The organism is Herbaspirillum sp. GW821-FHT09A12 (genome assembly GCF_059418325.1).
Genome location: NZ_JBWKPR010000002.1, coordinates 401,767 through 458,026 on the forward strand (window position 1 = coordinate 401,767; position 56,260 = coordinate 458,026).

52 protein-coding genes (2 of these 52 running past the window's edge) are annotated in these 56,260 nt (G+C 65.4%); 22 read left to right on the plus strand and 30 right to left on the minus strand.

What is annotated here, in order from left to right:
• The 10 genes from cyoB to AC07N6_RS06975 form a co-directional block, all read left to right on the plus strand.
• Nucleotides 1–1,926, plus strand: the 3' portion of a protein-coding gene (cyoB, locus tag AC07N6_RS06930; RefSeq protein ID WP_494779574.1) for a cytochrome o ubiquinol oxidase subunit I. 78 nt of this gene lie to the left of the window's left edge; the window shows 1,926 of its 2,004 coding nt (coding positions 79–2,004); the start codon falls outside the window, past its left edge; the stop codon is at nt 1,924–1,926.
• Nucleotides 1,919–2,545, plus strand: a complete 627-nt coding sequence (cyoC, locus tag AC07N6_RS06935; protein WP_494779575.1) for a cytochrome o ubiquinol oxidase subunit III — start codon at nt 1,919–1,921, stop codon at nt 2,543–2,545. The genes cyoB and cyoC overlap by 8 nt, the downstream gene beginning before the upstream one ends.
• Nucleotides 2,542–3,027: a cytochrome o ubiquinol oxidase subunit IV gene (gene cyoD / locus AC07N6_RS06940; RefSeq protein ID WP_494779576.1), complete on the plus strand. Its 486-nt coding sequence runs from the start codon at nt 2,542–2,544 to the stop codon at nt 3,025–3,027. Before cyoC ends, cyoD begins: the two co-directional genes overlap by 4 nt.
• Nucleotides 3,024–3,875 (plus strand): SURF1 family protein, encoded by an 852-nt coding sequence (locus AC07N6_RS06945; RefSeq protein WP_494779577.1) that lies wholly within the window; start codon nt 3,024–3,026, stop codon nt 3,873–3,875. The genes cyoD and AC07N6_RS06945 overlap by 4 nt, the downstream gene beginning before the upstream one ends.
• Complete coding sequence (locus tag AC07N6_RS06950; RefSeq protein WP_494779578.1) at nt 3,859–5,235, plus strand: ATP-binding protein; 1,377 nt, start codon at nt 3,859–3,861, stop codon at nt 5,233–5,235. The genes AC07N6_RS06945 and AC07N6_RS06950 overlap by 17 nt, the downstream gene beginning before the upstream one ends.
• 139 nt (nt 5,236–5,374) lie before the next feature.
• Complete coding sequence (locus AC07N6_RS06955; RefSeq protein ID WP_494779579.1) at nt 5,375–5,911, plus strand: response regulator transcription factor; 537 nt, start codon at nt 5,375–5,377, stop codon at nt 5,909–5,911.
• 181 nt (nt 5,912–6,092) lie between these two features.
• Nucleotides 6,093–7,238: an ABC transporter substrate-binding protein gene (locus tag AC07N6_RS06960; RefSeq protein WP_494780255.1), complete on the plus strand. Its 1,146-nt coding sequence runs from the start codon at nt 6,093–6,095 to the stop codon at nt 7,236–7,238.
• 43 nt (nt 7,239–7,281) lie between these two features.
• Nucleotides 7,282–9,174: an ABC transporter permease gene (locus tag AC07N6_RS06965; protein ID WP_494779580.1), complete on the plus strand. Its 1,893-nt coding sequence runs from the start codon at nt 7,282–7,284 to the stop codon at nt 9,172–9,174.
• Nucleotides 9,171–9,947, plus strand: coding sequence for an ABC transporter ATP-binding protein (locus AC07N6_RS06970; protein WP_494779581.1), 777 nt, complete (start codon nt 9,171–9,173; stop codon nt 9,945–9,947). Before AC07N6_RS06965 ends, AC07N6_RS06970 begins: the two co-directional genes overlap by 4 nt.
• The gene (locus AC07N6_RS06975) at nt 9,944–10,612 is read left to right on the plus strand and encodes a branched-chain amino acid ABC transporter ATP-binding protein (protein ID WP_494779582.1); all 669 of its coding nucleotides are present in this window, start codon (nt 9,944–9,946) and stop codon (nt 10,610–10,612) included. Before AC07N6_RS06970 ends, AC07N6_RS06975 begins: the two co-directional genes overlap by 4 nt.
• Here AC07N6_RS06975 and bioD read toward each other — a convergent pair.
• From bioD to bioB, 5 genes are read right to left on the minus strand one after another with little or no spacing between them, the layout of a single operon-like run.
• On the minus strand, nt 10,571–11,299 hold the full coding sequence (bioD, locus tag AC07N6_RS06980; RefSeq protein WP_494779583.1) for a dethiobiotin synthase: 729 nt from the start codon (nt 11,297–11,299) through the stop codon (nt 10,571–10,573). The genes AC07N6_RS06975 and bioD overlap by 42 nt on opposite strands.
• Entirely contained in the window at nt 11,296–12,630 is a 1,335-nt protein-coding gene (gene bioA, locus AC07N6_RS06985) for an adenosylmethionine--8-amino-7-oxononanoate transaminase (RefSeq protein WP_494779584.1), read from the minus strand. Before bioA ends, bioD begins: the two co-directional genes overlap by 4 nt.
• Nucleotides 12,627–13,802, minus strand: coding sequence for an 8-amino-7-oxononanoate synthase (gene bioF / locus AC07N6_RS06990; RefSeq protein WP_494779585.1), 1,176 nt, complete (start codon nt 13,800–13,802; stop codon nt 12,627–12,629). Before bioF ends, bioA begins: the two co-directional genes overlap by 4 nt.
• A complete protein-coding gene (locus tag AC07N6_RS06995; protein WP_494779586.1) occupies nt 13,799–15,079 on the minus strand; it encodes a cytochrome P450 in 1,281 nt (426 codons plus the stop codon). The genes bioF and AC07N6_RS06995 overlap by 4 nt, the downstream gene beginning before the upstream one ends.
• Before the next feature lie 38 nt (nt 15,080–15,117).
• The gene (gene bioB / locus AC07N6_RS07000; RefSeq protein WP_494779587.1) at nt 15,118–16,146 is read right to left on the minus strand and encodes a biotin synthase BioB; all 1,029 of its coding nucleotides are present in this window, start codon (nt 16,144–16,146) and stop codon (nt 15,118–15,120) included.
• Between the two features lie 122 nt (nt 16,147–16,268).
• Between bioB and AC07N6_RS07005 the strand changes: the two genes are divergently transcribed.
• Complete coding sequence (locus AC07N6_RS07005) at nt 16,269–16,910, plus strand: GntR family transcriptional regulator (RefSeq protein WP_494779588.1); 642 nt, start codon at nt 16,269–16,271, stop codon at nt 16,908–16,910.
• A gap of 49 nt (nt 16,911–16,959) precedes the next feature.
• Here the strand turns inward: AC07N6_RS07005 and prpE are convergent, their stop codons facing one another.
• The 10 genes from prpE to AC07N6_RS07055 all read right to left on the minus strand — a co-directional run bounded on the left by prpE (nt 16,960) and on the right by AC07N6_RS07055 (nt 26,406).
• The gene (prpE, locus tag AC07N6_RS07010; protein WP_494779589.1) at nt 16,960–18,945 is read right to left on the minus strand and encodes a propionate--CoA ligase; all 1,986 of its coding nucleotides are present in this window, start codon (nt 18,943–18,945) and stop codon (nt 16,960–16,962) included.
• Nucleotides 18,946–18,966: 21 nt separating this feature from the next.
• Nucleotides 18,967–20,256, minus strand: coding sequence for an MSMEG_0569 family flavin-dependent oxidoreductase (locus tag AC07N6_RS07015; RefSeq protein ID WP_494779590.1), 1,290 nt, complete (start codon nt 20,254–20,256; stop codon nt 18,967–18,969).
• Nucleotides 20,257–20,303: 47 nt separating this feature from the next.
• Nucleotides 20,304–20,591, minus strand: a complete 288-nt coding sequence (locus AC07N6_RS07020) for an MSMEG_0570 family nitrogen starvation response protein (RefSeq protein WP_494779591.1) — start codon at nt 20,589–20,591, stop codon at nt 20,304–20,306.
• Nucleotides 20,584–21,786, minus strand: a complete 1,203-nt coding sequence (locus AC07N6_RS07025; RefSeq protein ID WP_494779592.1) for an MSMEG_0565 family glycosyltransferase — start codon at nt 21,784–21,786, stop codon at nt 20,584–20,586. Before AC07N6_RS07025 ends, AC07N6_RS07020 begins: the two co-directional genes overlap by 8 nt.
• A gap of 1 nt (nt 21,787) precedes the next feature.
• Entirely contained in the window at nt 21,788–22,789 is a 1,002-nt protein-coding gene (locus AC07N6_RS07030) for a sll0787 family AIR synthase-like protein (protein ID WP_494779593.1), read from the minus strand.
• Nucleotides 22,786–23,334 carry an MSMEG_0567/Sll0786 family nitrogen starvation N-acetyltransferase gene (locus tag AC07N6_RS07035; protein ID WP_494779594.1) on the minus strand — a complete coding sequence of 183 codons (549 nt, stop codon included), beginning with the start codon at nt 23,332–23,334 and terminating at the stop codon, nt 22,786–22,788. Before AC07N6_RS07035 ends, AC07N6_RS07030 begins: the two co-directional genes overlap by 4 nt.
• 2 nt (nt 23,335–23,336) lie before the next feature.
• The gene (locus AC07N6_RS07040) at nt 23,337–24,410 is read right to left on the minus strand and encodes an MSMEG_0568 family radical SAM protein (protein ID WP_494780256.1); all 1,074 of its coding nucleotides are present in this window, start codon (nt 24,408–24,410) and stop codon (nt 23,337–23,339) included.
• A complete protein-coding gene (locus AC07N6_RS07045; RefSeq protein ID WP_494779595.1) occupies nt 24,376–25,458 on the minus strand; it encodes a Nit6803 family nitrilase in 1,083 nt (360 codons plus the stop codon). The genes AC07N6_RS07040 and AC07N6_RS07045 overlap by 35 nt, the downstream gene beginning before the upstream one ends.
• A gap of 16 nt (nt 25,459–25,474) precedes the next feature.
• Nucleotides 25,475–25,957, minus strand: a complete 483-nt coding sequence (locus tag AC07N6_RS07050) for an MSMEG_0572/Sll0783 family nitrogen starvation response protein (RefSeq protein WP_006463016.1) — start codon at nt 25,955–25,957, stop codon at nt 25,475–25,477.
• Nucleotides 25,958–26,094: 137 nt separating this feature from the next.
• A complete protein-coding gene (locus AC07N6_RS07055; protein ID WP_494779596.1) occupies nt 26,095–26,406 on the minus strand; it encodes a hypothetical protein in 312 nt (103 codons plus the stop codon).
• On the opposite strand from AC07N6_RS07055, the gene AC07N6_RS07060 reads away from it, so the two are divergent.
• Nucleotides 26,387–27,781, plus strand: a complete 1,395-nt coding sequence (locus AC07N6_RS07060) for an aminotransferase-like domain-containing protein (RefSeq protein ID WP_494779597.1) — start codon at nt 26,387–26,389, stop codon at nt 27,779–27,781. The two genes, AC07N6_RS07055 and AC07N6_RS07060, sit on opposite strands and share 20 nt — an antisense overlap.
• 8 nt (nt 27,782–27,789) lie before the next feature.
• On the opposite strand, the gene AC07N6_RS07065 is transcribed toward AC07N6_RS07060, so the two are convergent.
• Nucleotides 27,790–28,512: an alpha/beta fold hydrolase gene (locus AC07N6_RS07065; RefSeq protein WP_494779598.1), complete on the minus strand. Its 723-nt coding sequence runs from the start codon at nt 28,510–28,512 to the stop codon at nt 27,790–27,792.
• A gap of 196 nt (nt 28,513–28,708) precedes the next feature.
• Here AC07N6_RS07065 and AC07N6_RS07070 point away from each other — a divergent pair, with 196 nt between their 5' ends.
• Nucleotides 28,709–30,103 carry an aminotransferase-like domain-containing protein gene (locus AC07N6_RS07070; protein WP_494779599.1) on the plus strand — a complete coding sequence of 465 codons (1,395 nt, stop codon included), beginning with the start codon at nt 28,709–28,711 and terminating at the stop codon, nt 30,101–30,103.
• A gap of 3 nt (nt 30,104–30,106) precedes the next feature.
• On the opposite strand, the gene AC07N6_RS07075 is transcribed toward AC07N6_RS07070, so the two are convergent.
• The gene (locus AC07N6_RS07075; RefSeq protein WP_494779600.1) at nt 30,107–31,015 is read right to left on the minus strand and encodes a lysozyme inhibitor LprI family protein; all 909 of its coding nucleotides are present in this window, start codon (nt 31,013–31,015) and stop codon (nt 30,107–30,109) included.
• 260 nt (nt 31,016–31,275) lie between these two features.
• On the opposite strand from AC07N6_RS07075, the gene AC07N6_RS07080 reads away from it, so the two are divergent.
• Nucleotides 31,276–33,669 (plus strand): DNA polymerase II, encoded by a 2,394-nt coding sequence (locus tag AC07N6_RS07080; RefSeq protein WP_494779601.1) that lies wholly within the window; start codon nt 31,276–31,278, stop codon nt 33,667–33,669.
• 20 nt (nt 33,670–33,689) lie between these two features.
• Here the strand turns inward: AC07N6_RS07080 and AC07N6_RS07085 are convergent, their stop codons facing one another.
• The 3 genes from AC07N6_RS07085 to AC07N6_RS07095 all read right to left on the minus strand — a co-directional run bounded on the left by AC07N6_RS07085 (nt 33,690) and on the right by AC07N6_RS07095 (nt 36,258).
• The gene (locus AC07N6_RS07085) at nt 33,690–33,878 is read right to left on the minus strand and encodes a hypothetical protein (protein WP_494779602.1); all 189 of its coding nucleotides are present in this window, start codon (nt 33,876–33,878) and stop codon (nt 33,690–33,692) included.
• A 392-nt stretch (nt 33,879–34,270) separates the two neighbouring features.
• Nucleotides 34,271–35,620 carry a sensor histidine kinase gene (locus AC07N6_RS07090; RefSeq protein WP_494779603.1) on the minus strand — a complete coding sequence of 450 codons (1,350 nt, stop codon included), beginning with the start codon at nt 35,618–35,620 and terminating at the stop codon, nt 34,271–34,273.
• Nucleotides 35,596–36,258, minus strand: coding sequence for a response regulator (locus AC07N6_RS07095; protein WP_494779604.1), 663 nt, complete (start codon nt 36,256–36,258; stop codon nt 35,596–35,598). Before AC07N6_RS07095 ends, AC07N6_RS07090 begins: the two co-directional genes overlap by 25 nt.
• A 258-nt stretch (nt 36,259–36,516) precedes the next feature.
• Between AC07N6_RS07095 and AC07N6_RS07100 the strand changes: the two genes are divergently transcribed.
• From AC07N6_RS07100 to AC07N6_RS07120, 5 genes are all read left to right on the plus strand, one after another.
• Nucleotides 36,517–37,896, plus strand: coding sequence for a TolC family protein (locus tag AC07N6_RS07100; protein ID WP_494779605.1), 1,380 nt, complete (start codon nt 36,517–36,519; stop codon nt 37,894–37,896).
• Nucleotides 37,889–38,950, plus strand: coding sequence for an efflux RND transporter periplasmic adaptor subunit (locus tag AC07N6_RS07105; RefSeq protein ID WP_494779606.1), 1,062 nt, complete (start codon nt 37,889–37,891; stop codon nt 38,948–38,950). The genes AC07N6_RS07100 and AC07N6_RS07105 overlap by 8 nt, the downstream gene beginning before the upstream one ends.
• The gene (locus tag AC07N6_RS07110; protein WP_494780257.1) at nt 38,950–42,030 is read left to right on the plus strand and encodes an efflux RND transporter permease subunit; all 3,081 of its coding nucleotides are present in this window, start codon (nt 38,950–38,952) and stop codon (nt 42,028–42,030) included. The genes AC07N6_RS07105 and AC07N6_RS07110 overlap by 1 nt, the downstream gene beginning before the upstream one ends.
• Nucleotides 42,031–42,182: 152 nt before the next feature.
• Nucleotides 42,183–42,803: an ABC transporter ATP-binding protein gene (locus tag AC07N6_RS07115; protein WP_494779607.1), complete on the plus strand. Its 621-nt coding sequence runs from the start codon at nt 42,183–42,185 to the stop codon at nt 42,801–42,803.
• 2 nt (nt 42,804–42,805) lie between these two features.
• Nucleotides 42,806–43,600 carry an ABC transporter permease gene (locus AC07N6_RS07120; protein WP_494779608.1) on the plus strand — a complete coding sequence of 265 codons (795 nt, stop codon included), beginning with the start codon at nt 42,806–42,808 and terminating at the stop codon, nt 43,598–43,600.
• A 25-nt stretch (nt 43,601–43,625) separates the two neighbouring features.
• Here AC07N6_RS07120 and AC07N6_RS07125 read toward each other — a convergent pair whose 3' ends face one another.
• The 9 genes from AC07N6_RS07125 to AC07N6_RS07165 all read right to left on the minus strand — a co-directional run bounded on the left by AC07N6_RS07125 (nt 43,626) and on the right by AC07N6_RS07165 (nt 52,071).
• Complete coding sequence (locus AC07N6_RS07125) at nt 43,626–44,663, minus strand: ABC transporter substrate-binding protein (RefSeq protein WP_494779609.1); 1,038 nt, start codon at nt 44,661–44,663, stop codon at nt 43,626–43,628.
• A 171-nt stretch (nt 44,664–44,834) separates the two neighbouring features.
• Nucleotides 44,835–45,119: a DUF971 domain-containing protein gene (locus tag AC07N6_RS07130; protein WP_494779610.1), complete on the minus strand. Its 285-nt coding sequence runs from the start codon at nt 45,117–45,119 to the stop codon at nt 44,835–44,837.
• Between the two features lie 11 nt (nt 45,120–45,130).
• A complete protein-coding gene (locus tag AC07N6_RS07135) occupies nt 45,131–46,099 on the minus strand; it encodes a HEAT repeat domain-containing protein (RefSeq protein WP_494779611.1) in 969 nt (322 codons plus the stop codon).
• A gap of 9 nt (nt 46,100–46,108) precedes the next feature.
• Nucleotides 46,109–46,960, minus strand: coding sequence for an ABC transporter ATP-binding protein (locus AC07N6_RS07140; RefSeq protein WP_494779612.1), 852 nt, complete (start codon nt 46,958–46,960; stop codon nt 46,109–46,111).
• Nucleotides 46,961–46,975: 15 nt separating this feature from the next.
• Nucleotides 46,976–47,827, minus strand: a complete 852-nt coding sequence (locus AC07N6_RS07145) for an ABC transporter permease (RefSeq protein ID WP_494779613.1) — start codon at nt 47,825–47,827, stop codon at nt 46,976–46,978.
• 41 nt (nt 47,828–47,868) lie between these two features.
• The gene (locus AC07N6_RS07150) at nt 47,869–49,272 is read right to left on the minus strand and encodes an ABC transporter substrate-binding protein (protein ID WP_494779614.1); all 1,404 of its coding nucleotides are present in this window, start codon (nt 49,270–49,272) and stop codon (nt 47,869–47,871) included.
• 36 nt (nt 49,273–49,308) lie between these two features.
• The gene (locus AC07N6_RS07155) at nt 49,309–49,542 is read right to left on the minus strand and encodes a 4Fe-4S dicluster domain-containing protein (protein WP_494779615.1); all 234 of its coding nucleotides are present in this window, start codon (nt 49,540–49,542) and stop codon (nt 49,309–49,311) included.
• Nucleotides 49,543–49,561: 19 nt separating this feature from the next.
• On the minus strand, nt 49,562–51,295 hold the full coding sequence (locus AC07N6_RS07160; RefSeq protein ID WP_494779616.1) for a fumarate reductase/succinate dehydrogenase flavoprotein subunit: 1,734 nt from the start codon (nt 51,293–51,295) through the stop codon (nt 49,562–49,564).
• A 20-nt stretch (nt 51,296–51,315) separates the two neighbouring features.
• Nucleotides 51,316–52,071, minus strand: a complete 756-nt coding sequence (locus AC07N6_RS07165; protein WP_494779617.1) for a GntR family transcriptional regulator — start codon at nt 52,069–52,071, stop codon at nt 51,316–51,318.
• Nucleotides 52,072–52,192: 121 nt separating this feature from the next.
• On the opposite strand from AC07N6_RS07165, the gene AC07N6_RS07170 reads away from it, so the two are divergent.
• Nucleotides 52,193–53,344, plus strand: coding sequence for an Ldh family oxidoreductase (locus tag AC07N6_RS07170; protein ID WP_494779618.1), 1,152 nt, complete (start codon nt 52,193–52,195; stop codon nt 53,342–53,344).
• 119 nt (nt 53,345–53,463) lie between these two features.
• Here the strand turns inward: AC07N6_RS07170 and AC07N6_RS07175 are convergent, their stop codons facing one another.
• Nucleotides 53,464–54,798: an LLM class flavin-dependent oxidoreductase gene (locus tag AC07N6_RS07175; RefSeq protein ID WP_494779619.1), complete on the minus strand. Its 1,335-nt coding sequence runs from the start codon at nt 54,796–54,798 to the stop codon at nt 53,464–53,466.
• Between the two features lie 284 nt (nt 54,799–55,082).
• Between AC07N6_RS07175 and gcvA the strand changes: the two genes are divergently transcribed.
• Nucleotides 55,083–55,988 (plus strand): transcriptional regulator GcvA, encoded by a 906-nt coding sequence (gene gcvA, locus AC07N6_RS07180; RefSeq protein ID WP_494779620.1) that lies wholly within the window; start codon nt 55,083–55,085, stop codon nt 55,986–55,988.
• Nucleotides 55,989–56,062: 74 nt separating this feature from the next.
• Nucleotides 56,063–56,260, plus strand: the start of a protein-coding gene (locus AC07N6_RS07185) for an EamA family transporter (RefSeq protein WP_494779621.1). It continues 630 nt past the right edge of the window; the window shows 198 of its 828 coding nt (coding positions 1–198); it begins with the start codon at nt 56,063–56,065; the stop codon falls past the right edge of the window.

A 56,260-nucleotide genomic window follows, 5' to 3' on the forward strand; every position in this document is an offset into this window, starting at 1 on the left:
CTGATCGGAACCTTCGCCGCAGTCGCCCTGGGCGGCCTCGTGCTGCTGGCGCTGCTGACCAAGTATCGCCTGTGGGGCGTGCTGTGGCGCGACTGGTTCACCAGCATCGACCACAAGCGCATCGGCATCATGTACATCGTGCTGGCCATCGTCATGCTGCTGCGCGGTTTTTCCGACGCCATCATGATGCGCGCCCAGCAAGCCGTCGCCTTCGGCGACAATCCCGGCTTCCTGCCGCCGCACCACTACGACCAGATCTTCACCGCCCACGGCGTGATCATGATCTTCTTCGTGGCCATGCCGCTGGTGACCGGCCTGATGAACTACGTCGTGCCCCTGCAGATCGGCGCGCGCGACGTGGCGTTCCCGTTCCTCAACAACTTCAGCTTCTGGATGACCACCTTCGGCGCGCTGCTGGTGATGGCCTCCCTGTTCGTGGGCGAATTCGCGCGCACCGGCTGGCTGGCGTATCCGCCGCTGTCGGGCATCCTGTACAGCCCGGACGTCGGGGTCGACTACTACATATGGGCCTTGCAGGTGGCCGGGGTAGGGACGCTGCTGTCGGGCGTCAACCTGGTGGTCACCATCGTCAAGATGCGCGCCCCGGGCATGAACATGATGAAGATGCCCGTCTTCACCTGGACCTCGCTGTGCACCAACGTGCTGATCGTGGCCGCCTTCCCGGTCCTGACCGCCGTGCTGGCCATGCTCTCGCTGGACCGCATCTTCGGCACCAACTTCTTCACCAACGACATGGGCGGCAACGCCATGATGTACGTGAACCTGATCTGGATCTGGGGCCACCCCGAGGTCTACATCCTGGTGCTGCCGGCGTTCGGCATCTTCTCCGAAATCGTCTCGACCTTCAGCGGCAAGCGCCTGTTCGGCTACACCTCCATGGTGTACGCGACCGTCGTGATCACCATCCTGTCGTACCTGGTGTGGCTGCACCACTTCTTCACCATGGGGTCGGGCGCCAGCGTCAACTCGTTCTTCGGCATCACCACGATGATCATCTCGATCCCGACCGGCGCCAAGATCTTCAACTGGCTGTTCACCATGTACCGCGGTCGCATCCGCTTTGAAGTCCCCATGCTGTGGACCATCGGCTTCATGATCACCTTCGTGATCGGCGGCATGACCGGCGTGCTGTTGGCGGTTCCCCCGGCCGACTTCGTGCTGCACAACAGCCTGTTCCTGATCGCCCACTTCCACAACGTGATCATCGGCGGCGTGGTGTTCGGCATGTTCGCCGGCATCAACTTCTGGTTCCCGAAGGCCTTCGGCTTCAGGCTCAACGATTTCTGGGGCCGCTGCTCGTTCTGGTTCTGGCTGGTCGGCTTCTACCTGGCCTTCATGCCGCTGTACGTGCTGGGCCTGATGGGCGTGACCCGCCGCGTGAGCCACTTCGACGATCCGTCGCTGCAGATCTGGTTCGTGATCGCCGCGCTGGGCGCCGGCCTGATCGCCCTGGGCATCGCTTCGTTCATCATCCAGATCTACGTGTCCATCCGCGACCGCAAGAAGCTGGCCGACGTCACCGGCGACCCGTGGGGCGGCCGTACCCTGGAATGGTCGACCTCGTCGCCGCCGCCGGCCTACAACTTCGCGTTCACCCCGGTGGTGCATGACAACGACGCCTGGACCGACATGAAGAAGCACGACTACAAGCGTCCGCTGGGTGACTTCGTCGAGATCCACATGCCGAAGAACACCGGCGCCGGCTTCATCATCGCGGCCCTGTCGGCAGCGTTCGGTTTCGCCATGATCTGGCAAATGTGGTTGCCGGCAGCGGCTGCCCTGATCGCCGTGGTGGTAGCGACTATCGTCCACACCTTTAATTACAACCGCGACTACTACATCCCGGCCGACGAAGTCGTCCGGGTCGAAGCAGAGCGCACTCGCCTGTTGAATAGCCATGTCTGAAGCGATTAATCCCACGGCCGACGCGACGCCAAGCTCGCGTTTCTGGACCCGCCATCACCATCCGGAAAACGGTACCCTGCTGGGGTTCTGGATCTACCTGATGAGCGACTGCCTCATCTTCGCCTGCCTGTTTGCGTGCTACGCCGTGCTCGGCCGCAACTACGCAGGCGGCCCGACCGGCGCCGAACTGTTCGACCTGCCGCTGGTGGCGTTGAACACCGCGCTGCTGCTGCTGTCGTCGATCACCTATGGCTTCGCCATGCTGGCGATGCAAGCCAAGAAGCAGCAGAACACGCTGGTCTGGCTGGCCATCACCGGCCTGCTGGGCGCAGGCTTCATCTACTTCGAACTGTATGAGTTCCTGCACCTGATCCACGAAGGCGCCGGCCCGACCCGCAGCGGTTTCCTGACCTCGTTCTTCGCGCTGGTCGGCACCCACGGCCTGCACGTGTCCTTCGGCATCATCTGGCTGATCGTGCTGATGTTCCAGGTCAACAAGCATGGCCTGACCCCGGAAAACGGCCGCCGCCTGATGTGCCTGTCGATGTTCTGGCACTTCCTGGACGTGGTCTGGATCGGCGTCTTCACCTTTGTCTACCTGATGGGAGTCCTGCCATGAGCCGCGGCCACCAAGAACACCCGGCCCGCCCGATGGGCCAGCACGACGATCACCACGGTCATGACCACCATGGCCATGACGACCACGGCGCGCATGGTTCGATGAGGGACTACGTCACCGGCTTCGTGCTGGCCGTGATCCTGACCGCCATCCCGTTCTGGCTGGTGATGGGCAAGAAGATCGAAAGCCCGAGCAGCATGGCGATGGTCCTGCTGGCCTTCGCCGCCGTGCAGATCGTGGTGCACATCAAGTACTTCCTGCACATGAACGGCAAGTCCGAAGGCGGCTGGAACATGCTGGCGATGATCTTTACCGTCGTCATCGTGGGCATTACGCTGGCCGGCTCGCTGTGGGTCATGTACCACCTGAACCACAACATGATGCCGGGCATGTCGCCGCAGAACATGCCCAATGAAACCGTGCCGCAGTCGATGCAGCAAAGCATGTCCGGCATGCAGCACGAGATGCAGCAGGCGAAATGAGCCAAACGCCACGCAAACGCGTGACGCAAGGCATCGAAACGGGGCGCGCGCAAGCCGCCCCGACATCCCGCTCAAGAGCCAGCCTGATTTTCCTGGCGCTTTGTGCGGGATTTTTCTTTATGGCCTTCGTCGCGCTCGGAACCTGGCAGGTCTACCGCCTGCAATGGAAGCTGGCGCTGATCGCCAAGGTCGATGCGCGCGTGCACGCGGCGCCGGTGCCGGCGCCCGGGCATGCCTTGTGGCCGCAAGTCTCGTCGGAGACCGACGAATACCGCCGCGTCAGCCTGAGCGGCCGCTTCCTCTATAGCAAGACCACTGCCGTCCAGGCCAGCACCGACCTGGGCAGCGGCTCCTGGCTGCTGACCCCGCTGCAGACCGCCGACGGCGACCTGGTGCTGGTCAATCGCGGCTTTGTCGGCGCCGCGCCGATCAAGCTGATCGCCAGCACCGCGCAGGATGGCCCGGGCGAACCGCCGGTCGAGGTGGTGGGCCTGATGCGCATGAGCGAGCAGGGCGGCGGTTTCCTGCGCAGCAACGAGCCGCAGCAGAACCGCTGGTATTCGCGCGATGTGCAGGCAATCGCTGCCGCGCGCGGCCTGGCGCCGGAGCGCGTGGCGCCTTACTTCGTCGATGCCGACCGCGCGTCGTCGCAAGCCAATGCCGCCAGTGCCCCCGATGCCGAAAAACCGGTCGGCGGGCTGACCGTGATTGCCTTCCACAACAGCCACCTGGTCTATGCGCTGACCTGGTATGCGCTGGCGCTGATGATCGCAGGCGCCGGTTTCTGGGTAGTGCGCGACGAACGCCGCCGCGCCGGCCAGGAAAAGAAAGATGACGAACGGCACTGAGACTACCGGGGCCGCCGGGGCCGGCAAGCCCCGGACGCTCAAGGAGCGCTGGCAGCGCCTGAGGCAGGGCCAGGAAAACCCGGCCGGCCATCAGAACATGCTGCTGCTGATCCAGCTGCGCTGGCTGGCGGTGCTGGGGCAGATCTCCACCGTCGCCTTCGTGGCGCTGGTGTTCGACATCCACCTGCCGCTGCCGCACATGCTGGAGGTGCTGTCCTGCCTGATCGCCTTCAATATCGCCAGCCACCTGCGCTGGCATGAGCGCCGCACGGTCACCAACGCCGAACTGTTCCTGGCCTTGCTGGTGGATGTGGCGGCGCTGACTTTCCAGCTGTATCTCTCCGGCGGCATCACCAATCCGTTCGCCTTCCTCTACCTGATGCAGATCATCCTGTCGGCGGTGCTGCTGCGGCCGTGGTCGAGCTGGGCTATCGTCGGCATCACCATGGGTTGCCTGGCCGGCCTGGCGCTGTTTTCCGAACCGCTGGCGCTGCCGCCCGACCACAGCAACGGCTTGTTCAGCCTGTATGTGGAAGGCACGCTGATCTGCTTCCTGCTCAATGCCGGACTGATGGTGTTCTTCATCACCCGCATCAACAGCAACCTGCGCGCCGGCGATGCCATGCTGGCCGACCTGCGCCAGCGCGCCGCTGAAGAAGACCACATCGTGCGCATGGGCCTCCTGGCCTCCGGCGCGGCGCATGAACTGGGCACGCCGCTGTCGACCGTGTCGGTGATCCTGGGCGACTGGCGCCGCATGCCGGAAATCAGCCAGCGCCAGGAACTGCTGGACGACATCAGCGAGATGGAAGCGCAACTGCAGCGCTGCAAGGCCATCGTCAGCGGCGTGCTGCTGTCGGCCGGCGAAGCGCGCGGCGAATCCTCGGTCAAGACCACCCTCAATACCTTCCTCGACAGCGTCGCCGAAGACTGGCGCAAATCGCGGCCGGTCACCGAGTTCGAGTACCGCAACCTGATCGAGCAGGACGTGCCCGTGGTGTTCGACTCGGCCATCAAGCAGATGCTGGGCAATGTGCTGGACAACGCCTTCGAGGTATCGCCCGACTGGATCTCGCTGCTGGTGAAGCGGGAAGGGGATCTGCTGCAGATGGAAGTGAGCGACCGCGGGGACGGCTTTCCGGAATGGATGCTCAGCCAGCTCGGCAAGCCTTACCAGTCGACCAAAGGCAAGCCGGGCCGGGGGCTGGGATTGTTTTTCGTGGTCAACGTCGCCCGCAAGCTGGGCGGGCGGATTGCCGCCAGCAACCGCCCAACCGGCGGCGCCACGGTGACGCTCACGCTGCCGCTGTCGGCGATCAGCCTGGAAGACGCGCCGGATTCGCCGGCTCCACCCGGCTGATTTTCGACTGATCCTCGGCGGATCAATGTCGATCAATCCCTATTCAATCCCTATTTCATGCCTCGGTATAGGTGCCGAAACCCGATCTCGCCATACAATAGCGGGTTAGGAAAGTAGAAAGAAATATGGGAATTGCAACATGACGGCTGATCGCCTGCTCCTGATCATCGAGGATGACGCCGCCTTCGCCCGCACCTTGAGCCGCTCGTTCGAGCGTCGCGGCTACACGGTGCTGCAAGCCTCCAACCAGGAGGAGGCGGCGCTCCATCTGCAGAGCCACAATCCAGGCTATGCCGTGGTCGACCTCAAACTCTCCGGCAACGCCTCGGGCCTGGCCTGCGTGCAGATGCTGCACGCCCACGATCCCACCATGCTGATCGTGGTGCTGACCGGCTTCGCCAGCATCACCACCGCGGTCGAGGCGATCAAGCTGGGCGCTTGCCAGTACCTGGCCAAACCTTCCAATACCGACGACATCGAAGCCGCCTTCGGCCATGTGGCCGGCATGGCCGAACTGGAATTGCCGGCGCGCGCGACCTCGATCAAGACCCTGGAATGGGAGCGCATCCACGAAGTGCTGGTGGAAACCGATTTCAACATCTCCGAAACCGCCCGCCGGCTTGGCATGCACCGCCGCACCCTGGCGCGCAAGCTGGAAAAGCAGCGCATCAAATAAGCCGTGGGGCCGCGCCAAGCCCGGCCCTGCGACAACGGTTATGATTACGCCTGCGCGCCGCGCCAAGACGGCAATGACCTCTGAAGGGAACAACGTGACACATCGCATCGGCTTTCTCGCACCTCTCAAACGCAGCATCCTGCTGGCCGCCGGCGCCGCCGGCCTGGCCCTGTCCGCAGGCATGCCAGCGCAGGCGCAAAGCACCATCAAGATCGGCGAGATCAACAGCTACAAGGCGCAGCCGGCTTTCCTCGAGCCCTACCGTCGCGGCTGGGAGATGGCGGTCGATGAGGTTAACGCCGCCGGCGGCGTGCTGGGCAAGAAACTGGAAGTGATTGCGCGCGACGACAACGGCAACCCCGGCGACTCGGTGCGCATTGCCGAGGAACTGATGACGCGCGAACGGGTGGCGCTGCTGTTCGGCGGCTTCCTCTCCAATACCGGCCTGGCGCTGACCGACTATGCGAAACAACGCAAGGTGTTCTTCCTCGCCGCCGAGCCGCTGACCGACAAGATCGTCTGGCACAACGGCAACAAGTACACCTATCGCCTGCGTCCCTCGACCTACATGCTGGTGGCTTCCGTTGTGAAAGAGGCGGTCAAGCTGAAGAAAAAGCGCTGGGCCATCGTCTACCCCAACTACGAATACGGCCAGTCGGCCGCGGCCAGTTTCAAGGCGCTGATGAAACAGGCGCAGCCGGATGTGGAGTTTGTCGCCGAACAGGCGCCGCCGCTGGGCAAGATCGATGCCGGCGCGGTCGCCCAGGCGCTGGCCGATGCCAAGCCTGACGCCATCTTCAACGCGCTGTTCGCCGCCGACCTCGGCAAGTTCGTGCGCGAAGGCAATACCCGCGGCCTGTTCGACGGCGTGGAAGTGGTCTCGCTGTTGACCGGCGAGCCGGAATACCTCGACCCGCTCAAGGGCGAAGCGCCGATCAACTGGATCGTCACCGGTTACCCCTGGTATGCGATCAACACGCCCGAGCACAAGAAGTTCGTCGACGCCTACCGCAAGAAATTCAACGACTACCCGCGCAACGGCTCGCTGGTCGGCTATGCCGCGCTGATGTCGATCGCCGCCGGCATCAGGAAGGCCGGCAGCACGGATGCCGACAAGCTGGCCGCGGCTTTCTCCGGCCTGCAGGTCGATACCCCGGTGGCGCCCATCGTCTACCGCGCGCAGGACCACCAGTCTACGCTGGGGGCTTTCGTCGGCCGTACCGGCGTCAAGGATGGCAAGGGAATCATGACCAGCTTCACCTACATCGACGGCGCCGCGCTGCAATTGCCGGATGCCGAAGTGAAGAAGCTGCGCCCGGCCGATTGATTGCGCTTGCCATGAGCGTTCCTCCTCGGCGGGCGCGGCTCCCATGACGCTGGCCAGCCTCACCGTCCAGCTGATCAACGGCCTGGCCGACGCCTCCGCCATGTTCCTGGTGGCGGCCGGCCTGTCGCTGATCTTCGGCGTCACGCGCATCGTCAACTTCGCGCACGGCTCCTTCTACATGCTGGGCCTGTACATCGCCTACACCCTGGTCGACGCCATCGGCGCCAGCGCCGGCGGTTTCTGGAGCGCCGTGCTGCTGTCGGCGTTCGCCGTGGCCATCATCGGCGCGGCGGTGGAGATCCTCATCCTGCGCCGCATCTACCGCGCCCCCGAACTGTTCCAGTTGCTGGCCACCTTCGCCCTGATGCTGGTGATCAAGGATGCCGCGCTCTGGGCCTGGGGCCCGGAAGACCTGTTCGCGCCGCGCGCGCCGGGCCTGGAAGGCGCGGTGCAACTGCTGGGGCGCCGCCTGCCGCAATACGACTTGCTGTTGATCTGCATCGGGCCGCTGGTGTTCGGCCTGTTGTGGCTGCTGTTGAACCGCACCCGTTGGGGCACGCTGATCCGCGCCGCCACCCAGGACCGCGACATGCTGGGCGCGCTGGGCGTGAACCAGGCCTGGCTATTTACAGGCGTGTTCACGCTGGGCTGTTTCCTGGCCGGCCTGGGCGGCGCCTTGCAGGGGCCGCGCATCCCCGCCAACCTGGCGTTGGACCTGGATACCATCGGCAGCACCTTCGTGGTGGTGGTGGTCGGCGGCATGGGATCGATCGGCGGCGCTTTCGCGGCGGCCTTGCTGATCGCCGAGGTCAAGGCGCTGTGCATCGCGCTGGGCAACGTCTCGCTGCTGGGCATCGAGTTTTCCCTGTCGCGCCTGACGCTGGTGGTGGAATTCCTGGTGATGGCGCTGATACTGGTGGTGCGGCCGTGGGGCCTGTTCGGCAAGCCGCTGGCGGCGGCGCGTGGCGGCGCCGGGCATGAATTGCCGCTGCGTCCGGCCAGCCGTGCCGCCCGCCTGGCGGGCATGGCATTGTTCGCGCTGTTGCTGGCCTTGCCGCTGCTGGCCGATAGCTTTCCCTATCTGCCGGTGCTGATGGTGGAAATCCTGGTGGCCGTGCTGTTCGCCGCCAGCCTGCACTTCATCATGGGGCCGGGCGGCATGGCCTCGTTCGGGCATGCGGCATATTTCGGCCTGGGCGCTTACGGCGCCGCGCTGCTGGCGCTGAAACTGCAATGGCCGATGGCCGCCGCCTTCGTCGCCGGGCCGGTGGTGGCGTTGCTGGGCGCGCTGCTGTTCGGCTGGTTCTGCGTGCGCCTGTCGGGCGTCTACCTGGCCATGCTGACGCTGGCTTTTGCCCAGATCGTCTGGGCCGTGATCTTCCAGTGGGACGATGTCACCGGCGGCAGCAACGGCCTGGTCGGCATCCGGCCGCTGGAGGCATTGGCTTCTCCCGTCGCTTACTACTATCTGGCGCTGGCATGCGCCGCGGCCGGTGTCTGGCTATTGCGCCGGGTGGTGTATGCGCCGTTCGGGCTGGCGCTGCGCGCCGCGCGCGACTCCGCCGTGCGCGCCGAAGCGCTGGGGATCAACGTCAAGCGCGTGCAGTGGCTGGGCTTCGCCGTGGCCGGCTTGTTCTGCGGGCTGGCCGGCGTGCTGTTCGCCTTTTCCAAAGGCAGCATTTCCCCCGAAGTGGCCGGCATCAACCGCTCGGTCGATGGCCTGGTGATGGTGATGCTGGGCGGCCTGCAAAGCCTGCTCGGCCCGCTGCTCGGGGCGTCGCTGTTCACCTGGCTGCAAGACGTGGTGGCGCGTGAGACCGATTACTGGCGCGCCTTGCTGGGCCTGATCATCCTGGCGCTGGTGTTGCTCTTGCCCGGCGGCGTGGCCGGCCTGCTGCGCCGCTTCGAACGCCGTTCGGAGGAGGCCGCATCATGAGCCTGCTGCAGGTCAGCCATCTCTCCAAGGCCTTCGGCGGCGTGCAGGCGCTCGACGATGTGTCGTTCCAATTGCCGGCCGGGCAGTTGCTGGCGCTGATCGGCCCCAATGGCGCCGGCAAGTCGACCTGCTTCAACATTATCAACGGCCAGCACCAGCCCGATGGCGGCGCCGTGCTGCTGGACGGAAAGAACATCGCCGGCCTCGGCCCGCGCCGCATCTGGCGCCGCGGCGTGGGGCGCAGCTTCCAGGTCTCGGCCGCCTTCCATTCGATGACGGTGCTGGAAAACGTCCAGGCCGCCTTGCTGTCGCACCACCGCAAGCTCGGCCAGCTGTGGCGCCCGGCCGCGCGCTACTACCGCGACGAGGCGATGCAATTGCTGCAGCAGGTCGGCATGGCGCCGCAAGCGCAGCGTGCCTGCGGCATCCTGGCCTATGGCGATATCAAGCGCGTCGAGCTGGCCATGGCATTGTCCAACCAGCCGCGCCTGCTGCTGATGGACGAGCCGACCGCCGGCATGGCTGCGCATGAACGCCGCGAACTGATGGCGCTGACGCGGCGGCTGGTCAGCGAACGCGGCATCTCGGTGCTGTTTACCGAACACAGCATGGACGTGGTGTTCGCCTTCGCCGACCGCATCATCGTGCTGGCGCGCGGCCGGCTCATCGCCGACGGCGCCGCCGCCGACATCCGCCGCGACGCGCAGGTGCGCGAAGTCTATTTCGGCTCCGGCAGCACCTTTGAAGAGCAGCCGGGCGAGGGCACGACATGAGCGCGCGGCTGTTGAAAGTGGAAGGGCTCAACGCCTTCTATGGCCAGGCCCATATCCTGTTCGACCTGCAGCTGGAAGTCGCGCGCGGCGAGGTGGTGGCGCTGACGGGCGGCAACGGCGCCGGCAAGTCGACCACCCTGAAGGCGTTGATGGGGCTGCTGGACGGCACGCAAGGCAGGGTGGCTTTCGACGGCCGCGACATCGCGCGCCTGCCGCCTTACAAGCGGGCGCGCCTGGGCCTGGGTTTCGTGCCGGAAGACCGCCGCGTGTTCACCGAATTGAGCGTCATGCAAAACCTGGAAACCGGGCGCCAGCCGCCGCGCCCCGGCGCTCCGGCATGGACGCCGGATGCGCTGTTTGCACTGTTCCCCAACCTGGGCGCCATGCCGCAGCGAGCCGGCGGCCAGATGAGCGGCGGCGAACAGCAGATGCTGACCATCGCCCGCACGCTGATGGGCAATCCGCACCTGCTGTTGCTGGACGAACCGTCGGAAGGCGTGGCGCCGGTGATCGTGGAGCAGATGGCGGCCATGATCGTCAAGCTCAAGCAGGCCGGCATGGCGGTCTTGCTGTGCGAACAGAACCTCCACTTCGCCCGCCTGGTGAGCGACCGCGCCTATCAGTTAGATCACGGCCGCATCGTCCGCGAGGGCGGCCTGGGCTAAGATCGCCGGATCGAGCAGGCTCGCCGCCATGGCCGCATCCATGCCGTCGCGCCACGGCAGGTGGCCCAGCAGCGGGGCGTCGATGCGCTGCCGCAGGCTGGCCACCATCGCCTCGGACTGAAGCTCTTGCGGATCGATGACATTGGCCACCCAGCCGGCCAAACGCAGGCCCCGGCCGGCGATGGCCTGGCGCGTCAGCAGGGCATGGTTGATGCACCCCAGCCGTATTCCCACCACCAACATCACCGGCAAGCCCAGCCGGGCGGCAAGATCGTCGCTATTGGCGCTGGCATTGAGCGGCACCATGAAGCCGCCGGCGCCTTCGACCACGACCATATCCGCCGCGCGCCGGATTTTCCGGTAGCAGCGTTCGATATGCGCCAGCTCGATGGGTATCCCTTCGGCCTGCGCCGCGATATGCGGGGCGGTGGCCTCTTTCAGCAGGTAAGGATTGATGGTGGCCACGGGCAGGTCGACGTTGGCCTGGGCGCGCAGCATCTCGACGTCTTCATTGCGCCAAGCGTCGCCATCGCGGTATGCGCCTGACGCCACCGGTTTCATGCCGGCCACCCTGATTCCGCGCTGTGCGAACAGGCGGATCAGCGCTGCCGATACCAAAGTCTTTCCCACGCCGGTGTCGGTGCCGGTGATGAAAAATCCCGCCGTATTTGTATTATGCGTATTCATGCGGCCTCCATCACCGCATCGAAGGTGCGCCGTGTCCGTTCGGCCAGCCAGGCAGCGTCTTCCAGCGCCAGGAGATAAGGCGGCATCAGGTAGATGGTGTTGCCGATCGGCCGCAGCAGCAATTCGTTGCGGGCGGCTGCGGCGGCAAAGCGGCGCGAGAAGCCGGGTTGCCCGTCAATGGCGACATCGCAGGCCCAGATCATGCCGGCCTGGCGGAAGTGGGCGATGCGCGAGTCATGCGCCAGCGGCTGCAGCGCCTCGGTCATCGCGGCGGCGAACACGCGGTTGCGCGCCAGCACATCATCGTCCTCGAAGATGGCGAGCACCTCCAGCGCGGCCCGGCATGCCAGCGGATTGCCGGTATAGGAATGGGAATGCAGGAAGCCTTTGCGCACATCGTCGTCGTAGAACGCTGCATAGATGGCGTCGCGCGTCATCACCAGCGAGAGCGGCAGGTAGCCGCCGCTGATGCCCTTGGACAGGCACAGGAAATCGGGCCAGATGCCGGCCTGCTCGCAGGCGAAGAAGCTGCCGGTGCGGCCGCAGCCGACCGCGATCTCATCGGCGATCATATGCACCCGGTAGGCATCGCACAGCCGGCGCACGCCGGCCAGGTAGCCGGCGTCATGCATGGCCATGCCGCCGGCGCATTGCACCAGCGGTTCGACGATGACCGCGGCGATATGGCCCCGGCGTTGCTGCAGCAGCCGTTCCAGGTCCGCCAGCGCGCGCAGCGCGACATCCGTAGCGCTTTCTCCGGGCCGCGCCAGGCGCGCATCGGGCGAGGCGGCGACATGCGATGCCCGCAGCAGGCTTTCATAAGGTTCACGGAACAGGGCGGTGTCGGTGACGCCGAGCGCGCCCAGGGTTTCGCCGTGATAGCCCCCTTGCAGGCAGATGAATTCGCGCTTGTTGCTTTCTCCCGCGTTGCGCCAGGCATGCGCGCTCATCTTCAGGGCGATTTCGACGGCCGATGCGCCGTCCGAAGCGAAAAAGCAATGGCCGAGCGCGTGGCCGGTCAGGGCGGACAGCTTTTCCGACAGGGCGACCACCGGCTCATGGGTGAAACCGGCCAGCATCGCATGTTCAAGCCGGTCGAGCTGGTCCTTCAAGGCGCTGTTGATGCGCGCATTGGTGTGGCCGAACAGGTTGACCCACCATGAACTGATCGCATCGAAATAGCGGCGCCCGTCCGCATCGTGCAGCCAGGCGCCGTGGGCATGCGCGATGGCGATCGGCGGGCTGCTTTCATGGTGCCGCATCTGGGTGCAGGGATGCCAGACGCTGCGCAGGCTGCGCGCGACCAGGTCGCCGGAGCGTGAATTATTCATGCAGCTTCCCCCGCAAGCGCCGAGGCGGCGTGCAGCAATGCCTCGGCCAGTTGTTCCAGGTGTTGTTCGGTGTGCACGGCGGACAGGCTGATCCGCAGGCGCGCCGTTCCCTTCGGCACGGTCGGCGGACAGATCGCCGGCACCCAGATGCATCGGCCGCGCAGATGGTCCATCAGGCCGCGGGCTTTCCGGTTGTCGCCGACGATCAGCGGCTGGATCGCCGTCGATGACGGCAGCAGTTTCCAGGGCAATGGCGCCAGCCGCTGCCTGAGATAGGCGGCGCCTTCCCGCAGGCGTTCGCGCCGCCATTCGTCGCGGCCGATGATGGCCAGGCTGGCGCTGACCGCCGACGCCATCATGGCCGGATTGGCGGTGGTGAACATATAGGTCCGGGCGCGTTGCATGAGCCACTCGACCAGCTCGGCCGGCCCGGCCACGAAGGCGCCGGCGACACCGGCAGCCTTGCCCAGCGTGCCCATGTAGACCAGGCAATCAGACTGCAGGCCGAGGTGTTGCAGGCTGCCGCGCCCTTGCGGCCCCAGCACGCCGAAACCGTGGGCATCGTCCACCAGCAGCCAGGCGCCGTGGCGCTCGCATACCGCCGTCAGTTCCGCCAGCGGCGCGATGTCGCCATCCATGCTGAAGACGGCATCGGTGACGACTAGCTTGCGCGGGCTCCGGCATTTGGCCAGCAGATGTTCCAGCCGCGCGACATCGTTGTGCGGATAGACGCTGAAGTCGGCGCGCGACAGCCGGGCGCCGTCGATCAGCGAGGCATGGCTGAGCCGGTCAAGGAAGACCGCGTCGCCGGCGCCCACCAGCGCGGTGATGGCGCCGATGTTGGCCATGTAGCCGTTGGAAAAATACAAGGCGCGCGGCATGCCGACGAAATCGGCCAATTCCCGCTCCAGCGTTTCATGCGCCAGGGCATGGCCGGAAATGAGCGCCGACGCGGCCGCGCCGACGCCATAGCGCCGCGCCGCAGAGATCGTGGCATCGACGATGCCGGGATGGCTGGCCAGGCCGAGATAGTCATTGCTGCAAAACGACAGGTACGGCACGCCGTCGGCTTCCAGGATCGGCCCCTGCGGGCCGTCGACCACGCGCCGGGTGCGGCGCAGGCCCTGGGCGGCCAGTTCGGACAGGGATTGGTGAAAATGATTCGAGGTCAATGGAGGCTCCCGTATGCGGCTTGTCGCGCCTGATGCAGGGGCAGCATGGGCGGCAGATGGCAAGTCAGGGACAGCCGTTCCAGCGCGCGGTAGGCGGAAGAAGCGGAATTGTCTTGCCAGGCCAGGCCGGCGGGGCCCAGCGCCATGTCGGGCATGGCCCGCAGCAGTGCGCCAAAGGCGATCTCCGCCTCCATGCAACTGAGCGCGGCGCCGATGCAGACGTGCGGGCCGTGGCCGAACGCGAGGTGGTTGCCTTCATCGCGGGCGATGTCGAAGCGGTGCGGGTCGGTGAAGCGTTCCGGATCGCGGTTGGCGGCGCCGATATGCAAGATCGCCAGTTGGCCTTTGCGCAGCGTCTTGCCGCGCAGCTCGATGTCGGCCAGCAGCCGGCGGCCGGTGTATTGCACCGGGCTGTCATGGCGCAGCATTTCCCGGATGGCATTGCGCAGCAGTGGCGGCGACGCTTTCAGCCTGCTCCATTGCTCCGGATGCCGCAGCAGCGCCAGCAAGCCGTTGCCGAGCAGGTTACGGGTGGTTTCGTAGCCGGCGAAGAGCAGGGTGCAGCATTGCGCCAGGGCTTCGATGCGGGACAGGCGATGTTGCCGGTGCGCCAGCATGATGCGTCCCAGCAGGTCGTCGCCTGGGGCGTCACTCGGTGTGTCAGCGCGCGCCGACATTTCATCCTGGAAGAACCCGGTCATGCAGGCCAGCGCCTGCTGCGCGCGCCAGGCTTGCTCGGCGGTGGGCGTCGGGCTGCCGATGAACGCGGCCAGGTCGGCCGCCCAGGCGACGAAGCCGGCCGGCTGCCCGGAGGTGATGCCCAGCATGCGGGCGATCACCAGCGCCGGCAGCGGGCGGGCGAAACTTTCGATGAAATCGAAGGCGACCTGACGCCGTCCGTCGCCGCTTTCCCTGGCTGTCGCCTTGGCGCAGAGCGCGGTGATCAGTTGCTCGGCAATGCCGGCAATGGCCGGCGCCAGCGACTGCAAATCGTTCGGTTTGAAGCCGATGTTGACGATGCCGCGCAGCCGGCGATGGGCACGGCCATCGACAAACAGCAAGGAACGCGAGAACACGCGCTTGAACTGGTTCAGCCCCAGTTTCGGTAGCGTATGCGGCAGCGCATGCGGCAGGCTGGCCCCGGGCGAGGCGAGCGTACTGTTGATCCAGCGTGCCGCGCGCCGTACCGAGAACCGCGGGTCGCGCAAGGCGGCGGCGACGTCGGCATAACTCCTGATGATCCAGGCGCCGCCGCAAAACGCATCGCTCCATTCCACGGGCGCCTCATGTACGTGATGCGCGCCATCCTGCCGCATCACGATGCGCAAGCCGTGGGCATGGGCTTGATGCCAAGCCGCGCCAGCAAGTCCTGGTCGGAAGAGATGGCGGCATTGGGCGTGGTCAGCAGTTTGGCCCCGAGGAAGATCGAGTTGGCGCCGGCGGCGAAGCACAGCGCCTGGGTGGCTTCGCCCATGCTTTCGCGGCCGGCCGAGAGCCGGATCATCGACTTCGGCAAGCTGATGCGCGCCACCGCCACGGTACGGATGAATTCGAACTCTTCCAGCGGCGGCGCATCTTCCAGCGGCGTGCCCTTGATCGGCACCAGATGGTTGATCGGCACCGATTCAGGTTGCGGCGAAAGGGCCGCCAGTTGCGCGATCAGCATGGCGCGCTGGCGGCGCGTCTCGCCCATGCCGACAATGCCGCCGCAGCAGACGCGCAAGCCGGCATCCTGCACCTTGCGGATGGTGTCGAGCCGGTCCTGGTAGCGGCGGGTGGAAACGACGCTGCCGTAGAAATCCGGCGCGGTGTCGAGGTTGTGGTTGTAGTAATCCAGCCCGGCCTGCTTGAGCGCGTGCGCCTGGGTTTCTTCCAGCATGCCCAGCGTCATGCAGGTTTCCAGCCCCAGTGCGCGCACCTCGCGCACCATGGTCGTGAGCGTGTCCATGTCGCGCTGCTTGGGATTGCGCCAGGCCGCGCCCATGCAGAAACGGCTGGCGCCTTGTTGCTTGGCGTCGCGCGCGGCGGCCAGCACATCCTGCGCCGACATCAGCTTGGTCGCGGTGATATCGGCCGACTGGTGCCGGGACGATTGCGAACAATAGCCGCAGTCCTCGGGGCAGCCGCCGGTCTTGATCGACAGCAGGCTGGACAGCTGCACCTCATTGGCCGGGAAGTTGTCGCGATGGACGGTTTGCGCCCGATACAGCAAGTCGAGGAAGGGCAGGTCGAACAGCGCTTGCACTGCATCCGCACTCCAGGGGGAGGAGGCGAGGGCGGAATCGTCGGTTGAAGAACCGCGCCGGGACGGCGCCCACTGGATCGTGCATTCTGATTGCGTCATATCGTCCAAAAAGTATAGATAAAATGAAGTCGACGGCATCATCACGTAAAATGACGCGTTTGGCGGATTCTATCTGCCGTCATTTTCATTTAACAATTTCTTTTTTTATAGATTATCTATAAATGAACGAGCATCAGAAAGACACTGGCACGACTGTCGAACGCATCGCGCAGGCGCTGCGCATGCGCATCGTGCGCGGCGACATAGCGGGCGGCGCGGCGCTCCGGCAAGACCATGTGGCGCAGGAATTCCAGTCCAGCCATGTCCCCGTGCGCGAAGCGTTCCAGCGCCTGGAGGCGCAGGGCCTGGTGGTGACCTTGCCGCGCCGCGGCGTGCGCGTGACCTCGCTGAACCCGGCCGTCATCAAGGAAAACGTAGAGATGCGCGCCGCGCTGGAGATCCTGGCGCTCAAGCACAGCGCGCCGAAATTCACGCCGGAACATATCGAGCGCCTGGAGCAGGCGCATGCCGCATGCTCGCAGGCCGCTTCGCTGGCGCAGTGGGACGAGGCCAATAGCCTGTTCCACGAAATCCTCAGCAGCGAATGCGGCATGCCCAGGCTGCTGGCGGTGCTGCGGCAACTGCAGCTGACCAATTCGCGCTACCTGTTTTCAACCGGCTTCAAGCGCGGCTGGCAGCCGCGCTCGGACCATGACCACTTGCTGATCATCGATGCGCTCAAGGACAAGAAGGTCGACCGCGCGCTGCAATTGCTGAGCATGCATATCGGCACCATGGAAAGAGTGGGTTTTTCCGCCGCGTGAAGGTGGGAGAACGTCGGCCGTGCGGCGGTCGCAAGATCGCCGGCGTGGCTCAGGGTTCGGTCGCGCGCAGGTTTGCCTCGCTGCGGCCGCCGGTGGCGGCAAAGGCCCGGCCCAGGTCGTGCATGACGTCGCGCAGCTCGGCCATGCCCAGTTCGGCGCCGGAAGCGCCGGCCATGAGCTCGCGGATCAGGCGGCGCAGGATCTTGCCTGAACGCGTGCGCGGCAGGGCCGACACAAGCACGACCTTGCGCGGCCGCGCCAATGGGCCCATGGTGGCGGCGACGGCCTCGGCCAGGTGCAGTTCGAGCGCGCGCCGGCCGGCGCCGTCGGCCGGCTCCAGAGCCGGCCGCACCACCACGAAAGCCACCGGCACCTGGCCGCGCAGCGGATGTGCCATGCCGACCACGGCAACTTCGGCCACGGCATCGTCAGCCAGCAGAACTTCCTCGATTTCTCGTGTGCCGATGCGTTTGCCGGCGACGTTGACCACGTCGTCGGCGCGGCCCAGCACGCGAATGTGGCCGTCGCTGTCTACCGTGGCCCAATCGAAGGTGGCATAGCGCCAGCATCCCTCGAAACGGCGCCAGTAGATGCGCTTGAATTCCCCGTCACGTCCCCACAGCGTGGAAAGGCAGCCGGGCGGCAGCACGCCCTCCGCCACCAGCACGCCCTTGCTTCCCGGCGCGCAAGGCAGGCCGCTTTCTTCATCCACCACCTTGAGCCGGTAGCCGGCGGCGGCCATCCCCGGCGAGCCGCGCTGGCGGCGCAGCGGCGTCTTGCCGTCGAGGTCGGTGAGCGGCCATCCGATCACCGGCGAGCCGGTCTCGGTTTGCCAGTAATGGTCGATTACCGGCTTGCCCAGCGCCTCTTCCAGCCAGGCCGCGGTCGGTTCGTCCAGCGGTTCGCCGGCCAGGAACAGGCAGCGCAATGCGGACAAGTCGACGTCGCGGAAGGCTCGCCGGCCGCCGCGCTTGAACATCCGCATGGCGGTGGCGGAGGACAGCATCAGGTTCACCCCGTATTTCTGCGCCAGCCGCCACCAGGCGCCAGCGTCGGGCCGCATCGGCGATCCCTCGTACAGCACGCTGGTCATGCCCGCCAGCAGCGGTGCGTAGACGCCGTAGCTATGCCCCACCACCCAGCCGAGGTCGGAGGTGGTGAAAATGGTGTCGCCGGCCTTGGCCTGGAACAGCAGCGCCATCGAGGTCGCCAGCGCCACCGCGTGGCCGCCGGTGTCGCGCTGCACGCCCTTGGGCGCGCCGGTGGTGCCTGAGGTGTAGAGGAGGTAGCTGGGTTCGTTCGACTCCAGCCAGACGCAGGGCGCCTCTGCGTCCAGATGGCGGGCGCGCAATGCGCCGTAGTCGTGGTCGCGGCCGGGTGTGGCGGTCCACGCCAGCACGCCGCGATCCATCACCAGCACCGGGCAATCTGCGCCGGCGATGGCCAGCGCCTCATCCGTCCAGGTCTTGTAGCTCACCGCCTGGCCGTTCTGGAAGCCGGCATCGGCACAGATCGCCAGCGCCGGCCGCGCATCGGCGATGCGCGTGGCGAGGCCGGACGGCGCGAAGCCGCCGAACACCACCGAATGCACCGCGCCGATGCGCGCGCAGGCCAGCATGGCGATGGCGGCCTCGGCCATCATGGGCAGGTAGACCAGCACCCGGTCGCCGCGCCGCACGCCCAGCTCCTGCATCGTCGCCGCCATGGCGTTGACCTCGCGATGCAGCTGGCGATAGCTGAGGATGCGTTCCACGCCGGTTTCTCCCGAGACGCAGACCAGCGCCGCCTGGTCCGCGCGCGCCGCCAGGTGGCGATCCACCGCGTTATGGCACAGGTTGGTGCGGCCGCCGGCGAACCAGCGCGCGAAAGGCGCGCGGCTGTCGTCCAGCACCTGGTCGAAATCCCGTTGCCAGTCGATGCGGCGCGCCTGTTCGCGCCAGAAGGCGCGCGGGTCATCAATCGATGCCGCCATCAGCCTGGCGTAGGCGGATGACGTTGCTTCTATGCCGGCAACCGGCGCTGCGGTGGTGTGCATGGCGTCCTCGCAATCGATGGTTCAGGCCGCGCGCGACAAATCGGCCTGGCCGGCGCGCTGGCGCAATGCCGTGATATGCTCGAACAGGTATTGCGCATCGCGCGCGATGCCCGAGAAGCGCCCGGAACCCCAGGTGTATTGCCACGGCAGCCCGAGGAAGCAGAGCCCAGGCGCGGCCGTGACGCCGCGCGCATGGCCGGGATAGCCGCGGCCGTCGAAGATGGGTTCCGCAATCCAGCTGAAGTCGGTGCGAAAACCGATGCACCACACCACCGCCGATATCTTCGATGCGCGCAGGTCGAGGCTGGCGCCGGCATCGGCGTCGGAGGACGGCTGCCATACCGGCACATAGCGTGCCTCGGTGGGCGCCTCGATGCCGTTGGCGGCGATGAACTTGTCGATGCTGTCCTTGATGCTTTCCGATACCGCGTCGGCATCGTCCAGGTAACGCCGCAGGCCGGGGCCGAACTGCGCCACGTCGCCGTCCAGGCTGTGGAAGCGGCCATAGAGCCGCATGCCTTCCAGGGCGAACTTGCGCAGGTCGATGTCGCGCCCGCCGTCGCGGCCGGTGACGTAATGGTTGGTCTTCTCGCGCACGCCGGTGCCCAGCGGATGGCGTTCCACCGGCAGGTCGTAGTAATTCATCTTGTCCAGCCACTCGACAACGTCGCGGCCGCGATAGGCGCGCGCCACGCGCGGCGCGTCGCCCACGCCCAGGTGCACGCGGCGGCCCGCCAGGTGCAGGTCTTCGGCGATCTGGCAGCCGGACTGGCCGGTGCCGACCACCAGCACCTCGCCTTCCGGCAGCGACGCCGGATTCAGGTATTGGCTGGAATGGATCTGCACGATGTCGGCCGGCAGCTTTTCAGCGGCGCGCGGCACCACCGGGGTGTGGTAGCCGCCCACCGCCACCACCACCTGGTCGGCCGAGTACTCGCCGTCGCTGGCGCTGATGCGCCACAGCCCGCCCTCGCGCCATAGCCTGGCGACGGCCACGCCTTCGCGCACCGGCGGGTCGAAACTGGCGATGAAACCATCGATGTATTCGACGATCTGCTCCTTCTTCATGAAGCCGTCAGGATCGTCGCCGCGGTAGGGGTAGCCGGGCAGGGTGCATTGCCAGTTGGGCGTCACCAGGCAGAAGGTATCCCAGCGCTCGTTGCGCCAGGCGTGGCCGCAGCGGTGCTTTTCCAGCACCAGGTGATCGATCCCGGCCTGCTTCAGGTACCAGCTCATCGACAGGCCGGCCTGGCCGCCGCCGATGACGATCACGCAATGGTGGCGCACCGCGCCCTGGTCTTGTGGGTTCATGTTCTTCCTCTTTGTGGGTGGGGGATGGTCTGGTCGGGGCGCGCCGCTTACGGCGTGAAGGATTCCACCAGCACCTGCGGGTCGTCGTCGGCGCTGAAGCGCGCGGCGTTCTCTTCGATGCGGCGCAACTGGTCCATGGCGGAGGAACAGGCGAAGCCGTATTTTTGGCGTACCCGTTCGCTGCCGATGTTGAGCGCCGTGGCGCTGCGTTCGACGAACTCGGCCAGCCGGTAGCGGCGGCCGGCTTCGAGGTGTTCCTTCACCACCAGCGAGGGCGAGTAGCAGTCGGTGACCGTGTCGTCCGGCCAGCGGACGCGAAAGTGCATTTCAGGCATGGTTTTCCTCTTTCATGCGCGCCGCGCTGCCACGGCGCAAGTCGTGATAAATGTCGAGATGGCGCAGGGCCGAGCGGGCCCAGCTGAAGCGCGCGCAGACTTCGGCGCCGGCCGCCGCCAGGTCGGCGCGCACGGCCGGATCGCAGGCGTGGGCCATGCCGGCGGCGATCGAGGCCGGATCCTCGGGATCGACCCAGGCGCAGCAGCCGCCATCGAGATATTCGGTGAAGGGCGCGATGCGCGAGACCACCGTCGGGATGCCGCTGGCCATGGCCTCCAGCACCACCAGGCCGAAGCCTTCCTTGAGCGAGGGGAAGACCAGCGCATCGGCGCAGCGAAACAGCGCGGGCATGTCGGCATCGGCGACCTGGCCGAGAATGCGCACCGCGCCAGGCTCCAGCCCCGTCGCGGCCAGTTCGGCCCGGAAGTCTTCCCGGTAGCGCGCGTGATCCAGCACGCTGGCGCCGCCGGCGATCGCCAGTTGCGCCTGCGGGCGCACCCGGCGCAACCGCACGAAGGCGCGCAGGATGCCGAGGGTGTTCTTGCGCGGTTCGATGCCGCCCACCGAGAGCAGCAGCGGCGCGCCGGTCAATCCCAGCGCGCGGCGCAACTCGCGGTCGCGCGGCGCGGGATGGGGCGTGTAGCGCACGGTATCGACGCCGTTGGCGACCAGCGCCGCCTGCAGGCCGTGCTCGCGCCACAGGATTTCCTGCCACAGGCGGCTCACGCACAGCAGCCGGCTTGCCTGGCGATATCCGCGTTCCTGCCAGGCATGCAGGCGCGCATCGTCGAACTGGTCGAGGTGGTGCAGCGTGCGCACGTAGCCGGGAATCGCGCCGCGTTCGGCCAGCGTGGCCATGGCGTTGGCGCTGATGGAGTCCTGCGCGTGGTAGATGTCGAAACCATCCATGCCCGGCGCCTCGAAGCAGCGCAGGTAGTCGGCGATGCGCAGGCGCACCATGTCGGCCACGTCGGCGGTTTGCGCCGCGCCGGGGATCGGCCGGAAGGCGCAGGACGCTTGGCGGAACAGTCCCGTGCCGCGCGCGTCGGGCGCGAACAGCGTGACGTCGTGGCCCAGCGCCTGCAGGCTTTCGGCAAGCTGCAGCGCGTGCACCACGCCGCCGCGCGGATTGACCGAGTGGGTCAGCATGGCGATCTTCAGCGGGCGGGCCGGGGAGGGCGGGCGCGTGTCCATCTCAGCCTCCTTTTCCGGGGCCGCAGCCGATCAGCGCTTCTTCGGCGAAATCCCAGAAGGGCAAGCGTTTGCCCCGCAGGGACAGGCTTACTTGCCGGCTGTCATCGATGCGCCCGATGGCAGCGCAGGCGATGCCGCGTGCCGAGAAGCGCGCCAGCACTTGCGGCAGGGCCTCGTCGCCCACGCTGAGCAGGAAGCCGTAGCTGGGAAACGCCGTCAGCCAGCGCAGGAAGTCCACGCCGTCGGGGCGCGGGATGGCATCGAGGTCGATGGCGGCCCCCTTGCCGGAGCATTCCAGCAGCATCAGCGCGGTGCCGACCGCGCCGGCCATGCTGATGTCCTTGGCCGCCGGCGCCAGGCCTTCCTCGGCAATCGCCGGCAACAGCTCGAGGTCGGCGCGCAGGCGTTCGGCGGACGCGTCGGAGCTGGCGTTCCAGTAGGCGTAGGGTTCCTGGAAGCGGCCGCGCAGGTCGATCGCCGCCACCAGATGGTGGCCGGCCTGCGCGTCGAAACTGGTCAAGAGGCGCTTGGCGCGGCCGAGGATGGCCACCGATAATTGCTCGCGGTCGTTGCGGCGGTTGCTGTGGCCGCCCACCAGCGGCACGCCATAGACACGCGCCGCTTCGGCCAAGCCATCCAGCACCGGCCGCGCGGCGTCGCCGCCGCGGCTCCACAGCGCGTCCACCACCGCCAGCGGGCGTCCGCCCATGGCGTAGATATCGCTGACGTTGACCATCACGCCGCAATAGCCGGCGAACCACGGCTGTTGCTCGACGAACTCGTTGATGAAGCCTTCGATGGCGAACAGCAGGTAGCCGTCGCCGTCGGGAATGGCGGCGCAGTCGTCGCCCACGGCGATGGTCTGGCCGCGGTGGCTGGCCGGCGCGCCCAGGTGCAGCGCCTGCATCACTTCGCCAATGTCGCGCTTGTGGGCGATGCCGCGCGAGGCGCGCAGGCTTTCGATGATCTGCGCCAGGTCCAGCGGCGCATCCTTGAGGTTCATGGCCGCGCTCCGCGCCCACCGACCAGGAAACCGGCGTCGCCGTCGCTGATGGGCGGGTAAAAGTCCAGTTCGGCCTGCATCAGGTGGTGCGGGCGGCCATGAATACCGATCTCCGACAGCGTGTTCCAGTGCAGCCGGCGAAACAGCGGCACGTTCTGGCTCTGTACCTGCGCCAGGAAGGTATGGCAGCCGTGGGCATGCGCAGTCGACACCGCCAGCCGGATCAGGCCGCTGCCGATGGAGCCGATGCGGCGCGCGTGCTGCGCCACCGCCAGGCGCGAACCGTGCCACACGCCCGGTTGCGACTCGTGGATGCGCACCGTGCCGACTACCTCGCGGCTGCCGTCGGCGGCTTCCAGCACGGCCACGATGGGCATGGCGGCGGCGTCGATGGCGTCCGTGTCGTCGTCGCGGAAAATGCCCTGTTCAGCGCAAAACACATCGCGCCGCAGCCGGCGCGCCTGCGCACGCTCCCATTTGCTCAGCGCCAGCTTGATGCGCACTTCCTGCGCCGCCAGGGGTACCTTGTCGGCAAGTTGATCCATGATCATTTCCTTTCGAAGGAAGACAGCGAGGAGCAGGCGCCGCATTTTCCGCAGCCGGCCTTGGCGTCGCCCGAGCGCATGCCGGCCGCTTCCAGCATGGCCGCCAGCGGCGCCAGCAACTGGCGCATGGCGGCGGCGTCCGGCGCGGGATGGTCTTCCAGCGGGGTGCCGGAGATCGGCACGAAGGGCACCACGAACGGGTAGACGCCAAGCGCGATCAGCTTTTCGCAGGTCTTGAGGATGGCGTCGTGGCTGTCGCCCAGGCCGGCCAGGATATAGGTGCTGACCTGGCCGCGGCCGAACACCTCGACCGCGGCCCCGAAGGCGTCGAAGTAGCGCTCGACCGGGACCGAAGCCTTGCCCGGCATGATGCGCTTGCGCACCTCGGGCGTGACGGCTTCCAGGTGCATGCCCAAGGTGTCGATGCCGGCCTCGCGCATGCGCCGGAACCAGGCATCGTCGTCCGGCGGTTCGCACTGGCCCTGGATCGGCAGGTCGACCGCCGACTTCACGCCGAACGCGCTCTCGCACAGGATCTGCGCGCCGCGGTCGGTGGCGTTGGGGGTGCCGGTCGTCATCACCATGTGCTTGACGCCATCCAGCAGCACCGCCGCGCGCGCCACTTCGCCCAGCTGTTCGGGCGTCTTGCGCAGGATGGTGCGGCCGGCCGCCAGCGACTGTCCGATGGCGCAGAACTGGCACGACTTGCGGCGGCTCTCGTAACGGATGCAGCTTTGCAGCACGGTGGTGGCCAGCACGTCGGCGCCGTGCAGCGTGGCGATCTTGCCGTAGGGGATGCCGTCGAAGGTCTGCATGCGGTAGAAGCGCGGCTGGCGCGGGAAAGACACCATGCCGACCTCGATGCCGTCGCGCAGGATGCGCGAAGCGCCGTCGGCGCCCGGCGGCGTCGCCACATAGGGCGAGGACCAGGAGCCGGCGGTATGCACGGGGATCATCACCGTGCGGCCATCGACCGTCACCGCCTTGTGGTCGGACGGACCGGCGCCGCCACGCCGGCTTTGCGCGCCGGCGCCCGGGTCGTCAAGGCGCAGCCCCAGGGATTGCAGCTCCGTGATCAGTTCCGTGGGCGCCTGACGGCTCGGACGCTGGAGATTCAATTGGATGACGGCGGTCTGCATGATGTGGCCTCGCTTGGTTGGGGATGGCTTGGGAAGATTGCCCGGCTGGGAACAGGGAAGACATGGGGGCGGCATGGCGCTCGTCGAGCACCAGGTGCAGCAGTTCGGGGCGGGCGTAATGGCCGACCGAATCCATCATGCGCTTGCGCTTGGTGATGAGTTCCATGTCGAGATCGGCCACCAGGATGCCTTCGCCGCTGCGCAGCGGTTCGGCCAGCAGCTTGCCCTCGGGCGAGACGATGGCGGTACAGCAGCCGCCGCGCAAGGCCTTTTGCGCGGCCGGATCGGGCTCGATGGCGGCGATCTGGGCATCGGTGAGCCAGCCGGTGGCATTGACCACGAAGCAGCCGGACTCCAGCGCATGGTGGCGGATGGCGACTTCCATCTGGTCGGCGAAGATCTGGCCCACCATGGAGCCGGGAAACTGCGCGCAGTGGATCTCTTCGTGCTGCGCCATCAGGCTGTAGCGCGCCAGCGGGTTGTAGTGCTCCCAGCAGGCCAGCGCGCCCAGGCGGCCGACGGCGGTGTCGACCACCTTCAGGCCGCTGCCGTCGCCTTGTCCCCAGATCATGCGCTCGTGGTAGGTCGGCGTGATCTTGCGGCGCTTGAGGACCAGCTCGCCGTCGGCGTCGAATACCAGTTGGGTGTTGTACAGCGTGCCGTGGTCGCGCTCGTTTACGCCCAGCACCACCACCGTCCCGTGCTGGCGCGCCGCGGCCGCGACGGCCTGCGTCACCGGCCCCGGCACCGTGACCGCGCGCTCGTACAGCAGCAGGTGCTCGGGGCCGGAAGCGAAGGGGGGCCTGACGAAGGAGAAGTACGGGTAGTAGGGCACGCATGTTTCCGGGAATACCACCAGCGCCGCGCCTTGCGCCGCGGCGTCGGCGATGGCCTGGCACACCTTGGCCACGGTGCCGTCCGCGCTGTCGAGGTCGGGCGCGATCTGCACCGCCGCCGCCCGTACCGTTCTCTGTTTGATGGTCATGAGCCGCCCCTTCCGCTTACAGGGTCCAGGTGTCGAGGATGAAGGCGTTGTCGCGGCGATGCAGCAGCACCAGATCCAGCACGTCCAGGGGATTGATCGGGCGGATGCCCGGGATCAGCGACGGCTCGCCGTGGCCGTACAAGGCTTGCAGCGCGAAGCGGCAGGCATAGACCTTGCCGCCTTCTTCCATGAACTTGACGATCTGCTTGTTGAAATTCTGGTGGCCGGGGAAGGCTTCGTCGCCCAGCGTCGGGAAGCCGCGCTGCACGCCCAGCGTCACGCCCGGGCCATACAGCAGGATCGAGGTCTCGAAACCCTTGCGCTTGAGGCGCGTGGCCTGGAGGAGGTTGACGAAACCGATCGAGCCTTCGAAGGCGACGGTGTGGAACGTCACCAGCGCCTTCTCGCCCGGCTGGGCCTTCACGTCTTCAAACACCTTCTCTTCGTAATCCACCAGGAAGTCGCCGGGGGCGTGGGCTGCTTTGGTCACTGCGGGCATGGTGATGCTCCTCTCGATTGCGGTTGGTCTGCACTTCTTCAAGTGGTCCGGCGAGGTCGCCGCGACGCTGGCATTGAATGCATCGGGCGTGCCATGCAATGGGGTTGAGAGGGCAAATTGACTGCAAAAAAATCCGGTCAATTTTGACTGGCGAGGTGATGAGGCCGATGTGTTGCGGCTTTACGCAAGGCCTTGCCGGACAAGCTTTTCCGCGGTGCGCCGGCGCTCCATTCAATCGCTCCATACAATTGCCCAAAGCCGCCCGCACTGCGATGTGGCGGCGTGTTTTTCATTGGTGCGGGCAAGTTGCCGGCAATGGCGCAAACCGGTGCGGAAAATGCCTTGCAAGGCGGTGATTGCATGGAATGTAATTTGCATTCAATCGAGTCATTCAATGCAGTCAATGCCGACCAATTGGAAGGAGCCGCCATGCCGAAGAACGCCAACATGTGGATACCGAAACTGAAGAAGGGAAGCGGCCCGGTCTATCTGGCCATCGCCAACGCCATCGCCGAAGACGTGGCGACCGGCCACCTGCAGCCGGAGCAGCGCCTGCCGCCTCAGCGCAAGCTGGCCGAGGCGATGGAGCTGGATTTCACGACCGTGGCGCGCGCGTATACGGAAGCGCACCGGCGCGGCCTGGTGGATTCGGTGGTGGGGCGCGGCACTTTCGTATGCGGCAAGCGGCGTCCGCGCATTCCGCGCGTGATGGAGGGCCGGCCCAATGTCGACATGTCGATGAACATGCCGCCCGAGCCGGAATCGCCCGAGCTGGTCGAGCTGATGCAGGCGGGGTGGGCCCACGTCAACGGCAAATTGCGCGACCTGATGCGCTATCAGGATTTCGGCGGTTCGCTGGAAGACCGCGAGGCCGGAGCATTATGGCTGCGCCGGCGCGGCATGGCGGTCGAGCCTGAACGGGTGCTGGTGGTGCCCGGCGCGCAATGCGCCTTGCTGGCGATTCTGACGATGATGGTCGGCCCCGGGGGCGTGCTGTGCTGCGAGGACATCACTTATCCCGGCCTGCGGGCGCTGGCCGGGCAGCTCGGCATCAAGCTGGTGGGTTTGCCGATGGACAACGAAGGCATAGACGCCGTGGCCTTCGCCGGCGCCTGCGCGCAATACGCCCCCAAGGCGCTGTATTGCAATCCGACGCTGCTCAATCCGACCACCTGCACCACGTCGTTGTCGCGCCGGCAGGCCCTGGTGGAGATCGCGCGCCACTATGAAGTGGCGATCATCGAGGATGACGCATACGGATTCCTGCCGCGCTCGGCGCCGCCGGCCATCGCCAGCATCGGGCCCGAGCTGACCTTCTATGTCACCGGGCTGGCCAAGAGCGTGGGCGCGGGCTTGCGCATCGCCTACATGGTGGCGCCGGACAGCCAGCACGCGGCGCGCCTGGCGGCCTCCCTGCGCGCCACCACGGTGATGGCCTCGCCGATCACTTCGGCCCTGGCCACACGCTGGATCCGCGATGGGGTGGCGGACCTGGCGCTGGCCAATATCCGCAAGGAATCGATGGCGCGCCAGAAGATCGCCGCGCGCATCCTGCCGGCACACAGCTATGCCTCGGAACCGGAAGCCTTCCATTTGTGGATCAGGCTGCAGGGCGCATGGCAGGCCAAGGCCTTCGCCGCGCAGATGCACTCGTCGGGCATCGGCGTGGTAGCCAGCGACGCCTTCGCCGTCTCGAACCAGCCGCCTGAGGCGGTGCGGGTGTGCATCGGCGGTATCGCCAATCGCGACGATATCCGGCATGCGCTGGAGATGATCAGGGATACGCTGAAGGAGGCGCCGCCGGTCAGGCCGGCGGTGGTGTGATCAGCGCATCAGACTTCGCTCACCAACCGATGCAACATCTCGGCGGTTTCGGCCGGGCGCGAGAGGAACGGGGAGTGGCTGCTCTCGAGCTCCTTGATCCTGTCGCAGCCCGAGCGCGCCGCCATCACCCGTTGCAGCACCGGGTCGATGGCGCGGTCGCGGGTGCAGACGATGTAGCTCCTGGGCACCTTGCCGTAGCGCTCCTGCGTCAGCGCCACCGGCGTGACGAGAGGGGCGACGGCTTGCGCCTGGAACTGCGGCGCGGCCCATGCGGCCACCGAGTGCGGCGCGTCGTGCATGAAGGTCTGCACGCGTGAAGCCGCGCGCGTGCTGGTGGAGACGTTGTCGCCTTCCATCTCCACCTGCGACGTCTGGCTCGGCGGCACCAAGTCCGACAGCGAGGCCAGCGAGTCGCCGTTGCACGGCACGAAGGCGCACATGTAGATGATGCGCGCCAGCTTGTCGGCCGCCAGCTCGGCCGCGGCGGTGACGGCGATGCCGCCCATGCTGTGGCCCACCAGGGTGACGCGCTTGCCGATGGCTTGCACGGCGCGGTGGATGGCATCGGCGTACATCGGCAGGGTGACGTCGGACAGCGGGGTCTTGTCGGCGCCGCTGCCGGGCAAATCCATCGTATGGACTTCATGCCCGCGCATGGTCAGCTCGGCGCTGACCGCGGGCCAGATCCATTGGCCTTGCCAGGCGCCGTGAATCAGTAGGAAATTGGCCATGTTCTTCTCCTTGTTTGCTATTCGTGCGATTTGGCGTGCTCGATCGCATGCGATGCTGCGGGTATGTATGGATTTGCGTTTAAAGTAAATCCATACTAGCATCCGATGTGCATCGCAACAATCCAGACAACATCCCTACATGGCGCGCCCTGTGGCGTCCAGCACGCCTGCAAGGGCCGGATTCAAGGAACAAGACATGAGCCGCAACGACAGCCTCCTGGCATGGACGCGCCGCTTCGCCGACAACGGCGGACCGCGCTACCTGCAGATCGTGGATTTCATCGAACAGGCGATTTCGGACGAGCGCCTCAAGGCCGGCGACCGCTTGCCGCCGCAACGCCTGCTGGCCGAACATCTGGGGGTGGACCTGACCACGGTGACGCGCTCATACACCGAAGCGCGCCGGCGCAACCTGCTGGAAGCGCGCGGCCCGGCCGGCACCTTCATTGCGCCGCCAAGGGTGGACCTGACGCAACTGGTCGACCTCAGCATGAACATCCCGCCGCCGCCGGCCGGCGTCGATCTGGACGACCTGCTGCGCCAGGGCGTGTCCCAGGTGCTGATCCATAGCGATGTCGACCTGTTGATGACTTACCACCTGGGCGGCGGCAGCAGCACCGACCGCGCGGCCGGCGCAACGTGGCTGGCGCCGATGCTGGGCACGGTGGATGAGGAGCGCGTGCTGGTTTGCCCCGGCGCGCAGTCGGCGCTGGCGGCGCTGCTGCTGTCGCAGACTCGCCCCGGGGAGACGGTGCTGGCCGAACCGTTGAGCTATCCCGGCTTGCTGTCGGCCGCAGCGCGGTTGGGGCGGCAGGTGGCGGCGGTGGAGAGCGATGCCGACGGCATGCGGCCGGACGCGCTGGAAATGATGGTCAAGAAGCACCAGGCCCGGCTGGTCTATCTCAACCCCACATTGCAAAACCCGAGCACGCATACCATGCCGCCGCTCAGGCGCGCCGAGATCGCGGCGCTGGCCCAACGTCTGGAGCTGCGCATCATCGAGGACGATCCCTATTGGCGCTTCAGCGCCGCCGCGCCGAAACCGCTGGCGTACTACGCGCCGCGCCAGGTGTTCTACGTGTCGACGCTGTCCAAATGCCTGCTGCCCGGCCTGCGCACCGCCTATGTGGCGCTGCCTGAGGGCATGCCGCAGGAAGACGTGCTGGGCGCGTTGCGCTCCTTCGTGCTGATGTCGACGCCGCTGATGACGGCCCTGACCACGCAGTGGATACACGACGGCACTGCGGCCGCGTTGCAGGAGGGCATCCGCACCGAAGCCTGGGCGCGCCAGGAGCTGGCGCACCGCACGCTGGGCGACAGCGCACTGGCCAATGCCGGCGGCATCCATATCTGGAAGGCGCTGCCGGCGCATTGGCGTGCGGCCGATTTCGTGCAGAAGGCGCGCATGGAAGGGCTGGACGTGGTGGCCGAGGATGCCTTCCGCACGGCCGGGGGCGACGGCCTGGCTTCCCGCCAGGCGCATATCCGCATCTCGCTGGGCCGCGCGCGCAGCCGTTTCGAGCTGGTCAACGCCTTGCGCCGGTTGAGCGATCTGGCGCATCGGCGCAACGCGCGCCAGGTGGTGGTGTAAGCGTCAGTGCGCCGTGGATGGAACCAGCAGGCCGTTGAGCGCATCGTTGACGATCAGGGCGGGCAGCGAATTGCGGTCGTTCCTGACGATCACCATATCCTTCTCGATATCGCCCGGCAGCGTCAGCTGGCCGATGTAGGCGCAGTCCGCGCTACAGGTGTAGCGCAGCACGGCGCTGCCGCGGCTGGCTTCAATGATGTACTGGCCGTTCTCGACTCCGTAGTAACGCACGCCGATGAGCGCCGCCGCGCCGCCGGCCTGCGGGTCTTCATAAAAATATTGTCCCCTGTCCACACGCACATAGTGCGGCCAGGGCATGGCGCCGGCCGGCGCGATGCCGGCAATCTGGGCATTGTTCAACTTCAGGCGCAGCGGTTCTGCCGACGCCGGCGGCAGGGGTTGCAGCGCTGCCAGGGCCGGCGCCGGCAGCGTGGCGGACTGGCCGGCCTTGGCCGGCAGGCGTGCGGCGACGGTGATGGGCGTGTCGGCCTGCGCCTGCAACTCGGCCTGGCGGCGCTGGTACCAGTCGATCAGGCAGGCGCGGTCGCGGCAATTCTGTTCGCGCCAGCGCCATTGCTTGTCCGAATCGACGCTGAAGGCGCGCTTGTCGGGAGCGCGCATGCGCGCCTGGCGGAAGGCCTTGCCCAACTGGTCGTCCAGCGCGGAGAGTTGGGGATCGCCGCAAATGGTTTTTTCGTTGGCGGAACCCGCTCTGCTGCAATCGAAGCTGGCGGCAAAGGCTGGGGCGCAGGCGAAGGCGCAATGCGCAGAGAAGACTGCTGCGTAAAGAGTGGTTTTCTTCATGGCGTTGGCGAAATGACGTTGCGGATGGTCGGCATCGGGAAGTGGACGGCGGAAAGCGGAAAGCACCGAGGGATAAGCGTGAGCGGCGTTTTCATGGCGTTCCTCCAATGTTGCTGCGATGCGATATGCGCAAGCATCGCATCGCCATTGCAGGCGCAAAACGACAAGAAGAGAGGTCTTTTTTTAAAAATCTTTGCAGGTGAAAAAGCGTGTTCGGAGTTCTTTACATTCGATTTCCGGAAACGGCTTCAATGACGTGTCGATACATTGCGCACGGTGCGCGCACGGTGCGTTTTCTATCCAAGTAAAATCGCGTTTTCGCTTTGGCGAAGCGAACTCGGGCAGGGCCAAAGGGAGATTGACAGGATATGCAGGACAAGGACGGCCAGGTGCAGGAAGGCGAGCGCAGGGGATTCATCCTCAGCCGCCATTGGCGCGATACGCCTGCCGGTATCGAGGTCGAACTGTGGCTGGCCACCGATGACGGCCCGCAATGCCTGCGCTTGCCGCCGCAGCAGGCGGTGGCCTTCATTCCCCAATCCGAGCGCGAGCGGGTGGCGCCTTTGCTGGCCGGCGACGGCAGTTTCGAGCTGCGTACGCTCGACAACCTGAAGGACTTCAGCCAGCGGCCGGTGATGGGCCTGTATGCGCGCCATTACCGCAAGCTGCTGAAGAAGGAAAAGCAACTGATCGAAAACGGCATTCCGGTCTATGAGGCCGACGTGCGCCCGCCGGAGCGCTACCTGATGGAACGCTTCATCAATGCGCCGCTGGCTTTTTCGGGAACGCCGGCGGCCGACGGGGTGCTCACTGATGTACGCATTCGCGCGCTGGAGGGTTACCGGCCGCAACTCAGGCTGGCCTCGCTGGACATTGAAACCAGCTGGCACGGCGACCTGTATTCGATCGCCCTGGAAGGCTGCGGGCAGCGTACCGTCTACACCTTGGGGCCGGCCAGCGGCGCGGTGGACACGGTGGATTTCGCGCTGCATTTTTGCGCGACCCGCAAGGAGCTGATCGAACGCCTGAACGAGTGGATGGCGCGCCACGATCCGGACGCCATCATCGGCTGGAACCTGATCCAGTTCGACCTCAACGTCTTGCAAAAGCAGGCGGACAAGTTCAAGACGCCGTTGCGCCTGGGGCGCCGCGGCGCGCCGCTGGAATGGCGCGAGCACGGCTTTCGCGCCAACCATCTGCTGGTGACGGCGCCGGGCCGGCTGGTCATCGACGGCATCGAAAGCCTGCGCTCGGCGTTCTGGAATTTCCCCTCGTTCAGCCTGGAAAACGTGGCGCAAACGCTGCTGGGGGAGGGCAAGGCGATCGCCACGCCCTACCAGCGCATGGATGAGATCGACCGCATGTTCGCCGAGGACAAGGCAGCCCTGGCCAGCTACAACCTGAAAGATTGCGAGCTCGTCACCCGTATCTTCGCCAAGACCGAGATCCTTGAGTTCCTGCTGGAGCGCGCCAGCGTCACCGGCTTGCCGGCCGACCGCAGCGGCGGCTCGGTGGCGGCGTTCACCCACCTTTACATGCCGCTTATGCACCGCAAGGGCTATGTGGCGCCCAACCTGGGCGACGCCGAAGCCATCGCCAGCCCGGGCGGCTTCGTGATGGACTCGCGCTCGGGGCTGTACGACTCGGTGATCGTGCTGGATTACAAGAGCCTGTACCCGAGCATCATCCGCAGCTTCCTGATCGATCCGGTCGGACTGGTGGACGGCATGCACAACGAGCCCGAAGCTGATACCGTGCCGGGTTTCAACGATGCCCGCTTTTCCCGCCGCAGCCACAGCTTGCCGGCCATCATCGAGCAGATCTGGCAAGCGCGCGAGGCCGCCAAGCGCCACGGCAACCAGCCGCTGTCGCAGGCGCTGAAGATCATCATGAACTCCTTCTACGGCGTGCTGGGTTCGACCGTGTGCCGTTTCTTCGATTCGCGCCTGGCCTCGTCGATTACCCGGCGCGGACACGAGATCATGCACCGCACGCGCGAACTGATCGAAGAGCAGGGCTATGAAGTGATCTATGGCGATACCGACTCCACCTTCGTCTGGTTGAAACGCGCACACAGCGATGAACAGGCGCGCGCCATCGGGCTGGAGCTGGTGCAAAAGATCAACGACTGGTGGCGCCGCCGCCTGCGCGAGCAATACCAGCTGGATAGCGCGCTGGAACTGCAATTCGAAGTGCATTACCAGCGCTTCCTGATGCCCAGCGTGCGCGGCTCCGACGTCGGCAGCAAGAAGCGCTACGCCGGCTACGTGCGCACCGCGCAGGGCGAAGACAAGCTGACCTTCAAGGGACTGGAAACCGTGCGCACCGACTGGACGCCGCTGGCGCAGCAGTTCCAGCAGGAGCTTTACCTGCGCATTTTCAGGAAGGAGCCTTACCGCGAATACATCGCCGCGTATGTGGCCGACCTGCTGGCGGGCAAGCTGGATGGGCAACTGGTCTATCGCAAGCGCCTGCGCCGGCAACTCGACCATTATGAAAAGAATGTGCCGCCGCATGTGCGCGCCGCGCGCATGGCAGACGAGGTGAACAAGGGGGACGGGCGTCCGCTGCAGTACCAGCAGGGCGGCTGGATCAACTACGTGATGACCACGGCAGGGCCGGAACCGCTGGAAAAGCGCAGCGCCGCCATCGACTACGGGCACTACCTGGAGCGCCAGCTGGCGCCGGTGGCCGATGCCATCCTGGCTTTCGTCGGCGACAGCTTTGCCAGCGTCACCTCACCGCAACAGGAGCTGTTCTGACGGGACGGCGAGCGCGCCGTTCACCGGGGCCGGCGCGAATCGGAGTCGCCCAGGCGGCGCGCAACGGCCCGCGGCCTGGCGCCGGCAGCCTGGCGGTAGACCTTGTGCCAGACGAAGTAACCGAAGGCCAGCGTGCCGGCCGCTACGTACAGGACATAGAAGAGCAAGACGTAGGACGCGTGATGCATCAAGGTATGGAAGACGTTCATTTTTCCCTCAGGCAGAATGAGGATGCGTTTCGATGACGCCATCCTATTTCCTGCAAAGTCAGCCGTATATCGGGAGTTTTCCGATACGGCCATGCCGTGGCGGAAATAAATATTTCCCTGTTGAATTAATTTCGATTCCCATCGAAATTTCCGATAGGTAATTCTGCCAACCAATTCGATATTGCTCCATAGGACAAATCTCAAAAAATCGTAAAACTGGGCAATTAATCACGATGATTGATCTTCGATCCGGTGACGAAATGCTGGCGAGATGGGGGGAAATGAGGGAAAAACGGGGGGCGATCTGCGGGATATTGACGATGCAAAGGATCGATGCCCGCCATACAGCGACGCATCCGAGGCCCGGCCGGGTTAGTGCACGCTGGCTTTGCCTAAAGCTGGAATGTCACGGTCACGCTCAGGCCGGCATGTTCCCCGCTGCCGGATTTCCGGTTGACGAAGGCGAGGCTGGCGTTATTGCGCTCGGCGAGCGTCTTGACGATTGCCAGGCCGAGCCCCGATCCCGATTCGCCGTTGCCGAGGATGCGGTAAAACGGATCGAAGATGCGCTCCATTTCATGCTCCGGGATGCCCGGCCCCGAATCTTCGACCTGGACCACCAGAGCCCGGCCCTCCTGGCGCGCCCGCAGGAACAGCCGGCCGCCCGCCGGGGTATAGCGAATCGCATTGTCGGCCAGGTTCTTGATCAGCATCAGGGCATCGAAAAGCTGGCCGGTGAAAATGGCCGATCGCTCGCAGTCGACTTCAACATCGATGTTCTTGGCCTCGGCCGATGGCATCAGGTCTTCCAGCACCTGCTTGAACACATCGTCCATCGCGATGGTCGATACCGGATGGGCCACGGTTTCTTGCGAGCGCGCCATGACCAGCAATTGTTCCAGCAGGGCGCGCATGCGCTGCAAGCCGTGCCGCAGGTCGAGCACTCGCTCTTGCGCCGCGGCCGGCAATGCGATCTTGCGAATATTGTCGGCCTGCAGGGTGAGCGCGGTCAGCGGCGAGCGCAGCTCGTGGGCCGCATCGGCGACAAACCTTTTTTGCATGTCCATCGAACGCTGCACGCGCAACAGCAGGGCGTTGATGGACGCGGTGAAGGGGCGGATTTCGACCGGAACATTGCGGTCGTCCAGCGCGCTCAGGTCGATGTCGCGCCGCTTGTCCAGCTCATTGGAGAGCTGCTTGACCGGCTTGAGCATGGTGCGCACCACCACATTGATCAGCAACAGCAGAACCGGCATCAGCACGGCGAAGGGGAATACCGTGCGCCACGCGCTGCTATGAGCCAGTTCATCGCGCACATCGGTGCGCTGGCTGACGACCAGCCTGGCGTTGTCCGGCAGATGGCGGATGAAGATGCGCCAGGCGTAGCGCTGGCCGGCCAAGGCTTGCACCCCATCGGGAAGCCCCGGCGACAGCGATACGTCTTCGTCGAGCAGGCGCAGGCGGTTCTCGCCGGGGGCCAGCACCTGCACGATCACCTGCGACTCGGGATCGTCGCTTTGTTCGGTGACCTGGGTAACGAGCAGGCCGGTATGCGGCGCTTGCTGCTGCATCAGGCCGGCGATCTGGCGCAACTGGTCATCCTGGAATTCGTTGGCTTCGTGGAGCGCTCCGCGAAACGAAAAGAAACCGCCGCCCACCGCCATCGCCAGGATCACGGCCGACAGCCAGAACGAAAGCTGGGCTTGCAGGGAACCGCTTATTTTTCTTTTGAAACCATCCATCCCAGGCCCCTGACATTCTTGATGATGTGGTTGCCGAACTTCTTGCGGATGGAGTGGATCAGGTATTCCACCGCATTGCTTTCGACTTCCTCGTTCCAGCCATAGATGCGGTCTTCCAGGTCCTGGCGCGATAGGATGGCGCCGGGGCGCAGCATCAATGACTGCATCAGGCTGAATTCGCGCGCCGACAGGCGCTGCGCGACTCCTTCGAAGTTCATTTCCCGGCTGGCCGGATCGAGCCCGATCTCGCCATTGCTCAGCACCGGGCTGCCGCTGCCGCCGTGGCGGCGAAGCACGGCACGCATGCGCGCCAGCAGCTCGTCCATTTCAAACGGTTTGATGATGTAGTCGTCGGCGCCCGCATCCAGGCCGCGGATACGGTCTTCCAGGGCGTCGCGCGCCGTGACGATCAGGACCGGCGTGTCGATCTTGTTGTCGCGCAGATGGCGCAGCACGTGGAAGCCATCCAGCCGCGGCAGGCCGAGGTCGAGCAGGACCAGATCGTATTGCTGGGTGTTGACCGCAAGCTGGGCCGAACCGCCATCGCCGACGCAATCCACTGCGTAAGCCGCATCCCGCAAGGCTTGTTCGGTCGCCGCTGCGATCATGCGGTCGTCTTCCACCAGAAGTACTCTCACCTTGCCAGTTCCCTAAGATTGTTGGAATTGTTGGATTACGCGCCAATAGTAGACCAGTCCCGCCCCGAAGCGGGAAAACGCCGGCCTCATCTCCAGAACCGACAGCATAGCGCGCCAGACTTAGGGCCGGCTGAGGTTCGCCCCGGCCCGGTTGATCACCGGCCGGTTCCTAATTGTTCGCTAATTATCGGTCGTTATGCTTCGTGAAAATTCCCTTGGCCTCGCCACCGTTGCCATATTTCGTCCGATTGGATGCCGATGAAAAAACTGCCGCTGACACTTGCGTTGCCCCTTACGCTCGCCCTGGTCCTTGCCGGGTGCGCCAGCTATCGACCTTTACCGTTACAAGACCAGCCGACCTGGCTGACGGAAATTCCACACCTGGCCGTTGCAACCGACCGCCTGGATTTCCCTGTCTTGCCGCCGCACCCGTTTGCTCCCGGCGCCGAAGGCCTGGACATGACCGATGTGGCCATCCTCGCGGTACTCAACAACCCGGATTTGCGGCTGGCCCGCGACGACGCCGGTATCGCGCATGCGCAGGCCTTCTCGGCATCGCTGCTGCCGGACCCGCAACTGTCGATGAGCGCCGATTTCAAGCGTCATCCCGATCCCGGTTCCAGCCGCGGCTACACGATTGGCCCCAGCTACGATATCGGCAGCCTGCTGACGCATTCCGCCCTGGCTTCCGCCGGCCGGCACGATGCCGACAAGGCCGACCTCAACCTGCTGTGGCAGGAGTGGCAAGTCATCGCACAGGCGCGCTTGCTGTATATCCGGATCGTCGAAGGCCAGCGCCTGCTCGATACCCTGGCGCAGCAGCGGGACTTTCTCGCGCAGCGCGTGGACCAGGTGCAGCAAGCGCTGGCGAAGCAGCTGATCACGCTGGACGTTTCCAATGCGGCATTGACGGCGCTGCTGGATGTGAACAGGCAGCGCGCCGATGCCGAGAAGTCGCAGAACCAGTTGCGGCATGACCTCAACACCTTGCTGGGGCTGGCGCCGTCGGTAACGGTGCCGCTCAAGAGAGAAGTCGGCCTGCCTGAGATCGATGGCGCGGCAATGCAGGCCATCATGCAGCGGCTCCCGGCCCGGCGGCCGGATCTGCTGGCGCTCAAAAGCGGCTACCAGGCCCAGGACAGCCGCTACCGGGCGGCGATCATCGCGCAGTTCCCGGCGCTGAGCATCGGCCTGACCAGGGCGCGCGATACCAGCAACGTGGCGTCGCAAGGCTTCAATATCTCGTTGTCCCTGCCCATCTTCAACCGCAACCGGGGCAACATCGCCATCGAACAGGCGACGCGCCAGCGCTTGCACGACGAATACCAGCAGCGTGTGAATGCGGCTTACACCGACGTTGACCGGCTACTCAAGGAGCAGGACATCAATGCCGGCCAGTTGCGCCGTGCGCAGGACGGCTTGCGCCAGATGGAGCGCCAGCGCGCAGCCGCGATGCAGGCTTTCGGCGCCGGCAATCTCGACACCCTGGTGCTGATCAATACCGAAGCTTCCTTGCTGGCCAGGCAAGTCGAAGCCATCACCCTCGAACAATCCATGCTGGAGCAACGGGTGGCGCTGCTGAGCGTCATCGGCGGCGAGCTTCCGCTCCAACTCAAAGAAAGCGAACACCATGAATAAGAGAAACGCCTGTCTGGCCGCATCGCTGGCCACTGTGGTCGCCGGCGCGGCGGCGTTGGGCGCCGTGGCCAGCCGTGTGCATGCCCAGCCGGCGCAGGATGCCGTCCAGCCATCGGCGCAGGTAGTGCTGGCGCCGGTGCAAATGAAGCAGATGCACGCGACCCTGGCCGCCTACGGCGATGTCTTGCCGGGCTCGCTGCAATCGGTCAGCAGCCCATCGTCTGCGCGCATCGCGCGGCTCAATGTGATGCAAGGGCAGTCGGTCAGGCGCGGCGAGGTATTGGCCCTGCTGGAGGGCGATCCTGTGGTGCAGCTGGCTTATGCGCAGGCCAGCACGGCGCTGCGTCAGGCCAATGCCGACATGGAGCGGATCGTGGCAATGCAAAAACTGCAGTTGGCGACGCAATCGCAGGTCGATGCCGCCGCCAAGGCCAAGGCTGACGCCGAGGCCGGGATGGCGGCGCAGCGGGAACTGGGCGGCGCGAAGGGCGGGCTGGTGATCAGGGCCGCCGACGATGGCGTGGTGATGGCCTTGACCGCGTTCCAGGGCGACCGCGTCCAGCCCGGCGCGCCGTTCATGCAGATCGGCAGCACCGGGAACCTGAAGGTGGTGCTGGGCATCGACCCCGCAGACCTGCCCAAGGTACGCAAGGGGATGGCGGTCGGGCTGGCCACGCTGGCGGCGCCGGATCGCAGCGTCGCCGGCAAGGTAGCGGAGGTGCAAAACATCGTGGATCCGAAAACGCAGTTGGCCAACGTCCTGGTCAGGGTGCCGGCCTCCGGCCAGTTGGCGCCCGGCGCGCGGGTGCGCGCCGGGATCGAGCTGGACGGCAAGTCCGCCTTTGAAGTCCCGCGGCAGGCCGTGCTGACGGACGCCAACGGCAGTTATGTATTCCAGGTCGGCGGCCGTGCGGCGCATCGCATCGCGGTCCGCCAGGTGGTCGACAACGGCCGTACGCTGGGCGTGTCAGGCAGCATCGATCCGGCATTGCCGGTGGTGGTCCAGGGTAATTATGAGCTGGCCGAGGGCATGCAGGTCAGGGAGGTCCGATGATGCATATCGGTTCCTGGATGCACGCGCACCGGCGCTCGATCCTGTTCCTGATCGCCGTGCTGGCCATCGGCGGCCTGATCGCCTCGTTCAATATGCCGACCTCGCTGTTTCCCAGCGTCGATTTCCCGCGGGTCGTGGTGTCGCTGGATGCGGGGGACCAGCCGCCCCAGCAGATGGAATTGCTGGTGACGCGGCCGGTGGAGGAGGCGGTGCGGCGCGTTCTCGGCGTGACGTCGGTGCGCTCGACCACCACGCGCGGCTCGGCGGAGATATCGGTCAACTTCGACTGGGGATTGGATATGGCCTCGGCCACGCTGCAGATCAATGCGGCGATGTCGCAGATCGCCTCCCAGCTGCCGGCGGGGACGGTGATCCAGACGCGCCGCATGGACCCGACCGTCTTCCCCATCATTGCCTATAGCCTGACCTCCAGTTCGGTCTCGCCGACGCAATTGCGCGATATCGCCGAATACCAGCTGCGCCCCTTGCTCTCCGGCATCAATGGCGTATCGCGCGTGCAGGCCATCGGCGGCGCGCTGGAGGAATACCAGGTGGCGGTCGATCCGCAGAAGCTGGCCGCGCGCGGCTTGTCGTCGGATGACGTGGCCCGCGTGCTGGCCGCCAGCAATGTGATCAACGTGGTCGGCCGCCTGGAAGACCACTACAAGCTGTTCCTGGTCATGGCCGATGCGCGCCTGCAGAACCTGCAGCAGATCGGCGACACCGTGCTGGCCAATGGCGCCAACGGCATCGTGCGCGTGCGCGACGTCGCCGCCGTCAGCCGCTCGACCGTGCCGCAATGGATACGCGTGACCGCCGATGGCCGCGATGCGGTGCTGCTGTCGATCTACCAGCAGCCGGGCAGCAACAGCATCCAGATCGCCAAGGACGTCAAGGCTGCCATCCAGACGCTGCAAGGGCAATTGCCCAAGGGCGTGACGATTGCCAACTGGTACGACCAAAGCCAGCTGGTGACGGCATCGGCATCGAGCGTGCGCGACGCCATCCTGATCGGCATCGGCCTGGCCGCCATCGTGCTGCTGGTGTTCTTGCGCAACCTCAAGATCACCCTGATCGCCATCGTGGTGGTGCCGGCCGTGCTGGCGACCACGGTGGTGCTGCTGGCCTTGCTGAACATGAACTTCAACATCATGACGCTGGGCGGCATGGCCGCCGCCGTGGGGCTGATCATCGACGATGCCATCGTGATGATCGAACACATCGTGCGGCGCTTGCATCAGGGCCAGGGTGATATCCGCGCAGGCGTGATCAAGGCCGCGCATGAATTCTTCCGGCCGCTGGTCGGCTCCAGCGCCTCGACGCTGGTGATCTTTGCGCCGCTGGCTTTCTTGACCGGCGTGACCGGCGCCTTTTTCAAGGCCTTGTCGATCACTATGGCGTCGGGACTGTTCATCTCGTTCCTGTTCACCTGGCTGGCCGTGCCCATTCTGGCTACCGGGCTGTTGACCCAAAAAGACGCGCACTATAAGGACCATGGCCGCCTGACCGCCTGGTTCCATGCGCGCTATGCCGCCTTGATGCAGCGCCTGCTCAGGCGCCCTGCGCTGGTGCTGCTGGCCATCCTGCCGCTGGCGCTGGCCGGCTTCATCGGGTACCAGAAGGTCGGGTCGGGCTTCATGCCGTCGATGGACGAGGGCGGTTTTGTGCTCGATTACTACAGCGAGCCGGGTACGGCGGTGACTGAAACCGATCGCCTGGTGCGGCAGGTGGAAGCCATCGTCCGTGCCAACCCCAATGTCCAGACATATTCGCGGCGCACCGGGACGGGCCTGGGCGGCGGCATCAGCGAACCCAACCACGGCGACTTCTTCATCCGCCTGAAACCGGGCAAACGCCAGCCGGTCGACACCGTGATGGAGGATATCCGCCACCGCATCGAAAACCAGGTGCCGGGCATCCACGTCGAAATGGCCCAGTTGATGGAAGACCTGATCGGCGACCTGACCGCCGTGCCGCAGCCGATCGAGGTCAAGATCTTCTCTGCCGATCCTGGACTGTTGCCTGAACTGGCCCGCAAGATCGCCGCGCGTATCGGCAAGGTGCCGGGGGTGGTCGATGTCAAGGATGGCATCAACCCGGCCGGCGATGCGCTGCAGCTGCGCATCGACCCAATCAAGGCGGCGCAGGAGGGGCTGGATCCGGCGGCTGTCGCCAAGAGCCTTTCCGACAGCCTGGGCGGCAATGTCGCCACCCAGATCATCGAAGGCGTCAAGCCGGTCGGGGTGCGGGTGTGGCTGCCGCCGGCCCTGCGCCAGACCGACACCGACCTCGGGCTGGTGACGGTGCGGGCGCCGGACGGGCACATGGTGCCGCTCAAACGCATCGCCGCCATGGAGACGCTCACCGGCCAGGCCGAGATCGCGCGTGAGAATCTCAAGCAGATGGTGGCCGTCACCGGGCGCATCAGCGGGCGCGACCTGGGCTCGGCGGTGGCCGACGTGAAGGCCGAACTGGACCGGGCCGGCACCTTCCCGCAAGGCAGCTATTACCAGCTGGGCGGCCTGTACGAGCAGCAGCGCATCGCGTTCAAAGGACTGATGACGGTGTTCGCGGCCGCTGCCGTGCTGGTGTTCTTGTTGCTGCTGTTCATGTACGAGAGCTTCCTCATGGCCGGCGTGATCCTGTTCACTTCGCTGATCTCGGTCTCGGCCGTGTTCGTGGGCCTGTCGCTGACCGGCATCGACCTGAACATCTCGGCCATGATGGGCATGACCATGATCATCGGCATCGTGACCGAGGTGGCTATCTTCTATTTCTCGGAGCAGCAGGAAGTCGGCCGCGAGCATGGGCGCGTCGAGGCCCTGATCGAAGCCGGCAAGAACCGCATGCGTCCCATCGCCATGACGACGCTGGCGGCCATCCTGACCCTGCTGCCGCTGGCATTTGCCATCGGCGAGGGATCCGAAATGCAGCAGCCGCTGGCCATCGCCATCATCTCGGGCCTGCTGGTACAGTTGCCGCTGGTACTGGTGGTGATGCCGGTTCTGTATCACTGGTTGCGGCGAGGGGATGAAAAAGAGACGAAGGAACGGCCTGAGTCTGTCCTAAGCCAACCCTAAGTAAGACCGGGCAAGCTGGGGCGCAAGCCACGTTTATTGGTGAAATAAGCTTGAGGGCCTGTTAAATTGAACGTTGGCAGGCCCTGGAGTGCCGGCGCCATCTGCCGGGTTCGCGCTCCCCTGGATAAAAAGAGCATGAAACGCCATGAGTCATGAGTATCGAAACTAACCTGAATACGCTGCCCGCAAGACTGGAAGCCATCGTCCTGTGCTCCGCCGTGGTCGCGCCGATTTCCTTCAGCATCGCCGCCGGCGAATGCCTGGCCGTGTCCGGCCGCTCGGGCGCGGGAAAGACGCGGCTGCTGCGGCTGATCGCCGATCTCGACGAAGGCGGCGGCGATGTCATGCTGGATGGGGTGTCCCGCAGCAATTTCCCGGCGCCGGCATGGCGCCAGCAAGTGGTCTATCAAAGCGCGGAACCGGCCTGGTGGCGACCGAGCGTTGCCGAGCACTTCAAGCCGGAGGATCGGGAGCGGATGGTGCAACTGGCCGGCAGGCTGGCGTTGCCGGCCGAGCGCCTCGGGGCGGATATCGCCCAGCTTTCCACCGGCGAGCGCCAGCGCGCCGCCTTGGTCCGTTCGCTGGCCCGGCAACCCAAGGTCCTGCTGCTCGATGAGCCGACCAGCGCACTGGATGCCGACAATGTCAGGCGGGTCGAGGCCTTGCTCCAGTCATGCATGGACGACGGCCTGGCCCTGATGCTGGTGACGCATTCGCCAGAGCAGGCGGCGCGGCTGGCGCGCAGGACGATCCAGCTCGAACGGAGGCAGTGACGATGGAACCCTTGATGCTTTCGCCGACCGACCTGGCCCTGGCCGCCATCCTGGTGCTGTGCAACGGCGCCTTGTCGCTCGCGCTTGGTTTGCAGGTACACCGGCCGTTGGCGATTGCCGCCATCCGGATGGTGGTGCAACTGCTGCTGGTCGGGCTGGCCTTGCGCTGGATACTGGAACTCCGCTCGCCGCTGGCGACCGGCCTGGCGGTGGCGCTGATGGTGGCGGCCGCGGCCCGCGAAGTCGCCGCCAGGCCGCGCCGGCGCCTGCGCGGCTGGAGCGGCATGCGCATCAGCGCAACCGTGGTCGGCGCCGCCTCATTGCTGACGGTGGCGCTGGCGCTGACCACCGCGATCCGGCCCGATCCCTGGTACGATCCGAGATATGCCATACCGCTCATGGGGATTGTGCTGGGCAGCGTCCTCAACTCGGCGAGCATTTCACTGGATGCCTTCCTGTCGGGCATACACGCCTCCGCAGCTTCGATCGAGGGGCGGCTGGCGCTTGGCGAGCCGAGGCGCGAGGCGCTCAAGCCGCATGTCATCGCCGCCATCCGCAGCGGCATGCTGCCGGTGATCAACCAGATGTCCGCCGCCGGCATCATCACGCTGCCCGGCATCATGACCGGCCAGGTGCTGGCGGGAATGGACGCGCTGGAAGCGGCCAAATACCAGATCCTGCTGATGTTCATCCTGGCCGGCGCCAGCGGCATCGCCAGCTTCGGCTGCACTATGCTGGCCGCATTGCGGGTCACCGATGGGCGCCACCGGCTACGGCTCGACCGGCTCGAATCCTGAGGGAAGCCCCCCGGGGCCTGCCGGCTCAGCTTCCCCCTTGCGGATAGGCGTCTTCAAAGAAGTAATCCTTCCATGAAGCCGGGCGGTGCTTGATCGCGCCCACATCGGCCAGGAACGACGCCAATTTATAGGTGTTCTGGGGCTGCAAGGTGTACTGGACATCCGGCAATGAAATGATCTCCTGGATGAAGCTCACCGGCAGTTTGGAGTTCTCCAGGCGGACATAGGTAGCGGCCGCTTCGGCCTTGTTGTTGCGGACGAATACCAGGGCCTCGGCCAGGGCTTTTCTGAGGGCGATGAACGTCTTGGGGTTCTCTCGCTGGAAGCGCTCCGGGGCCCACAGGATATTGAGGGTGGCAGGTCCACCAAGAATGTCATAGGACGAAGCGATTTTGCGGATGGCCGGATCCTTCAGTTCCTGGAACTGGAATGGCGGGCTGGCAAAGTGCGCATTGACTTCGGTCTTCCCCGACAGCAGCGCCGCCGCGGCTTCGCTATGCGGCAGGCTGACGGTCAGCTCGTCGAAATGATTGAAATGTTCCTTCCCATATTGCGCGCTGGCGGCGATCTGCAGTAGCCGCGCATGCAGGGAAATGGTGGTGGCGGGGAGGGCGATGCGGTCTTTCGGCCCGAAATCGCCCAGCGTCTTGACCGCCGGATTGCGCGTCAGCAGATAGGTCGGCAACGAACCCAGCGCGGCGATCGCCTTGATGTTCTGCTTGCCGTAGGTGCGGTCCCATACCGTCAGCAAGGGCGGCAATCCGGTGGACGCCACGTCCAGCGTATTGGACAGGATCGCATCGTTGATCGCCGCGCCGCCGGAGAGCTGCTTCCATTCGACGTTGGCCTGGATGCCTTCCTGGCTGGCATATTTCTCGATCAGCTTCTGGTCGCGCACCACATGCAGCAGGATATCGCCGACATCGAACTGGTAGGCGATGCGGATCTGTCCTTCCGCATGGGCCTGGCCGGCCAGCAAGAACATGGCGGGCGCCAGCAGCTTGGCAATGCGGGCAAGCCACGGCGTTGGCTTCTTGTTTTTAGTTTGATTCGACGTCGGCATCAAGGGCTCCTCTGCGTCTGCTGCCGAACTCAGAATAAGTTGCCGTCGCAGCAGGGAAAGCCTGACATCCTATTTGTCATGGAGCGGGCACTCAAAGAATTTTTGCGAAGATCCATAGCCGCTTTTTGCGCTTGGCGTGCCGGCTTCGCATCCCGACTTCGCATCCCGACGCTAGCCGAGCCCAAACAGGAACGGCCAGGGATAGATGCCGCGGTCATGGCCATCGCTGAATACCAATTGGATGCCGTACTGGCCGACCGGCGCGATGGTGTCCAGCCGGATATCGGCCGCCGGCGCCGGGCCTTGCCCGGTCCGTTGCGCCAGCGTGAGGCAGTCGGCGCAGCGGCAGGCCTGTCGCAAAGCCAGGTGCGATAACTGCTGCCGCCGGCCGTCATCCCAGTCGATGACCAGTGAGGCGGTGGCGGTGTGGTTGGTGATGCGCAGTGGATGCGGCATGGCGCAGGCGCTCAGGTGGCGGCGCGGATCTGTTCCAGCGCCAGCCGCACCGATTTGCGTACTTCGGGGTCGGCATCCTGTTCGGCCAGCAGCAATCCGGGCAAGGCCGCGGCGTCGCCGATCTCGCCCAGCGCCAGCGCAGATTCCTTGCGCAGGTTGCTGATCTCGTGCCGCAAGCTCACCAACAGCGGCGCCACGGCCTGGCTGTCGCGCAGGCGGCCCAGGCTGCGGGCGGCGCGCAGGCGCACTTGCCAGTAAGGGTCGTCGAGTGCCGCGATCAGTTGCGCCAAGGCGCTGGGCAGGCGCAACTTGCCCAGCGTGGTCGCCGCTTCTTCCCTGACTTGCCAGGTGGCGTCGCCCAGCGCCGACAACAGTGCCGGCAACACTTCCTCTTCCTGGGCGAAACCCAGCGCCCCGGTCGCGGCGCGCCTGACTTCCGGTTCCGGATCCTGTGCGGCCAGCTCCATCAGCGCCTTCAATGCGCGACTGTCCTTGAGGTAGCCCAGCACGGCCACCGCTTCGCGCCGCACCAGGGCATCGCCGTGCGCCAGCGCTTGCAGCGCCGGGTCGAAGCTTTGCGCAACGCGCAGCTCGCGCAGGCCGCGCAGGATGGCCACCAGCACGAAAGGCCGTTGGTCACGGGCATGCGCCAGCAGCAGCGCCGCCGATTCGGCATGCTTGAGTTCGCTCAAGGCATGCGCCGCGGCTTCGCGTACTTCAATGTCCTCGTCGCTCAGCAATGGCACGATGCCGGCCACGCTGGCTTCGCTCTCGAAGGCTTCCAGCGCGCGCACGGCTTCCAGGCGCACTTCGGCCGAACTGTCGCCCAGTGCCTCGATCAGCAGCGGGGCGTGTTCGTCGCCGGCGACGTCGATCAGGTCCAGGACCGCGATGCGGCGCACCGCGGCATCGGCATGACGCAGGCGGGTACGGAATTCTTCGGTCTCATCGTCATGCGTGGCAAAGGCTGCTGCGTTCACTGCGGTTCCTCAAATGGCAAATTGGACTTCGGACGGATTGGCGCCGAGCGGGCTCAGCCTTTCCAGCGGGACGACCTTGGCTTGCGGATGCAGCAGGGCCAGGCAATGACGCTTGAGTTCGGTAAAGCGCGACGAGGTCACCAGTTCCGGGCCGCGCGGGCGGGGGAAGTCGATCCGGATCTCGTCGATGATGCGCCCGGGGCGGGGGCTCATCACCAGGATGCGGTCGGCCAGGAACAAAGCCTCGTCGATGTCGTGCGTAATGAACAGGATGGTGGTGTCGATGCGTGCCCACACCTCCAGCAGCAGTTCCTGCATCTTCAGGCGCGTTTGCGCATCGAGCGCGCCGAAGGGTTCGTCCATCAACATCACGCGCGGATGGTTGATCAGCACGCGGGCGATCTCCACCCGCTGCTGCATGCCGCCGGAAAGCTGCGCCGGATAGCTCTGCTCGAACCCCTCCAGCCCGACCAGCGCCAGCAGGTCGCGGGCGCGGGCATGGCGTTCTCGGCGCGAGAAGCCCTTCATCTTCAGGCCGAAGGAGACGTTGTCGATCACCCGCTGCCAGGGGAACAGCGTATGGTGCTGGAACACCAGCCCGCGCTCCGGATGCGGCCCGGCGACGGGCACGCCGTCTACACTCACACGCCCGGCGCTGGGGGCGAGGTGGCCCGCCAGCGCGCCCAGCAGGGTCGACTTGCCGCAGCCGGAAGGGCCCAGCACGCAGACGAATTCGCCCGCTGCGATGGTGGTGGAGATGTCCTGCAGCGCCTCGAAACGGCGCGTGCCGGCGCCGAGCTGGATATGCAGGTGATCGATGACGATTTCGCCGCTCTGTTTGTTGCTCACGATATTGCTCATGATATTGGCCATGCTTTACCTTTGCAGCCGGTACCAGGGCATCAGCAAGTGGCCGATTTGCCTGATCGCGGCGCTGCTGCCCATGCCGAGGATGCCGATGAACATCATGCCGACCACGATGTCGGCATAGTTCTGGATGGTGTAGGCGGCCCAGGTGTAATAGCCGATGCCGAACTGGCCGGCGATCATCTCGGCGGTCACCAGGCAGAACCAGGCGGTGCCCATGCCGATCGACAGCCCGGTGACGATGCTGGGAGCCGCCGCCGGCAGGATCACCTGGGTGAACACCGCGCCGCGGCCGCTGCCCAGGCTGCGGGCCGAGGCGATCAGGCGCGGGTCGACGCCTTCCACGCCGTGGATGGTGTTGAGCAGGATGGGGAACAGGGCGCCGATGAAGGTGATGTAGATCATCGAGATTTCCGACGACGGGAACATCAGGATCGCCAACGGAATCCAGGCCACTGCCGGGATCGGCCGCAGCAATTCCAGCGGCGGCAGCAGCACGTCCGACAGCCAGCGCAACCGGCCGATCAGCATGCCCAGCAGGATGCCGGTCGCGGCGGCCACCGCGAAACCGATGAAGACCCGCGCCAGGCTGGCCGACAGGTGCGACAGCAGCCTGGGCGACTGCGCCAGCGCCCAGGCGGCCGCCAGCACCTCGCGCGGCGCCGGGACGTTCTGGAAAGTGATCAGGCCCAGGTTCACCCGGTGTTGCGATGCCCATTGCCATAGCAACAGGCAAACGGCCACCGACGCGATACGCAGGGCAAGGCGGGGCCATTGCCCGGGCCGGGCCGCGGGGCCGGCCGCTGCCGGGGCGGACGCTTGCGCGCCGTCCTGCGCCGGCAATGATGAACTCAGGGTCATGAACAGCTTCCTTGTCGTGGTGAAGCAAAGAAGGCGCGGCCTCAGACGGCGCCGGCCTTGGCGGCGTTGAAGTCCAGCACCTTGCCGCTGTTCTTCTTCGCCCATGCCTCGGCCGAACTCTTCAACAGGAAGGCGCTGGTTTCGCCCTTGCCCTGCACGTACCAAGCGTCGGCGGCCAGCAACTTCAGGCCGGTGTCGCGGTCATGCGCATAGACGGTGCGGATCTTCTTGCCGGACTGCTCCAGCTTGCGCGTTTCGGCCAGCGCCGATTCCAGCGTCGCGTAGTGGCGCACCAGCGGTTCGCTCTGCACCCAGATCTGGCCGACGCGCTTGGGATCGGCGATGGCCTTGCCGGTCAGCGCATCCCTGGCGTTCAAGGGCGACTTGGCGTAATTCTTCAGCTGCGCCTCGTAGTCCAGCCCGGATTGCCTGAAGGCGGCCTTGATGTATTCGTCGTCGACGAAAGTATTCGGATCGAGCTCGGTATCGGTGCGCTTCATGGCCTTGAGCGTATCGATCGAGGTCTTGACCGCCTGGCGGTATTCCGGCTTCCAGGTGAAGTCGCGCGTCTGCAGGCCGAGCGGGCCGTGGAACAGGTAGTTGACTTCGGCCTCGATGCCGGTGACCTTTTCGATCAGTTCACTGTACTTTTCAGGCTCGGCGGCGATGAGGCGGTTGGCCTCGATGGCCGCGCGCAGGTAGGCCACGACGATCTCGGGATACTTCTTCGCGTAGTCGGCGTCGACCAGGCTGCCGTGGAAGGTCGGGGTGTTGGCTTGCGAGCCGTCGAAGATCTTGCGTGCGAAACCGCGATGCGGGAACAGTTCAGCGAACGGCACGAAGTCCGCATGCGCCTCGATCTTGTTGCTCTGCAGGGCGGAACCGGCCACTTCAGGCGCCTGGGTGATGATGTTGACGTCCTTCTCGGGATCCCAGCCCTGGTCCTTGACCGCACGCAGCAGCATGCCGTGGGCGGTGGAGGCGAACGGCACCGAGATGGTCTTGCCCTTCAGTTCGGTCAGCGACTGCACGGCCGAGCCCTTGGGCACCACGATGCCGTTGCCGCTGCCGGTAGTGCTGCCCGACAGCACGGTAATGAACAGGCTCTTCTTGCCGGCCTTCTGGAAGGCGGCGCCGTTGAACGAGCCGGGGAAGTCGGCCATCGCGCCGATGTCGAGCTTGCCGGCGACCATCTCGTTGGTCAGCGGCGCGCCCGAGGTAAAGTTCTTCCACTGGATGTCGTACTGCGCATCCTTGTACTTGCCGTCATGCGGCAGGTATTTCTCCAGCAGTTTCAATTCCCGAATCAGCAGGCCGCCGGTGGCGCAGTTGATCGTGGTGTCCTGCGTGCCGATGGCGATGCGGATGGTCTCGGCGCCGGCCGAGGCGGCGGCCAGCAACGTCAGGCCGAACAGCGTGGTCGTGATGGTGTTGCGCAATTGCATGGTTTTCCCCAAAGTGATGTCCCGCAGGCTATGTGGTCAGCGCAGCAGGTACGGTATGTCGACATGGACTGCCCCGGTGGGACAGTCCTTCTCACAGGGCATGCAATACCAGCACTCGTCGAACTTCATGTAGGCACGACCTTTGTCGAAGTCGATGGCGAGCACGTCGAGCGGGCAGACATCGACGCAGACCGTGCATCCCTTGTCGGCGATGCACTTGTCTTGGTCGATCGTGACGGGGACGTTGGTGATGGAAAAGGCGGTTGGCATTGGGTTGTCCTCACATGGATCAGGCGGCGGCCGGTTCTGGTTCTTTCTTCACGCGCAGGTGCCGGTAGGCCGATTTTTCCGCATCGTCCAGCGGCACGATGTAGGGATCGATGGCGCGCTTGAAGCTGACCATGCGGCCGTCCTGCTTCTGCAGTTGCGTATGTACCATCCATTCGGCGTCGTTGCGCTCCGGATAGTCGACCCGGTTGTGGTACAGGCCCCAGCGGCTTTCGGTGCGGTACAGCGAGGCGCGCGCGGCCATCTCGGCGCAGTCGCGGATGGCGTGGACTTCCATGGCGCGCATCAGCTCGTGCGGGTTGCGCGCCTGCAGGCGATGCAGGTCTTCATGGATGGCGTCGAAGCGCTGCAGGCCGATCTCCATCTTGCGCGTGACCTTGGGCGGCTGCAGGTAGTCGTTGACCATGCGGCGCAGCTTGTACTCGACCTGGTTGGGCGGCAGGCCATCCTGGCGCGCCAGCGGCGCCCAGACGCGTTCGCGCTCGGCAGCGACCTGCTGCTGGTCGACCTCGGCCAATGGTTTTTCCTCGCAATAACGGGCCGCGCTTTCGCCGGCCAGGCGGCCGTAGACGAAGGCGCCCAGCATGTAGTTATGCGGCACGCAGGCCAGGTCGCCGGCTGCATACAGGCCGGGCACGGTGGTCTCGGCATGCTCGTTGACCCACACGCCCGAGGCTGAGTGGCCGCTGCACAGGCCGATCTCGGAGATGTGCATCTCCACCATCTGCGCGCGGTAGTCGGTGCCGCGCCCGGCATGGAAACGGCCGCGGCTGGGCCGCTCGTTGGTGTGCAGGATGGTCTCGATGATGCTGATGGTTTCCTCGGCCAGGTGGTTCAGCTTGAGGAACACCGGGCCGCTGCCGCCCTGCAGTTCGTTGTAGAACTCCTGCATCATCTGGCCGCTCCAGTAATCGCATTCGATGAAGCGCTCGCCGTGGCTGTTGGTGGTGAAACCGCCGAAGGGCCCGGTGACGTAGGCGCAGGCCGGGCCGTTGTAGTCCTTGATCAGGGGATTGATCTGGAAGCATTCGATGCCCGACAGCTCGGCGCCGGCATGGTAGGCCATGCTGTAGCCGTCGCCGGCGTTGGTCGGGTTCTCGTAGGTGCCGAACAGGTAGCCGGAAGCCGGCAGGCCCAGGCGTCCGGCCGCGCCGGTGGACAGCACCACGGTCTTGGCGCGCACCACATGGAAGTCGCCGGTGCGGCAGTCGAAGGCCATGGCGCCGGCGATGCTGCCGTCGCCGGCCGTGAGCAGGCGCGTGGCTACCAGCCGGTTGGTGATCTCCACCCGGGCGCGTTTCAAGCGCCGGTACAGCACCTTCTTGATGTCATGGCCCTCGGGCATCGGCAGCACATAGGTGCCCATGTGGTGCACCTTGCGCATGGCATAGTCGCCGGTTTCGTCCTTCTCGAACTTCACGCCCCAGCGATCCAGCTCCTCGATCATCGAGAAGCTGTTCTGCGCATAGGCCATCACCGCCTTCTGGTTGACGATGCCGTCATTGGCGATGGTGATTTCCTTCACATACTGCTCGGGCGTGGCGAAGCCGGGGACGATGGCGTTGTTGAGGCCATCCATGCCCATCGAGATGGCGCCGCTGCGCTTGACGTTGGCCTTCTCGAGCAACAGTACGCGCAATTGCGGGTTGGCCTCCTTGGCCTTGGCCGCGGCCATTGGTCCGGCGGTGCCGCCGCCGATCACCAGGACGTCGACTGTCTGGACATGCGTTTGCATGGCGTTTCCTTTCTGTCAGGTCAGACGGCGCTTTCCGGCCGGCGCGATATGCGCAGGTGGTACTGGAAGGTTTCGCCGCGGAAGTAGAGGTATTCGAAGTCGAACGGCTTGCCGTCGGCTGTATGGGTCAGGCGCTCGATGCGCAGCAGGGCAGTGCCTTCGCTCACTTGCAGTGCTTCGGCCAGCTTGCCGTCGGCCACCACCGCGCCGATCTGCAGGTCGGCATGGCCCAGCGGGATGCCGAAGTCGTTCTCGAAGATCAGGAAGATGTCGCGGTTGCCCAGGTCTTCGTTGCGCAGGTGCTCGCCCAGCTCCTCCGGCAGGTAGGTGATCTCCAGCGACACCGGTTCGCGGTTGAGATGGCGGATGCGGCGGATCTCGGCTACCGCGGTTCCAGGCTCCACGCCCAGGCGTTGGGCCACTTCCGGCGTGGCCGGCAGGGGGCGGTGGCCGATCACGCGGTTGTAGATCTCGTAGCCCTTGCGGGTCATCGCCTCGGCGAAGCCTTCCAGGCGCGTCAGTTCCTGCGCCGCCTTTTTCTTGGCCACGAAGGTGCCCTTGCCGGCGATCTTGAAGATCACCCCTTCGCGCTGCAGGTCCGACAAGGCCTGGCGCACGGTGATGCGGCTCACGCCAAAGACGGCGCCCAGTTCGCTCTCCGACGGCAATTGCGCGTGGGCGGCATAGGTGCCGTCGAGGATGCGTTCGCGCAGCCTGTCCTTGACCTGAACATACAGCGGCACCGGCGAGGGCGCGATGATTTCGAAGACGGACATGATGTTTCCTGATGGCTGGTTCGGCTTGATATCAACCTGTCATGACAGGTATTGACCGATTGGATGCGCCGATATTACGGCGCATCATTCCAGCCTGGAACGAAGCATTTCGCAGTTGTATATGAGGAAAATCTTTGCCGGCGATGTGGATATGTTTTTGCGCGCTATCGACATCGAACAATGGTTCGACCGGCTGAGCCGGGAGATGGCATCGATTGCCCCACTGTTCGGATCGAAGGTAAGCTCCAGTATGGCGGCCCGGCCGGGCTTAAAAAAATACTGGGAGATCATGAGACTCAATGTGGAAGAAGCGAAGGGACTCGCCCGTAAGGCGGCCATGTCTGCCGGCGCGAATGAAAAGATAGCCGCATCATTGGCCAATGCGACTGTCGCGGCCGAGGTTGCCGGCCGCCCGGCAGTCGGTTTTGCTCACTTGCCGGATTACCTTGAAGGTTTTGCCAGCGGCCGTATTTCCTGCGATACCCAGCCGGATATCGACTTTCCAACGGCCGCCACGATCCGCGCCGACGCAAAAAATGGCATTGCCCAATTGGGTTTCGATTTGTGTTTTGACCAGCTGCTTGATCGTGCCAGACAATATGGCGTGGCGTTGTTCTCGCAATCCAATAGCTATACGGCCGGCGAGCTTGGCTACTACACCCGGCGGCTTGCCGGGGCGGATCTGGTCAGCATCGCGGTATCGAATGGGCCTGCGCTGGTGACGACGATGGCATCCCGCCAGCCGGTTTTCGGCACCAATCCGTTCTCCTTCGGCGCACCGGTTGCCAACGGATCACCCCTGGTTATCGACCAGGCGTCCAGTGCGACGGCCTTCGTGAACGTTCGGGACGCTGCATCCCGTGGGGAGCCCATTCCCGATGGCTGGGCCGTGGATCAACGGGGTATTGCCACGACAAACGCCCAGGATGCCTTGACGGGGATGCTGTTGACGTTCGGCGGCGCCCGGGGCGCCAATATCGCGCTGCTGGTGGAAGTCCTCGCCGCCGGCGTGACGGGCGCAAATTGGTCCATCGATGCGCCATCCTTTGAACAAGGAGCGGCATCCCCGGGTGTCGGGCTATTTGTCGTCGCCATCGATCCGAAAGTGTTCGCGCCGGATTTTCCTGCGCGGCTGGCCAGCCAAATCGACCGGTTCACTGCCAAAGGGCTTTATGTGCCCGGTCGTGGACGGAAAGCGGATGACATCGTTCTCAAGCTTTCCGTGCTGGACGCTATCCGCCGGTATTTCCCCTCCGGTGATGGCGCCGTGTAACCGGAGAAGCCGCGCTTGATGGAGGACCGGCCGGTCCAGCGGAATGTCAGGAATGCCGGTCTTCGAGGATCGCCCGTGCGAATTCCACGAATCAGGCTCCGCCTGGATTTCTCATCGGCTCATCCCGCTGCCGCCGGATGGGCAGGGCGCCGCAGCCCCAGATGCTCGCGCAACGTTCGTCCTGCGTATTCGGTACGGAACAGGCCGCGCCGGCGCAACTCCGGCAGCACCAGCGCGATGAAGTCGGTCAGCCCGGCAGGATGCGCCCACGACATGATGTTGAAGCCGTCGGCGCCGCCATGCCTGAACCAGGATTCCATCAGGTCGGCGATATCGGCGGGCGTGCCGACCACCTGCAAGTGGCCGCGCGCGCCGGCGATGCGCAAGTAGGTCTGGCGGATGCTCAAGCCCTCGCGCCGCGCCAGGTCGACCATCAATTGCTGGCGGCTGCGGGCGCCGTTGGTCGGCGGCAGCTCCGGCAGCGGGCCGTCGACCGGATAGGGCGACAGGTCGAAGCTGACCATCTGCGACAGCAGCGCCACGCCGACCACGGTGGGGATCAGTTCCTGCAGGTACTGGAATTTCTCTTCGGCCTCGGTGCGCGTGGGCGCCACGACCGGGAAGATGCCCGGCATGATCCTGATGGCCTCCGGCGCGCGCCCGTAGGCCGCGGCGCGCTCCTTGATGTCGGCATAGAAGCCCTGCGCCTCGTCGAAGGTCTGGTGCGCCACGAACACCACCTCGGCGGTGCGCGCCGCCAGGTCGCGGCCGGCCTCAGAGGCGCCGGCCTGGACGATCACCGGCTGTCCCTGCGGCGAACGCGAGACGTTGAGCGGGCCGCGTACCGAGAAATGCTTGCCCTTGTGGTTCAGCACGTGCAGCTTTTCCGGATGGAAGTACAGGCCGCTGTCCTTGTCCCGCACGAAGGCGTCATCTTCCCAGCTGTCCCACAGGCCGGTCACCACCTGGTGGAATTCCGCCGCGCGCTCGTAGCGCTGCGCGTGGTCGATGTGTTGCTCGAGGTTGAAGTTCTCGGCCTCGCCATCGCCGCTCGAGGTCACCAGGTTCCAGCCGGCGCGCCCACCGCTGATCTGCTCCAGCGAGGCGAACTTGCGGGCCACGTTATAGGGTTCGTTGAACGAGGTGGAGGCCGTGGCGATCAGGCCGATGCGTTCGGTCACCGCCGCCAGCGCCGAGAGCAGCGTCAGCGGTTCGAACTGGTCGGCGCGCGCGGTGCGCGACAGCGAGGGCAGGTTGCGGTTGCGCACGCCCACCGAATCGGAGATGAAGATGGCGTCGAATTTTGCGTCTTCGGCCAGCCTGGCCAGGCTGGCGTAGTGGGCGAAATTACTGCCGGCATCAGCCTGTGCATCGGGGTGGCGCCAGCCGGCGATGTGGTGGCCGGTCTGCATCAGGAAGGCGCCGAGCGCGAGTTGGGAATGGGGTACGGTCATGGGGCAATGGATGATGTTCTTGGACTGCCGCTATCTCTCAATCGCGCAAAAGCGGGGAGATGGACTGGCATGCGCGCCGGCCGGGGAGATGATGGTAAGGCAGATATCACTATGCCTTTGCGCTGTTTTCGCCTGAGCTTATGCGCTTTCCGAATGAGCGGGCAACCATGGAATAAATAAAGGCATCAGGAAACCGGCCTTGCACGGCGAGCGGCCAGAATGCTCTATCATGAGCCTTCACTCATAAACGGCATTTTTTACAATGCTCACCGAGAGACCCCGCCATGAGAGATTTGCCTCCTACCGCCACATTGCGCGCCTTTGAGGTTGCGACACGGCACGCGACTTTCACTTCCGCTTCGGAAGAATTACATGTCACCCAAAGCGCTGTCAGCCATCAACTGAAGAATCTCGAGGAAATCTGGGGATTGCAGTTGTTCCAGCGGGGAAAGTCATTGAGCCTGACGCCCGCCGGGGCGGCGCTGGCGCCGATCGTGCGCGAGTTCTTCATGAACCTGGAGGGCGCGCTGGCCGACCTGCGGGAGCAACAGGGCAGGGTCCGGCTTAAAGTCAGCACGACCTATTCCTTCGCGCTGAAATGGCTGCTGCCGAGGTTGCCGGACCTGTCCCGGCAGCATCCGGAAATCCTGGTCACGCTGGAAACCACCGACAAGGCCATCAATTTTTCCAGCGCGGATTCGGACGTTGCGATCCGCCTGGGCAATGGACATTATCCCAGCCTGTACTCGGAATTCATGTTCCGGGAACAGGTGTTCCCGGTTGCCAGCCCCGATCTCCTGAACCGCCTTGGCGCGCCGCGCGAACCGGCCGAATTGTTGCGCTATCCGCTGCTTACGCGTGGCGGCGCCGATCTGGTGCCGAAATGGGCGCTCTGGTTCCAGCAAGTGGGCATCGGCATTTCCGCGCTCAAGGAGAGCGTCAGGTTCGCCGACACCAACATGACGATCGAGGCGGCACTGCTGGGCCAGGGCATCGCATTGGCCCGCAGCGGGCATGTCGAAACCGAGATCGGCAACGGCAGCCTGGTCAGGTTGTTCGAGGTGCCGTTCGCCTCTCCCGTGGCCTACTATTTCGTCTGCCCGAAAGGGATCGAATCGCAGCCCCACATCGCCAGCTTTCGCAACTGGCTGCTGGCGGAGTCCGGCAAGGCCCAGCAAAGCTATCGATGATGCATGAGGATTTATTCATTCTTCAATGAGGAGACTTCGCTTTAACCAAGGCGCCGGTTTGCTTAGGATGGCGCATGCCTTTTCACATCGTCTTACTGGTGCTTTTTGCGGCGCTGCTGCATGCAAGCTGGAATGCGCTCCTGCGCGGCGGGGCCGACAGGCTGTGGTCGATGACGGTCATGTGCCTGGCGGTAGCGCTTGCCAGCGTCGCCATCGCCTTGTTCTTGCCGCCTCCGGCCAAAGCCAGCTGGATATATGCCGTGCTGTCGGCG

What these genes read in the sequence shown, in the direction of transcription:
- AC07N6_RS07025 (WP_494779592.1), bottom strand. Translation starts at nt 21,786, where the DNA reads ATGGACACGCGCCCGCCCTCCCCGGCCCGCCCGCTGAAGATCGCCATG.
- AC07N6_RS07155 (WP_494779615.1), bottom strand. Translation starts at nt 49,542, where the DNA reads ATGCCAACCGCCTTTTCCATCACCAACGTCCCCGTCACGATCGACCAA.
- cyoC (WP_494779575.1), top strand. Translation starts at nt 1,919, where the DNA reads ATGTCTGAAGCGATTAATCCCACGGCCGACGCGACGCCAAGCTCGCGT.
- bioA (WP_494779584.1), bottom strand. Translation starts at nt 12,630, where the DNA reads ATGAATAATTCACGCTCCGGCGACCTGGTCGCGCGCAGCCTGCGCAGC.
- AC07N6_RS07100 (WP_494779605.1), top strand. Translation starts at nt 36,517, where the DNA reads ATGAAAAAACTGCCGCTGACACTTGCGTTGCCCCTTACGCTCGCCCTG.
- AC07N6_RS07150 (WP_494779614.1), bottom strand. Translation starts at nt 49,272, where the DNA reads ATGCAATTGCGCAACACCATCACGACCACGCTGTTCGGCCTGACGTTG.
- gcvA (WP_494779620.1), top strand. Translation starts at nt 55,083, where the DNA reads ATGAGAGATTTGCCTCCTACCGCCACATTGCGCGCCTTTGAGGTTGCG.
- AC07N6_RS07045 (WP_494779595.1), bottom strand. Translation starts at nt 25,458, where the DNA reads ATGACCATCAAACAGAGAACGGTACGGGCGGCGGCGGTGCAGATCGCG.
- AC07N6_RS07130 (WP_494779610.1), bottom strand. Translation starts at nt 45,119, where the DNA reads ATGCCGCATCCACTGCGCATCACCAACCACACCGCCACCGCCTCACTG.
- AC07N6_RS07035 (WP_494779594.1), bottom strand. Translation starts at nt 23,334, where the DNA reads ATGGATCAACTTGCCGACAAGGTACCCCTGGCGGCGCAGGAAGTGCGC.
- AC07N6_RS07120 (WP_494779608.1), top strand. Translation starts at nt 42,806, where the DNA reads ATGGAACCCTTGATGCTTTCGCCGACCGACCTGGCCCTGGCCGCCATC.
- AC07N6_RS07170 (WP_494779618.1), top strand. Translation starts at nt 52,193, where the DNA reads ATGAGGAAAATCTTTGCCGGCGATGTGGATATGTTTTTGCGCGCTATC.
- AC07N6_RS07050 (WP_006463016.1), bottom strand. Translation starts at nt 25,957, where the DNA reads ATGCCCGCAGTGACCAAAGCAGCCCACGCCCCCGGCGACTTCCTGGTG.
- AC07N6_RS07115 (WP_494779607.1), top strand. Translation starts at nt 42,183, where the DNA reads ATGAGTATCGAAACTAACCTGAATACGCTGCCCGCAAGACTGGAAGCC.
- AC07N6_RS07070 (WP_494779599.1), top strand. Translation starts at nt 28,709, where the DNA reads ATGAGCCGCAACGACAGCCTCCTGGCATGGACGCGCCGCTTCGCCGAC.
- AC07N6_RS07055 (WP_494779596.1), bottom strand. Translation starts at nt 26,406, where the DNA reads ATGTTGGCGTTCTTCGGCATGGCGGCTCCTTCCAATTGGTCGGCATTG.
- AC07N6_RS07165 (WP_494779617.1), bottom strand. Translation starts at nt 52,071, where the DNA reads ATGTCCGTCTTCGAAATCATCGCGCCCTCGCCGGTGCCGCTGTATGTT.
- AC07N6_RS06975 (WP_494779582.1), top strand. Translation starts at nt 9,944, where the DNA reads ATGAGCGCGCGGCTGTTGAAAGTGGAAGGGCTCAACGCCTTCTATGGC.
- AC07N6_RS07065 (WP_494779598.1), bottom strand. Translation starts at nt 28,512, where the DNA reads ATGGCCAATTTCCTACTGATTCACGGCGCCTGGCAAGGCCAATGGATC.
- bioD (WP_494779583.1), bottom strand. Translation starts at nt 11,299, where the DNA reads ATGAATACGCATAATACAAATACGGCGGGATTTTTCATCACCGGCACC.
- AC07N6_RS07140 (WP_494779612.1), bottom strand. Translation starts at nt 46,960, where the DNA reads ATGAGCAATATCGTGAGCAACAAACAGAGCGGCGAAATCGTCATCGAT.
- AC07N6_RS06970 (WP_494779581.1), top strand. Translation starts at nt 9,171, where the DNA reads ATGAGCCTGCTGCAGGTCAGCCATCTCTCCAAGGCCTTCGGCGGCGTG.
- AC07N6_RS07105 (WP_494779606.1), top strand. Translation starts at nt 37,889, where the DNA reads ATGAATAAGAGAAACGCCTGTCTGGCCGCATCGCTGGCCACTGTGGTC.
- AC07N6_RS07005 (WP_494779588.1), top strand. Translation starts at nt 16,269, where the DNA reads ATGAACGAGCATCAGAAAGACACTGGCACGACTGTCGAACGCATCGCG.
- AC07N6_RS07175 (WP_494779619.1), bottom strand. Translation starts at nt 54,798, where the DNA reads ATGACCGTACCCCATTCCCAACTCGCGCTCGGCGCCTTCCTGATGCAG.
- AC07N6_RS06955 (WP_494779579.1), top strand. Translation starts at nt 5,375, where the DNA reads ATGACGGCTGATCGCCTGCTCCTGATCATCGAGGATGACGCCGCCTTC.
- AC07N6_RS07085 (WP_494779602.1), bottom strand. Translation starts at nt 33,878, where the DNA reads ATGAACGTCTTCCATACCTTGATGCATCACGCGTCCTACGTCTTGCTC.
- AC07N6_RS07015 (WP_494779590.1), bottom strand. Translation starts at nt 20,256, where the DNA reads ATGAACCCACAAGACCAGGGCGCGGTGCGCCACCATTGCGTGATCGTC.
- AC07N6_RS07030 (WP_494779593.1), bottom strand. Translation starts at nt 22,789, where the DNA reads ATGAACCTCAAGGATGCGCCGCTGGACCTGGCGCAGATCATCGAAAGC.
- AC07N6_RS07020 (WP_494779591.1), bottom strand. Translation starts at nt 20,591, where the DNA reads ATGCCTGAAATGCACTTTCGCGTCCGCTGGCCGGACGACACGGTCACC.
- cyoD (WP_494779576.1), top strand. Translation starts at nt 2,542, where the DNA reads ATGAGCCGCGGCCACCAAGAACACCCGGCCCGCCCGATGGGCCAGCAC.
- AC07N6_RS06950 (WP_494779578.1), top strand. Translation starts at nt 3,859, where the DNA reads ATGACGAACGGCACTGAGACTACCGGGGCCGCCGGGGCCGGCAAGCCC.
- AC07N6_RS07145 (WP_494779613.1), bottom strand. Translation starts at nt 47,827, where the DNA reads ATGACCCTGAGTTCATCATTGCCGGCGCAGGACGGCGCGCAAGCGTCC.
- AC07N6_RS07080 (WP_494779601.1), top strand. Translation starts at nt 31,276, where the DNA reads ATGCAGGACAAGGACGGCCAGGTGCAGGAAGGCGAGCGCAGGGGATTC.
- AC07N6_RS07125 (WP_494779609.1), bottom strand. Translation starts at nt 44,663, where the DNA reads ATGCCGACGTCGAATCAAACTAAAAACAAGAAGCCAACGCCGTGGCTT.
- prpE (WP_494779589.1), bottom strand. Translation starts at nt 18,945, where the DNA reads ATGCACACCACCGCAGCGCCGGTTGCCGGCATAGAAGCAACGTCATCC.
- AC07N6_RS07060 (WP_494779597.1), top strand. Translation starts at nt 26,387, where the DNA reads ATGCCGAAGAACGCCAACATGTGGATACCGAAACTGAAGAAGGGAAGC.
- AC07N6_RS06945 (WP_494779577.1), top strand. Translation starts at nt 3,024, where the DNA reads ATGAGCCAAACGCCACGCAAACGCGTGACGCAAGGCATCGAAACGGGG.
- AC07N6_RS07160 (WP_494779616.1), bottom strand. Translation starts at nt 51,295, where the DNA reads ATGCAAACGCATGTCCAGACAGTCGACGTCCTGGTGATCGGCGGCGGC.
- bioB (WP_494779587.1), bottom strand. Translation starts at nt 16,146, where the DNA reads ATGACGCAATCAGAATGCACGATCCAGTGGGCGCCGTCCCGGCGCGGT.
- AC07N6_RS07110 (WP_494780257.1), top strand. Translation starts at nt 38,950, where the DNA reads ATGCATATCGGTTCCTGGATGCACGCGCACCGGCGCTCGATCCTGTTC.
- AC07N6_RS07090 (WP_494779603.1), bottom strand. Translation starts at nt 35,620, where the DNA reads ATGGATGGTTTCAAAAGAAAAATAAGCGGTTCCCTGCAAGCCCAGCTT.
- AC07N6_RS06965 (WP_494779580.1), top strand. Translation starts at nt 7,282, where the DNA reads ATGACGCTGGCCAGCCTCACCGTCCAGCTGATCAACGGCCTGGCCGAC.
- AC07N6_RS06960 (WP_494780255.1), top strand. Translation starts at nt 6,093, where the DNA reads ATGCCAGCGCAGGCGCAAAGCACCATCAAGATCGGCGAGATCAACAGC.